The organism is Streptomyces sp. NPDC058525 (genome assembly GCF_042719495.1).
Classification (GTDB): domain Bacteria; phylum Actinomycetota; class Actinomycetes; order Streptomycetales; family Streptomycetaceae; genus Streptomyces.
The window spans coordinates 1-53,466 of sequence record NZ_JBHXNP010000042.1 but is presented as its reverse complement, the minus strand read 5'-3'; the positions used below and the strand labels follow the sequence as shown (position 1 = coordinate 53,466).

The following is a 53,466-nucleotide window of genomic DNA, read 5'->3' as shown; positions in this document are numbered from 1 at the left end:
TCGTAGTTCCAGAACCACTCCTCGCCCGGTTCGAAGCTCTGCACCAGGGGATGGCCGGTGGCCTTCCAGTGGGCGGTGGCGTGCTGGGCGGGGGACGAGTCGCAGCAGCCGACGTGGCCGCACTGGGCGCAGCGGCGCAGGTGGAACCACCAGCCGCCCACCGCGTCGCAGTCGCCGCAGCCCGGGCCGGTGGGCGCGGCGCTCGGGTCGATTCCGTTGATGTCGGTCATACCGGCTCCTCGGCGATGTCGCTCTCGGTCTAGGTCTCGGATTCCGTCTCGGTCTCGGTTCCGGTTCCGGGCGCCGTCTCGGCCTCCGGGGCGGTCAGCGGCAGCAGCACCTGGAAGCGGGTGTCGCCCGGCGCGGACTCGACCTGGAGGCTGCCGTGGTGCTTGTTGACGACGATCCGCCAGGAGATGTCCAGGCCGAGCCCCGTGCCCTCGCCGACCGGCTTGGTGGTGAAGAAGGGGTCGAAGATGCGGCTGCGGATGTCCGCCGGGATGCCGGGCCCGGTGTCGCGGAACTCCACCAGCAGCCGGTCCCCTTCCCGTCCCGTGCGGACCGTCAGCGTTCCCTCGCCGCCGGTGCTCCCGATCGCGAAGACGGCGTTGTCGATGAGGTTGGTCCACACCTGGTTGAGCTCCGCCGGGTAGGCCGGCACATCCGGGACGGAGCGGTCGTACTCCTTGACCACCCGTATCCCGGGCCCGGTCTTGCCGGAGAGCATCAGCAGGGTGCTGTCGAGGAGTTCGTGGACGTCGACGACCCGGTGCGGGGCGCGGTCGAGCTGCGAGTACTGCTTGGCGGCGTCCACGAGGTGGGAGATGCGGGTGGTGGAGTCGTCGATCTCGTCCATCAGCAGCTCGGTCTCGACCGTGTAGTTGAGCCAGCCGATCGCCCCGGGCAGGATGTCCTCGGCCACGGTCGCCGCGACGTGCTCCAGCCAGTCCGTGTCCAGCCCGGCCTGTACGAAGGTCGGCGCGATCCGCCAGCCCTCCGCGATGCCGTGGTCGTCGAGCCAGTCCGCGAGCTCGTCCTCCCGGTCGGAGGCCTCCAGGGGGCTCAGCACCGGAGCCTTCGCGACGCGTTCGGCGGTGCGCTCCTGGATCTCGATGAGCTCGGCGAGCGCCTCGCGGGAGTAGGGGCCGTGCGCGATGACGGCCAGCTTGTGCCGCATCTTGCCCACGCGTTCGCGCAGCGCCGCGGTGGCCCGGACGGCCGCCGCGGCCGGGTTGTTGAGCTCGTGGGTGAGTCCCGCGGACAACGACCCGAGCGCCAGCAGGCGTTCGCGCTGCCCGATGGCCCGCTGGGTGTTCTTCGCCCCGAAGAAGAGCCCTTCCAGCAGGTGCGCGGCCATCGGGAACCAGTCCCGCATGACGTCCGCGAAGGACTGCGCGGGCAGTACGAAGAACCGCGTCGGCTCGGTCACCCGCATCGAGTTGGTGTACGCCTGCGGCACCCGGTCGCCCAGGTAGGCCTGCATGGCTCCCGCGTACACCCCGCGCTGCGAGGTCCGGCTCACCTCGACGTCGTCGCCGCCGACCCGGCGGGAGAGCACGACGGTGCCCTCGATCATCACGTAGAAGCAGGTCGCCGGGTCGCCTTCGGCGTACACCGGTCCGGTTTCGAACCGCTCGACCCGCCCCTCCGCGCACAGCCGCCCGAGCTGCTCGGGGGTGAGCTTCTCGAACAGGAACAGCGAGGCGATCTCCTGCGGGCTGCACGGCATGGCCTGCCCGCTCATGACTGCTCCAGGTACCGGTGGACGAGCATCACGGCCATGGCTCCCTCTCCGACGGCGGACGCGACGCGCTTCGCGGACTCGGCGCGCGCGTCGCCCGCCACGAACACGCCGGGGATGTTGGTCTCCAGGTGGTAGGGCGGCCGGTCCAGCTCCCACTCGGCCGGCGGCCGGCCGTCCGGTGTGAGGTCGGGCCCGGCCAGGATGAAGCCGCGCTCGTCGCGCAGCACCGTGCCCGCCAGCCAGTCGGTCCGCGGGGCGGCTCCGATGAAGACGAACACCCACTGGGCGTCGACGAGTTCGCTCGCGCCGCTGTCCACGTCGCGCAGGGTCAGCTGCTCGAGGTGGCCTTCGCCCTGCGCCGCCTCGACGACCGTACGGGTGCGCACCGTGATGTTCGGTGCCTCTTCGATCTGCTGGATCAGGTAGTACGACATCGACGCCGCCAGGGACTCCCCGCGGACCAGCAGCGTCACCGACTTCGCACCCCGTGCCAGGTACATCGCGGCCTGTCCGGCGGAGTTGGCGCCTCCCACGATGTACACGTCCTGCCCCTGGCAGGCGGACGCCTCGGTGAGCGAGGAGCCGTAGTACACCCCTCGGCCGGTCAGGTCCTCGCAGCCCGGCGCCTGGAGCTGCCGGTACGACACCCCGGTCGCCAGGATGACGCTGTGCGCGGTGACCGACGAGCCGTCGGAGAAGCGGACGACGCGCGCGGCTCCGTTGACCTCCAGGCCCGTGACCTCGCGCGCCGTGAGGATCTCGGCGCCGAACCGGCCGGCCTGGCGGCGGGCGCGGTCGGTGAGCTGCGCGCCCGAGACGCCGTCGGGGAAGCCGAGGTAGTTCTCGATGCGCGAGCTCTGTCCGGCCTGGCCGCCGGTCGCCGACCGCTCGACCAGCACCGTACGCAGCCCCTCGGAGGCCCCGTACACGGCCGCGCCGAGCCCGGCCGGGCCGCCGCCGATCACCACGAGGTCGTAGAAGTCGGCGGCCGGCGTCGTCGCGAGCCCCACGTGGGCGGCCAGGTCGGGGGCCTCGGGCTCGATCAGCACGGTGCAGTCCGGGGTGATCACCACGGGCAGCCGGTGCCCGTCGGTCCCGGCGGCCTCCAGCAGCCGCCGGCCCTCGGGCTCGTCGGAGGAGTACCAGCGGTACGGCACCTGGTTGCGGGCCAGGAACTCCCGCACGTCCGAGGAGCGCGCCGACCAGCGGTGTCCGACGACCTTGGTCGCGGGTACCGGCCGGTAGTCGCTGGAGCGCCAGGCCGTGAGCAGGTCGTCCACGACCGGGTAGAGCTTCTCCTCCGGCGGGTCCCAGGGCTTGAGCAGGTAGTGGTCGAGGTCGACGACGTTGATCGCGTCGATGGCCGCGCCGGTGTCGGCGTAGGCGGTCAGCAGCACCCGCCGCGCGCCCGGGTAGACGGTCAGGGCCTGTTCGAGGAACTCGATGCCGTTCATCTGGGGCATCCGGTAGTCGGCCAGGATCACGGCGACCAAGTCGCCCCGCAGCTTCAGCTCGCGCAGCGCGTCCAGCGCGGACTCGCCGGACTCGGCGCGCACGATCCGGTAGCCGGCCCCGTAGCGGCGCCGCAGGTCACGGGCTACGGCACGGGATACTCCCGGATCGTCGTCCACGGTCAGGATGACGGTCCGCGCGGTGTCGGCGACCTCTGCCATGCGTCTCCCACGAAGGACCCGGACCGGCAGGCCGGGCGAGCCGCCCGCGCCGGTTCCCGCCCATCGTACGTTCGCTCGTGCGGACGTGCTCCGGTATGCCGCGGTCGCCAGCCGGGCGGCGAATTCCCGCACCTGGCGCGGATAGGCTGACCGCATGACTGTGCTCGTGTACGAAGACTTCGGCACCGGACGCCACCGCGAGGCCTCCCTGATCCGCCATGCGCTCGGCAGCGTCCACGACGAGGAGCTGGTGGCCGGCCTGGCCGGCGGGATCGGCTTCATGTACTTCGTCTTCGAGTACGCGGGCCGGGTGCCCATCGCCACGATCGTGGCCCAGGCCCACCCCGAGCCCTGGGTGCAGGTCGCGCTCGGCCGCCTGGGCGTCCCGTACGAGGCCACCCGCGCCATGAAGCCCCGCTGGGGCCGGGTCCGCGCGGCCCTCGACGAGGGTCAGCCCGCCTTCTGCGTGGTCGACCGCTCCTCGCTTCCCTGGCACGAGGCCGATCCGGACGCCGAGATGACCGGCGCCGACCCGTACACCGTGGTCATCGCCGGGTACGACGGCGACGAGCTGCTGATCGAGGACGGCGCCGCGACCCCGTACCGGATCGACCGCGAGGAGTTCGGCGCCGCCTGGACCGCGCACCGCAAGGGCCGCCACCAGCTGATCGTGCCCACCGGGCCGTCGGAGGCGGAGCCGGACGTGGCCGGGGCCGTCGCCTCGACCGTCACGCACCTCACCGGGCCGGTCCTGGGGAACAAGTTCGACGTGAACTTCGGGTTCACCGGGATGGAGAAGCTCGCGGCGCAGCTGCGCGACAGCACCACCAAGACGGGCTGGGAGCGCCGGTTCGGCGCCTCCCCCGAGGCCTTCCGGGCCGGGACCGGGCGGCTGTACTCCTGCCTGGAGGAGGAGTGGACCGCGCCGGGCGCGACCCGGCCGCTGTACGCCGACTTCCTCGCCCTGGTCGGGCGCCAGGAGGCCGCCGGCCTCTTCGCGGAGTCCGCCGGGCACTGGTCGGAGCTGGCCTCGCTCGCCCGCGACGCGGACCCGCAGGCCGGCGTCGAGGAGCGGCGTGCGCTGTTCGACGCGTGTGCCGAGCGGGTGGACCGCTGCCTGGACCTGGAACAGCAGGCGGTCCGGGCGCTGGCGGGGTAGCGCGGCGGACCGGCGCGCTGCCCAGCGGGTGCAGGGCCCCCGCGCATGGGGGAAGCTGGGTAGTGCCGCAGCGGCGGCGGCCAGACCGTGGCGAGGAAGGTCCTTCCGTGAACGTTTCAGCAACCGGCCGACCCGCACGCGCATCCCGGTACAGGGTGCGGATGACCACCCTGTTGTGCACGCTGGCGGCGCTGTCGGCCGCGCTGGTCCCGGCCTCCGTGGTCCCGGCGTCCGCGCAGCCCGGCGGCGGTACGGCACCGGCGCTGAGCGCTGCGCCCCTGGACCCGGTCGTGGTCGACTGCTTCTCCGAGGCCCAGACGCGGCCCGAGGAGTACCTGCTGGCCTGCGGGGACGGGAACAACCGCCTCGTCGATCTCCGCTGGGACACCTGGGGGCCGAAGACGGCGACGGCCACCGGCACCGACATGGTGAACGACTGCCGCCCCTACTGCGCGGCGGGCCGCTTCCGCCCCTACCCGGTGACCGTGACCCTGAGCCACCCGGAGGCCTGGCCGGAGGAGCCCGGGGTGCAGCGGTTCACCCTGATCCGCCTCGTCTACACCGACACGGCGCCGGCTCCGGTCCCGAAGGACGTGACCTACAAGCTCGTGTACTGACGGGACGTCTACGGGCCGTCGGCGGGGGTGTCGGCGAAGAGCGCGAGCAGGCCTTCGATGTCGCGGCCGGCCTCTGCCGGGTGTCGGAACTTCGCGCCGGGGATGATCCGGTAGTGGTTGCGGCGCCCCTCGCGCACCCGGTTGAGGTATCCGCCCTCCTCCAGGTCGGCCACGATCGACTGGACCGTCCGCTCGGTCAGCACACAGATCTCGGCGACGTCCCGCAGGCGTGCGCCGGGGTCGCGGGAGAGGGCCAGCAGGACGCGGGCATGGCTGGTCAGGAAGGTCCATGGCGCTTTGGGTGCTTCATCTCCCATAAGCCAAGAATGCCAAAACTTTGTATATACGTCCTGTTTTTCACGTGATTATTGACGTATATCGGGTTACTGCCGACCATGCTGGTAGAGGAGAGCGCCCGGAGCACGAGCGGGAGGCAGGCATGGCACGGACCATGGACCGCCTCGGCACGACCGCCGCCCACGCCGGCCTGGAGGTCAGCGTGGCCCCCGGACTGCCCGGGAGGGCGCACGTCACGGTCAGCGGGGAGATCGACCTCGACAACGCCCCGATCCTGCGCGAGGCCGTCCTGACCGCGGTCGCCTGCTACCGGACCGGCGTGACCGTCGACCTGCGCCAGGTCACCTTCTGCGACTGCGCCGGCCTCAACGTCCTCCTCGCCGCCCGCGACACCGCCGAACGGCGCCACCGCTCGCTGTGCGTCACCCACACCGGCCATTTCATGGAACGGCTCCTCCGGATCACCGGAACACGCGCCGCCCTCAGCTGAGTTCGCGCGGGCAACGGCAGCCCCAACGCGGTGTCGCGCATCGCCGCGTGGCCGGACCGGCACGCGCCGCAGGAGTCCGGGTTCGCACCGTCCCGGAGCGGATGCGGCGCGGGCGGGCAACCCGGCGGCCGGAAAGGGCGTCTTCGCGGGAGACGGTGCGTACGGAGCGCGCCGGTACGGGGAGGCGCGGGAATGTCGGAGCAGGGCACGGCGGGGCCGAAGCGGGCGGAGCCCGAGACGGTGAAGCCCGAGACGGTGAAGCCCGGGACGGCGGAGCCTGAAGCGGCTGGACGGCCGGACGAGTTCGGCCTCGCGGACAATCTGGCGGCCCTGGTGCTGCTGGCGCCCGCCCTCGCGTTGCTGCGCTTCCTCGGGGAGCACGGCTGGGCGTACTGGACGGCCGTGGTGCTCGGGGGCCTCGGGGTGTTGGCCGCCGCGCTGGGCATCGCCGCCGCGGTTCGGAGCCTGCGGCGGGGCCGCCGCAGGCTCCTCGCGGTGTACACCATCGTCCTGCTCCTGGTCTCCTGCTTCCTGCTGGTGGTCCGGCTCGTCGAGAGCTGACGGCAAGGCAGGGCGGGTGCACCGGCGCCGGCTCAGGGCCGGGACGCGTCCGTGTGGTGCGGGGTGCGCAAGGTGTGCAGGAAGTCCGCGGCCGAACCGGTGCCGGCCAGGGCCGCGCGGAGCAGCGCCCAGGCCTCGGCGGACGCGGGCCAGTCGGGGCCGAAGCGGGTGGTGAGGGCGGCCAGGGCGGAGTCGCGCCAGGCGTATCCGGCCAGGTAGGCGCGCCACTGGAGCATGCGTACCTGGCGCAGCAGGAGGAGCTCGGGGGCCCAGCTCAGACCCGTGCGGGCGGCCAGTTCGGCGGCCCGGGCGAGGGCGGCGGCGGGGGTGGTGACCCCGTCCAGGGCGGTGTCCAGAGCGGCGTCCACGGCCATCAGGCCGCGGCTGAACCGCTCCTCCTGGGCGAGGAACCGGGCCACGGCCTCGGCTGCGGAAGGCCCGGTCCCGAGCTCCCGCAGCACGGCGGGCGACCGGACGAGGTGCTCCAGCAACAGCGCCCACCCCTCCGAGCGGACCGGGTCGAAGCTCCACCGTTGCGCCAGCGGTGCGCCGGGCGGGCGGAGGGCGTGTTCCGCGAGGTGGCCGAGCTCGTGCTGGAGGTACTGGACCGTCACCGGGGTGACGGCGGTGGGGATGGACAGCAGCGAGAGGCCGGGCAGGCGCACGGCCTGCACCATCGAGGGGCTGTTGGGCCGGCGCAGCACCTTGACCCGGTGCTCGGCCGGCAGCAGGCGGCGGTCCCGCAGCCGCTCGACCAGGCCGGTGATCAGCTGGTTCAGCCCCGGCAGCGGGGTGCCCGGCGGCAGCAGGCCCTTGCCCAGCATCAGCCAGCGCCAGTTGTGCTCCGCGGTGCCGTCCGCGATCCCTGCCGTACGAGCCCAGTCGCGGGCGAGCGGGGCCAGCGGTGCGGGCGCGGCGGTGGCCGCGGTGAGGGCGTGCAGGGAGCCTTCGGGGAGCGGGAAGGCGCTGCGGGTGCTCCACCAGGGCCGGCCCGGGGCGGCTTCGGCGCGGCGGTCGGCCAGCCAGTCCCACACCTGGACGGTCAGGTCGCGGGCCTCGGCGCGCCACCGGGTGTGGCTGCGGCGGCGGCCCTCCTCGTCGGCCTCCAGGTCGAGCAGGGTGCGGGTGCCGGGCACCGGCGGCCCGGCACCGAGGAGTTCGTCGAGGTACGGACCGAGGCCGAGCCGAGCCGCCTCCGCGGCCAGCCCTCCGGCGCGCCCGGCGGCGGGCGCCGGTCCGGAGCCGGGCAGTCCGGCCCGTTCGAGCTGGAGGTCCGCGAGCAGCTCCTCCAGCAGCGGCTCGGCACGGTCGTCGACAGCGGTGCTCACGCCACCTCTTCCACGTCCACGGCCGACCGCGACTGCGGGGCGGGGGCAACGGGGGCGGGAGCAGGAGCAGGGCGGCCGGCCAGGAAGGCCATGCCCAGCCCGGTCGCGGCGAACACCAGGGCGGCCAGCGGCCAGGCCACGGAGACGGCCGCGAGATCCCCGACGACCACGCCCATGAGGACCAGCGCCCCGCCGGTGAAGAGGTTGGTGAACAGGGCGGCGACGGAGAGCACGGTGGCCCGGTGCTCCCCGCCGATGCGCTCGTTGAGCGCCGCCCGGATGCCCGGCATGCACATCCCGAAGGCGGTGGTGAAGGCCACGAAGGCGACCGCCGGGCCGAGCGCGCCGGGCAGCAGCGCGGCCCCGGTCAGCGCCAGGCCCGCCACGAGCGCCCCGCCGGCGATCACCGTGCGCCGCGCGCCGGTGTTCCGCTTCTGGAACCGCAGCACCCAGCCGAGCAGCGGGATCTCCAGCAGCGAGCCGGCGCAGCGCATCAGCGCGAGCAGCAGCAGGCTGCCGCCCGCGGCGCTCTCGAACACGACGGTCCACTGCACGCCGGGCACGCCCCGGCACAGCCCGAGGACGGCCGCCCCGACGATGAGGGCGAGCAGGATGCGGTCCCCGGAGAGGGTGATCCGGGCGCCGGCCAGGACGTCGGTGGTGGATTCCCGCAGCCGGGCGGCGAACCGCCCGTCCGCGGGAGACGGCCGGGCCTCGGTCATCCGGGCCAGGGCCAGCGCGGTTCCGGCCAGGCAGGCCAGGCCCGCCGCGAGCTGGGGCAGGGCCAGGTCGAAGGTGCCGAGCCAGGCGCCGGTGAGGGTGCCCAGGACCAGGCCGGTGTTGTCCGCGATCCGGCCCTGGGTGAACATGCGGTCCAGCCCGCCGGGGTCGGTGCGCTCGGTCTCGTCGACGGCCCAGGCCTCCAGGGCGCCGGAGCTGAACGTGCCGCCGAGCGCGGCCAGCAGGGTGCCCGCCACGGCGACCGGGATGCTGTCGCTGAAGAAGAGCGCCGAGTAGCCGACGGCCCGCAGCAGGAAGCTGACCGCGACCGCGGAGCGCCGACCGAGGAGGTCGGCGGCGATGCCCGTCGGGATCTCCGACAGTCCCTCGACGATCCACACGGCCGCGATGACGGCGAAGACGCCCGGCCCGCTCATGCCGAGGGACTGCAAGAGCAGCACGGAGGTGACGGTCAGCGCCATGTCGGCGAACCAGTCCAGGCCGGAGACCAGCAGGTAGGTGCGGCGGATCCGGCGGACCCCGCCGCCGCCCGCCGTCACAGCCGCCCCCCGTCCACGATCCCGGCAGCCACGATCCCGGCGGCCACGGCCCGCCGGACGGATACGGAGCCGGCCGCGTCCTCGGGCACCGGCAGCCGGTCGTCCCACAGCCAGCGCAGCCCCGCCACCTCGTCGCCGCGCAGGCGCAGGCGCCGGACCCGGCCGTCGGCGGGCACGCTGACCACGGCGATCGGGGCGGGCCGCCGCTTGGTCAGCAGCAGCGCCTCGGGCCAGGGGTCGGTGGCGCCCCGCTCGCGCAGCACGGTGGCGTACTCGGGTACGTCGAAGGAGGCTTCGACCGCCCATGCGCCGGGGACCAGCCGGGTGCGGGCGGCGCCGGGCATGGTGGCGCCGAAGAGCAGGCCGTCCTCGAACCGGAAGGCCTCGCGCACCCATTCCTCCTGCCGGTCCGGCCAGCCTCCGGTGCGCAGGTGGGCGCTGAACGCGGCGGAGGTGGACGCGGCGGGCGGGAAGGCGGAGCCCGGCTGGGCGGACCTGCCGCGCCAGTGCTCGCCCTCCAGCAGGCTGTGCAGGCCTTCGCCGCCGGTGCGGGCGTAGTACGCGAAGAAGGTCACGGGGTAGCTGACGGTCAGCACGTTGGCGAGGGTCTTGCGGCGGCGGGCCTGCTCGATGTCGAAGCCCGGGCCGGTGGTGCCGGCGGCGACGATCTCGCGTTCGGCTTCGGGCAGGGCCGCCAGCAGCCTTTGGCGGCCTGCGGCGGTCGCGTTCAGGATGTGCCAGGTGGTGTCCTGGATGCGGATGACGTCCAGGGTGGCGTCAGTGGTCACGGAGTGCTCCACCATCGGTCGGCGCTCCGCGCGAAACGCAGGACGCTGTCGGTCAGATCGTCGGCGTTCATGCCCTCGGCCTCCGCCATCACCGAGCGCAGGTTGACGGCCCGGGGAAGCAGGTCGTCGGCGAGCGCCCACACCTCGTCGGCGACGGGCCAGTCGTGCTTGTCGTCGACGACGAGCACCCCCTCGTCGAAGCGGCGGGTGAAGGTGCCGCTCATATGGGCCTCGACCACGCGCTCCCAGGCGACGTCCCCGTCGTCGGAGGGCAGCCGGGCGGGGACGCCGCGCTGCATCCGCAGTCCGTAGAGGTGGCCGACGTCGACGGTCATCAGGCAGTCGGCGCGCTCCGCGATCCTGGTCATCAGCGGCAGGACGTCCTGGTTGCCGACGACGAACGGGTAGGGCGCGTTCTCGATGGTCAGGGGCCGTCCGATGACGTCCTGGGCGTGCTTGATGCGGTCGGCGGCCCACTCCACGGCCTCGTCGACCAGCGGCATCGGGACCAGCGACTCCAGCAGCGTCTCGCCCTGGCGCACCCACATGGCGAGGTCGACGTTGAGCCACGGGGAGCCGAGCTCGTCGGCGCGGGCGCCGATGGCCTTCAGCACCCGGTCGTCGAGCGGGTCGGTGCCGCAGACGTCGAGGTCCAGCGGGTGGAACAGCGGGTGCAGGCCGTGGCTACGGGCGAACTCCGCGCAGCGCAGCGCCAGTTCCTCGTCGTGGGCGAGGATGCCGACCCCGTACCAGGCGGCCGCTTCCCCCACCCGCCGGGCGGTCTCCTCGGCGATGTCGAGGCCGGTCATCGAGTCGCAGCTGAAGCAGATGCCGCGCAGGCCGGGCGGACCGAGTTCGCGGATCTGCGAGCCGTGGGTGACGGCGGTGGTCATCGGTCAGTCCCTCCCAAGGGGTCCGGTGGATCCGGGGAGCTCGGCGTAGCCGGCGTCCCGCGCCACCGTCTCGGTGCGCGTGAGCAGTTCGTCCAGGGTGAGCCGGTCATGCCCGAGCACCGGCAGGAGCGATTCGAGGCCGCCGGCGCCCAGTGCGGGGTAGCCCCGCTCGGCGTCCGCCAGCAGGGCCTCCATCAGCAGGTTGGGGGCGTGCCGCAGCGATACGACGTCCAGCTGGAGCTGAGCGTGCAGGGCGCGGGGGGTGTCCTCGGGCAGGGCGGACAGGGCGAGTTCGGCGCGGGCGAGGGTGTCGTCGATGCGGCCCTGCCAGCGCCGCCGGAAGGCGCGCAGTTCGTCGCTGAACCGCTGGACTTCGGGCACCTCGAACATCGTGTACGGGTTGGGCAGTTCGTCGGGGTCGAACTCGACTCCGAGCCGCTCGGCGTAGAAGCCGCGGATGGGCGTGCCCTCGTAGAGCACCAGCGCGGTGTACAGGTGGTCGTGCGGCAGGTAGTCGTAGAAGCCGGAGTCGCGCAGGAACTCCATGTTGGCCCGGATGTCGGTCAGGGTGGTGGCCGGGTCGAGCATGATGAAGTCGAGGGAGATCTCGATGCCCAGGCGCTTGAGCAGGCGTACGGCCGCCACGTTCACGTCGGGGGCCACGTGTTTGGCGAGGCGTTCGAGTACGGGCTCGGAGGCGCTCTCGATGCCCAGTTCGATGAAGCGCAGGCCACGCTCCTTGAGCTTGGGCAGGACGGCGGCGGCCTTGAGGATCTGGTTGACGCGGGTGCCGAAGCTGAAGGAGATCAGCGGGTCGGCCTCGTACAGGGCTTCGGCGACCTCCAGGGCGCGGGAGGGGGAGACGAAGAAGTTCGCGTCGCTGAAGTACACGTGCTCGTAGTGGATGCCGTGCCGCTCGCGGAAGTGGAGCAGTTCGGCGGCGACCCGGTCGGCCTCGCGCGAGCGGTACTTGCGGCCGATGGTCAGGACCCCGCAGAAGGAGCAGTTGTACGGGCAGCTGCGGCTGCTGCAGATGGTCAGCGCGGCCTTCAGCCGGCCCTGGACCTCGTCGTAGTACGTCAGGTCCGGGTAGCCGGAGTGGGAGACGAACTCGGCGTCGGGGAAGGGGATCTGGTCCAGGTCGGGGACGAAGGCGCGGTCGGGGTTGACGGTCGGCGCGGTGTCGGCGGGCGAGCGCCAGGTGGTGCCCTTGACGCGGGTGAGGGCCGCGCGGTCGTCGAGGGCCCGGACGAGTTCGAGCATGGCCTCCTCGCCCTCGCGGCGGACCACGACGTCCACGCTGGGGTGGCGGGTCAGGATGTGCTCGTGCACGGCGGTGGCGTGCGGGCCGCCGAGGACGATCAGGCAGCCCGGATGGCGGCTCTTGATCCAATCGGCCATCGCGACGGCGTTGCGGAAGGACTCGTTGTAGACGGAGAAGCCGACGACGTCGAAGCGGTCGAGTCCGTAGATCTCGGCGAGTTCCACCGCGTCGTCCTCGGAGTCGCCGAAGTCGAACCCGGAGCTCGCGTAGCCGTGTTTTTCCAGGTAGGCCATGATGTAGGCGAGGCCGATGGGCTTCGCCTTGCGGCGGTCCGAGAAGCCGACGGAGGGGTTGACGAAGGCGATGGCCGGTGTGCGTGCCAGGAGGCCGGTCATCGTGCGGCCTCCGTCCGCAGCGCGCCGCGTTCGACGAGCCGGGTGAGGAAGGCCCGGTCCGCTTCGGGGAGTTCGTCGCGGTCGACGGGGGCGGAGACCGCGGCCCGCCAGACCTGGGAGGCGTGGCGGTTCAGTTTCAGACAGGACCGGTTGTCGCCGGCCAGAGGCACGTACACGTGGCCCGCCTGGTCCAGGTAAGGGAGTTCTGGAATGAATCGCACCATCAGCCGCCCTCCGGGGCTCGCCGGCCGGGGCCCCGGGACGGCCGAGCCGCCCCGGGATCCCGGTCCCGGACACTGGGTCAGGAGTAGATCTTGCCGAGCATCTTGGTGTAGCTGGCGCTGCCGAGGCTGACGATGTCCGCCTCGGGGGTGTCGACTTCGTCGAAGCCCTTGATCTCCAGCTCGGACTCGGTGAGCTCGGTCAGCGACTTGCGGACGGTGTTCTGGTTCTCGCTGTGGTCACGGGTCATCGGTCTTTCCCTCCGTATCTTCCGGATCGCTCCGGCGCCTGATCGAAAGTCGCCCTGTCACCAGGGAAACCGCTTGCCCAGATGCTAGTTACACGGGTTCCGCTTGATCACGGATCAACAGGGGCGCGCGAGGCGTGTCGGGACACAACCGGGACATTCGGGGGCGCACGGAAGAAGGGCGTGCGCGGGGTGCGGCCGCAGGACTGTCGGAACGCACGGGAGGAATGCCGCGACTAGCCTGGATATCGGGTGATCGCACCGGAACGCGGTCAACCAGGACTGGCGGCTCGTGAAGACGCAGGACTGGGGCCGGGGGCCCGACATCTCGTGGGGCCGCTGCGGCCGCTCGGGGCGAACACGGCGGACGGCCCGGCGGCCTAGCCGGCGGTGGACGGGGCCGCGGCCTGTTCCAGGGCTTCCAGGACCGTGTCCCTGAAGAGGGCGGCCTTGTAGCCGGTCTGGGGTAGCGGGCGGCAGCGGGTGAGCACCTTCGCGGCCGCCGCGGCGAGTTGGCCGGGGGTGGCCTCGCGGCCGATCAGGGCGGCCTCCACCTCCGGCAGCCGCAGCGGGACCCGCGCCACCCCGCCCGCCGCGACGGCGGCGTGCGTGACCGTGGTGCCGTCGAGCACGAGCCGGGCGGTCGCCTCGACCAGGGGCCATTCGGCGTGGGCCCGGCTGATCGACCGGTGGTAGGCGGCCCGTTCGCCGGGCAGGGAAGTCGGCAGCCGCACCCCGGTGAGGATGCGGTCCGGTGCCAGCAGGTGGTCGGCGCGGTGGAGTCCGTCGCCGTCCCCGTACAAGTCGGCCACGCCGCGCGGGGATTCGCCGTGGATCTCGACCTCGGCATCGTAGGCCAGCAGGGCCATCGCGAGGGTGGACGGGTGCGGGGCCACACAGGGCCCGTCTCCGCTGACCACGCCGAAGTAGTGGTCGCCCTCGCGCGCGGGACAGCCGGTGCCGCCCTTCTGGAAGCAGCCGACGTGCGGATTGCGGAAGTACCAACAGCGGTTGCGCTGGAGCAGGTTGCCGCCCAGGGTGCCGGCGGCGCGGATCTGCGGAGTGGCCGCCGTCCCCGCGGCCAGCGCCAGGGCCGGCCAGCCTTCGCGCACCTGCGGATCGGCGGCGAGCGCCGCGAGCGTGGTCAGCGCGCCGATCCGCAGCCCGCCGCCGGGCAGCGGCGTGGTGCCGCGCAGGCGGCCGATGCCGTCGAGGTCGGTGAACGGCCCGGGCGAGACGCCGCTGCGCTGCCGGGCGGTGGTGTCGGTGCCGCCGGCGCGCAGCTCCCCGCCGCGGGCCAGGACGGCGGCCGAGAGGTCGGTGAGGGCGGGCTCGGTGCTCATGTGCCCAGTCCTTCCAGGAGCCGGTCGGGGCGGATGGGCAAGTCGTACGGGCGCCAGCCGGTCGCATCGTGCACCGCGTTCGCCAGGCAGGCCGCGGTGGGCAGGGTGGCGATCTCACCGAGGCCGACCCCGCCGCCCGGGACGTGGTCGAAGCCCTCCTGATGGAAGTGGACGGTGATCTCGGGGGTGTCGCCGATCCCGGGGATGCGGTAGTCCTCCAGGTTCTCGGTCAGCACCCGCCCGGTGACCGGGTCGGTGCGCCGCTCCTCGTACAGGGCGTAGCCGACGCCCTGTACGACGGCGCCCTCGCACTGGCTCCGGGCCAGCCGCTCCTCGTGGATGCGGCCCGCGGCGATGCCGCTCCACACGCGCAGCGGGCGGATCCGGCCGAGCCTCGTGTCCACCTCGACCTCCGCGACCTGCACCGATCCGGTGAAGCCGCGGCCGATGGCGATACCGCCCAGGGGGAAGGGGGACACGTAGCCCCGGCGGTCGCGGGGGCGCTTGCCGGTCACCCGTACGCCGTGCGCGGCGGCCAGCCGGGCGGCGACGTCACCGCCGCCGAGGGCTTCGCGCAGCCGGGCCGCGGCGTCCAGGGCGGCGGGCACGATGGAGGGCGTGGTGCGGCTGCCGCCGGAGGTGGGGCCGTGGACGGAGTCGCTGTGGCCGACCTCGGCGCGCACCCGGTCCTCCGGCAGGCCGAGTCCCTCGGCGACGGCCCGGCGCAGTACGGTCCGCGAGCCCGTGCCCATGTCCTGCACGGCGCAGCGGGCGACGACGATCCCGTCCTCGACGGTGAGCTCGACCTCGGTGACGGGATCGAGGAAGTACAGCCAGTTGGCCGCCGCGACGCCGACGCCGCGGCGGAACCGCCCGGTGCCGCCGCGGGCGCCCGCCCAGACGGGCAGCGAGGCGGCCCGGTCGTACAGGGCGTGCCGCTTGAGGTTGCCGTCCCAGCGCCGGCGCAGGGCGATCGGGTCCTGGCCGAGGCGGTGGGCCATCTCGTCGACGGCCTGCTCCAGGGCCCAGCACATCGTGGGACCGCCCGGGCCGCGGAAGGGGGCGCCCGGAGGCCGGTGGGTGAGCGTGTCGAAGTCGCGCAGGCGGCGCGGGGCCTTGCCGTACATGAACCGGGCCAGTGCCGCCACGGCGCCGCCCACCGAGACCCCGCCGTCGGTGTCCGCGTCCATGGCCAGCGCACTCAGGTCGCCCGCCGCGTCCGCGGCCATCGCCAGCCGGATCGTGGTGCCGGGCCGGTAGCCGCCGTCGGTGAGCTCCTCGTCCCGGTCCAGCACCACCCGTACCGGGGCGCCGTGCAGCCGGGCCAGCTCCACCGCGGCGACGACATCGGAGGTCAGCCCCATCTTGCAGCCGAACCCTCCGCCCACGTGCACGGCCCGCGCCACCACCCGGTCGACGGGCAGGCCGAAGCGTTCGGCGGCCAGCTCGGCCGTGTGCTTCACCGACTGCGTGGACACGTCCAGGTGGAGGGTGCCGTCGACCCACTGGGCCAGGCAGGCGTGCGGTTCGAGCGGGGTGTGGGTCTGCGCGGCGGTGGTGAAGACCGCCTCCACCACCCGTTCGGGGTTCCGGCTCCGGGCCTCGGTGATGCGGCGCACGGCGGTGGCGGGGCGCTTGTTCATCGCGGAGGGTCCCCGCAGGTTCCCGCGCCAGCGGGCGGGCACCAGCTGGGGGGTCTCGCCGGATCCCGGTGCGCGCTTGCGCGCCGCCTTGTCCTCGTAGACCAGCGGGCCCTCGCCGGTGCGGGCCCGGCCTGCGTCCAGGGCCGCCGGCAGCACCTCGTAGTCGATCATGACGCGTGCCGCGGCCGCCCGCGCCGCGGCCCGGTCCGGCGCCGCGACCGCGGCCACCGGCTGTCCGACGTACCGCACGACCCCGTCGGGCGGCAGCAGTGGCACCAGCGGGAGGTCCCCGGCCTCCAGGGAGCGTACGTGCGCGTGGGCGTGCGGCGAGCGGATGATCACCCCTTCCAGCAGGCCCTCGGGGCGCAGGTCCGTGGTGTACCGGGCCGATCCGTCGGCCTTCTCCGGGGCCTCGGCGCGCGGGACGGCCTGGGCCTGCGCACCGGTCGGCGCCCGGTCGTAGTCGCCCGCGCAGGCCGCGGCCACCGCGCTGAAGATGCCCTCGTAGGCGCCGCAGCGGCACAGGTGGCCCGCCAGCGCGTCCGCGATCTGCTCCCGCCCCGGCCGGGTGCGGCCGTGCTCGGCCCGCCACCGCTCGAAGAAGGCCGCCGCCTCGACCACGAACCCGGGCGTGCAGTAGCCGCACTGGAGGGCGTCCTCGCCGGCGAAGGCGCGTCCCACCGGGTGGCCGGCCAGGCCCTCGACCGTCGTCACCCGCCGGCCGGCCAGCACGGCCGCCGGCGTCAGGCAGGACACGCGGGGCTCACCGTCGACCTGGATCGTGCAGGCCCCGCACACTCCGCCCGCGCAGACCAGCTTGGTGCCGGTCAGCCCCAGCCGGTCGCGCACCACGTCCACGGCGGTGGGATCGTCGTCCACGTCCACTGTGCGCTGGACGCCGTTGACCTCGAATTCCACGAGACGTGCTCCTTAGCCGTGGTGGGCGACCGCCGGGCCTCGCGCTCGCCTTCACGCTCCTTGATATCCCGGTCCGGGGATCGGCGCAGTTCGGCGCGCGCCCGGACCGGGCCGTGTCCGTCCGTCGGCGGCAGTGGTCTGTGACTCCGCCCACCCTCCCTTGACCGGGCAAGGAAGGGTTACCTAAGTTCGATGTCATGGCCCCCCACGACCCCACCCCCGCCCCGGACGAGCCCGGCGCAGCCGACGTCTCCGGCACGTCCGGCGCGTCCAGCGTCCCCGGCGCGTCCGCGCTGGTCGACTTCGAGGTGGACCTCACCTCACAGGAGGTGCTCCGGCGCGCCCAGGTGATGGAAGCCCTGGGCCCGGACTGGGATCCGGTCGAGGTGCTGCTCGGCGAGGAGGCCGCGTACGACCTGCTGTACTCCGGACTCGACGCGCAGCAGCAGCGCCTCTACGACGACCTGGTCGCGGCCGGTGTGCTGCCCGCGAGGGGAGACGGCCGTGCTGCCGCTTGACCCGCAGGCCGACCCCGGCCGCCGCGCCTGGGTGGCCTGCCCGAAGTGCTCGGACGCCCAGGGCTGTGAGCCCTGCGAACAACGGCGGACCTGCTCCACCCACTGGCGCTACCTGCTCACCAACACCGGCAGCCTGCTCCACCTCCAGTGCCCCGCGTGCACCCATGTCTGGGTGCACGAGAGCGGATTCGGCGCCACCCGCTCCGTGTGGAACCGCATCGTCGGGGCGCTGCCCCGCTTCTGAGCGGTTCAGCGCCGCCGTCGGCGCCGCTGCCGCACCGCGGTGTGGACGAGCCATCCCGCTCCCGCGCCGACCCCGTCCCAGAACAGGTCGGGCGCGTTGAATGTGGACCCGAGGACGAGGCGGGCGACGAGGCTGCGCTCGGACAGCTCCGCCGGTACCCCGCTGAGCTGGAGGAACTCGACCGCCCAGCTGAGGGCCAGCGCGCTCGCGGCGGCCCTCGCGGGCGTCAGCCGCGGGGCGGCCAGCACGACGAGGGCCAGGATCAGGACCGTGTACAGCGCGTCGCCGCCGTACTTGGCCACGCTCCCCTCCGTCACGGCCCGCAGCCCGAGCCCGGCGCCGACCGTCAGCACCGCGGCCCCGGCCGCCGCGGCGCGGGTGCGCATCGGGCCGGCGGCGGTACGGTCTCGGGTTCCGGGCAGGGCGGTCACGGGGTCATCCTGCCGGAGGCGTCGGGAACCACCGGAGCCAGGGCCCGCCGAGACCGACCGTCAGCTCCCGGGCCCGCGGCCCGGTTCCGGATGCCGTCGGGCGCCGGCCCGGGTCACCCCTCCGCCCAGGCCCGCAGCAAGGCCTCCCGCTCGCGCGGCTTCGGGGTGCCCTCCGGGCCGTGTTCACGGCCCCAGGCCTCGATGACCCGCGGGTCCGCGGTTCCCGCCACGAAGCGGGCCAGCAGCTCCTGCGAGAGCGCCGCCTCCTCGGCCCCGTACCCTCCGGCCGCCGCCGAGTGGACCTTCAGCTCCTGCGGCCCGTACTCGGTCTCGAGCCGCAGCGTCATCTCCGGCGGCCCCTCGCCGAGGAAGGCGCCGACCGCGGCCGAGACGATCGACCCGAGGAACTTCGGCGCGCGCCCCGCCGGGCCCTCGGTGGGCACGTCCTCGACGACCGCGGCCCGCAGTCCGTCCCACGCCCACGACCGCGAGCCGTCGGGGTCGCGGGCCTCCAGCCCGTCGGCGCCCAGCCGGACGCAGCCCCCGTCGGCGGCCGGCGGCGAACCCACGTACACCGCGTCCGGAGTGACCCAGAACAGTCCGACCATCGCCACAACGACTCCCGTTCGCTTCGCTTCGCCGTCAGCACCGTCACCGCGCCCCGCCCCGCCCCGCCCCGCCACTCGTACCGTCCGGCCGGACCCCCGCACCGCAGACACGCCGACGGCCGCACCCGGGACGGGGCCGCCGGCCCGCCGGGCGCATGCGCACGCGTCCGGATGGGTCCGGATGCGCTCGCATGCGTGCGGATGCATCCGGACCGGTCCGGACGGACGCTGGGATGGAGGAAGTGATCCGCATGACCCGGCTCTCCCGCAGGCAGCACCTCGTGACGTTCTCCGCCTCGGCGTTCCTGACGGCCGGGGGCGTGCTGGCGGCCGGCCCCGCGTCCTCCGCCCCGGCGGTGACGCACACCGGTACCGCGGCCACGGTGACGGCCACAGTGCCGGCCGCGTACGGCGGTCACGCTCGGCACGGCGCGGCCGTACCCGCCGTGGAGTGGGTGGAGGTAAAGGATCCGCGCTCCGGCATCACGGCCGAGCTCCCCGGCAAGGCAACGGTCCAGGAGTCCTCCGCACCCGTCGAGGGCAAGACCGTCACCGGCCGCTCCTACTACGTGGACGTCGTCAAGGACGAGCGCGTCGAGGCGATGCACGAGCGGCTCGTCGCCGGCATACGCGTTCCCCGGTCCTGAGCCTGTGGCTTCGGCCACTGCGTGACACGTGGTCCCGCCCGGGGCCCGGGTGGTCCGGCAGCGCCTCTGGTTGCGCTGCGAAACGGTGACATGCATCACAGCGGGCCCAAGGGTCACGGAAGCATTACGTCCATTAAGGGCTTATGGAAATGTCGAGATTTGTCCGACCGGAGTCGACATTCCCCGTGCCCGCCGAAATGGGTATTTCCGGGAATGGCGAGACCTTCGGCAACGCGCCACGTCACAAGCGTTTCTGATGGTTCTCGTCCCCTGCCGGCGGTCTCGCGCACACCCTGCCAGCACGTCTCCGCACCCTTTTCAAGCCCGGCGTACGGCGCTGCCGCACGGGTCGGCGCCGAGACTTGCCAGCCCCTCACCGGCCTTCTAAGAATGGCGGCCCGCCCGGCGCTCCGGCACCTCAGGCGCAGGACGCTTCGCAGAGAGACCAGGTGAGGCCAGCATGCAGAAGCACCGCAAGAAGAAGCACTACCGGAAGATATCGATCGCCGCCGTCACCCTCGGCATCGTGGCCGTACCCACGGCCGCGATCGCCTGTTTCGACACGCAGGAGACGGCCGGGGCGAGGGCCTCCGAGAGGCAGGGCTCCCGCCACTACTCCCCCGGCGCGCCGTCGCCCACCGTGCCGCTCCAGACCCAGGCCGACCCCGTGGCGGCCCCCGTCGAGGCTCCCGTGCCGACGGCACCGGCGGAGCAGCCCCCCGTGGAGCCGCAGCCGGTCGAGCCGCCCGCCGCGACGACGGAGCCCCCCGCGGCTCCGCGGCCCGCCGAGCCGGCCCCGGCCAAGCCCAAGCCCCCGGCCAAGCCCAAGCAGCCGAGCACCCCGCCGACCGCCGCGCCGTCCGGCCCGGCCGCCGAGGTGGTGGCGCTGGTGAACCAGGAGCGCGCCAAGGCCGGCTGCTCGGCCCTGACCGTCAATGCGAAGCTGACGACCGCCGCGCTGAACCACAGCAAGGACATGGCCGCGCACTCCAACATGTCGCACACCGGATCCGACGGCTCGGACCCGGGCCAGCGCATCACGCGCGCCGGCTACGCCTGGATGACCTACGGCGAGAACGTCGCCTACGGCTACAGCACGCCCGAGCAGGTCATGACCGGCTGGATGAACAGCCCCGGGCACCGGGAGAACATCCTCAACTGCTCGTTCAAGGAGATCGGCGTCGGCCTCGCACAGCCGAACTCCTACTGGACCCAGAGCTTCGGCGCGGCCCGCTGACATCACCGGCCCGCAGGGCCTTATGTACGGCTTGCTCCGTATGTCACTCTGTCGGAGCGGGCCGGGGTCAGCGCGCCGCCGTACGACCCACAGCCCGCGATCCTGCCGACCGAGCGACACGGAACACCCTGATGCCCCTGCCCTACCCGCACCGAGCCGCCGTCGCCGTACTGGCCGCCGCCGCGACCGCCCTGCTGGCGGCCTGCGCACCCGAGGCCGCCGCAGGTCCGGCAAGTCCGGCCGGCCCGGTGCGGGCGGCAGCGGCGCCGGTGTCGGCTCCGGCCGCCCCTGCCCCGGCGGCCCCGCCGGCCACGGCCGCGCCGGAGCCGTCCCCCGCCGCCACCGCGCAGCCCCGGGAGTCCACGCTGTCGATACCCTCGGCGGGTGTCTCCGGGCTGCGGGTGGTCCCGTACGAGGGCACCACCGACGACGTCCCCGGCACCCGCATCCAGGACCGGGGCGTCGCCGCCAGCCCGTACGGGAAGCGGGGCGGCGTCGGACCCGGGCAGGTCGGGAACTTCCTGGTCACCGCGCACCGCCTGTCGGCGGGCGGACCGCTGCGCGACCTGCCCGCCGTGAAGGAGGGCGACGAGGTCCTGGTCACGGTGGGTGGCGTGGTGCACACGTACGAGATAGTCGCGACCCGCGAGACGTCCTTCCGGTCCGAGCTCTCGCTGAGCGAGCAGCGCGCCGCCGTGCCCGGGAAGCCCGGGGCCGCGCCCACCCAGGCCATGATCACGCTCTCGACCTGCGCCACCCCTGAGGACCACGCCAAGGGGAACTTCTGGAGCGACGCCCAGGGCAACCCCGAGCACCGCATCGACAAGATAGGCGTGCTCCGCGAGACCACCGCGGCCACGACCGCGCCGGCCCCCGCACCCGCCGGCTGAGTCCGGGCCCGCCGGACCCCGGAAACACCGCGACGGCGGGGGGCGCGGCCCGTCGGGACCGTGCCCCCCGCCGGTCGGCGGCGATGGGGGTGTACGCGGAGGTGCGCGCGCCCGTCAGCGCACGGGGGTCACGTCCCGCGCGGCGATGAATCCGGGGCGGCGGACGGGAGCGGCGAAGGGCTCGACGGGGGCGTTCTCGACGCTGTTGAACACGAAGAAGACGTTGCTGCGCGGGTAGGGCGTGATGTTGTCGCCGGAGCCGTGCATCGCGTTGCAGTCGAACCAGGTGGCCGAGCCGGCCTGCCCCGTGAACAGGCGGATCCCGCAGGCCTCCGCGAACTTCGCGAGGGCCTCGTTCGAGGGCGTGCCCGCGTCCTGCATCTGCAGGGACTTCTTGTAGTTGTCCTTCGGCGTCTCGCCCGCGCAGCCCAGGAAGGTCCGGTGCGAGCCGGGCATGATCATGAGCCCGCCGTTGGTGGGGTGGTTCGGGGTCAGCGCGATCGACACCGAGACGGTCCTCATGTTCGGCAGTCCGTCCTCCGCGTGCCAGGTCTCGAAGTCGGAGTGCCAGTAGAACCCGCGGGCTCCGAAGCCGGGCTTCACGTTGATCCGGGACTGGTGCAGGTAGACGTCCGAACCGAGGATCTGGCGGGCCGTCCCCACGACGCGGGGGTCCGCCGCGAGCCGGGCGAAGACCTCGCTGATCCGGTGGACTTCGAAGACCGAGCGGACCTCCTGCGAGGTGGGCTCGATGATCGAGCGCTCGTCGGCGCGCACCGAGGGATCGGCGACCAGGCGGTCCAGCTCGCTCCGGTAGACCTCGACCTCCTCGGGCGTGACGAGCTGCTCCACCGGGTGGAACCCGTGCTGCTCGAACTCCTCCAGTTCACGCCGCCACAGGGGTCCCGGAGTTCCGGGGGCCGACCATATGACGGGGTCCTTGCGGCCGATCAGGGCCTCCTCGGCGCCCCTGGTCGGGTAGAGGTCCGCGATGCGCTCGGTAGTGGTGCTCATGGTGTTGCCTGCCTCTCCTCTCGTCATCCGTTTCAGTGCCCGTTCCCGTGCCCGCGCCGGTGCCGCTGCACTCGGGCCGGCCGGTCGGGCGTCAGGCGTGGTCCGGCTCGGTGAGCAGCGGGTAGACGCCGTTCTCGTCGTGGTCCTCGCGTCCGGTGACGGGCGGGTTGAAGACGCACAGGCAGCGGAAGTCCCGTTCGACGCGCAGGGTGTGGCGCTCGTGGCCGTCGAGCAGGTACATGGTTCCGGGCGTGATGCGGTACGTCTCGCCCGTCTCCTCGTCGGTGAGTTCCGCTTCGCCCTCCACGCACACGACGGCCTCGACGTGGTTCGCGTACCACATCGACGTCACCGTCCCGGCGTAGAGCACCGTCTCGTGCAGGGAGAAGCCGACGCGCTCGCGGGCGAGGACGATGCGCTTGCTCTCCCAGGTCCCGGAGGCGGCCTTCACGTGCCGCTCGGTGCCCTCGATGTCCTTGAAGGAACGGACGATCATGCTGGTCTTGCCTTTCTTCCGACGCCTGTGACCCGTGGCCTGTGGCCCGTGGCCTGTGGCCTGTGCTCAGGCCGTCTCGCGGACCGAGCGGGTGAGGATCTCCAGCCCCTCGTCCAGCTCGGCGGGCGACAGGGTGAGCGGCGGCAGCAGCTTGACCACCTCGCTCTCGGGGCCGGAGGTCTCGACGAGGAGGCCGTGCTCGAAGGCCCGCCCGCACACCTCGGCCGCCCGCTTCCCCTCCTCGAACTCGATGCCCCAGACCATGCCCTTGCCGCGGTGGCTCGCGCCCAGGCCCGGGTCGGAGCAGAGCTCGCGCAGGGCCGCGTCGATGCGGCTGCCGTGGGCGAGGGTGCGCTGCTGGAGGAGGCCGTCGCGCCAGTAGGTCTCCAGGGCGGCGGTGGCCGTGACGAAGGCCGGGTTGTTGCCGCGGAAGGTGCCGTTGTGCTCGCCGGGCTCCCAGATGTCCAGGTCCGGCTTGAACAGGCAGAGCGCCATGGGGAGTCCGTAGCCGCTGATGGACTTGGACACCGTCACGATGTCCGGGGTGATGCCGGCGTCCTCGAAGGAGAAGAAGCTTCCGGTACGGCCGCAGCCCATCTGGACGTCGTCGACGATGAGGAGCATGTCGCGGCGCCGGCACAGGTCCGCGAGCTGTTGCAGCCACTCGGCGCGGGCGACGTTGACACCGCCCTCTCCCTGGACGGTTTCCACGATCACGGCGGCGGGCTGGTTCAGGCCGGATCCCTGGTCCTCCAGGAGCCGTTCGAACCAGATGAAGTCCGGTACCCGGCCGCCGAGGTAGTTGTCGAAGGGCATGGGGGTGGTGTGGACGAGGGGGATGCCCGCACCGGCCCGTTTGAAGGCGTTGCCCGTGACCGCGAGCGAGCCGAGGGACATTCCGTGGAAGGCGTTGGTGAAGGAGACGACCGCTTCGCGGCCCTTGACCTTCCGTGCGAGCTTCAGCGCCGACTCGACGGCGTTGGTGCCGGTCGGGCCGGGGAACATGACCTTGTACGGGAGGCCGCGCGGGGCGAGGATCGCGGACTGGAAGGCCTCCAGGAAGTCGCGTTTGGCGGTCGTCGACATGTCCAGGGCGTGGGTGATGCCGTCCCGTTCGATGTAGTCGAGGAGGGCGCGCTTCAGTACGGGGTTGTTGTGGCCGTAGTTGAGCGATCCGGCTCCGGCGAAGAAGTCGAGGTACTCGCGGCCCCGTTCGTCGTGCAGCCGGCTGCCGCTCGCCGTCTCGAAGACGGTCGGCCAGGCGCGGCAGTAGCTGCGGACCTCCGACTCCACCGTCTCGAAGACACTCAGAAGCGGCTCTGTGATGGTCATGCGCTCTCCAAACGTTGTGGGGCGTGGCTCCGCTGTGCGGGACCGCCACGCGGGTGGTGCGGTGGACCGGCGAAGAAGGCCTGCGGGCCCGGACCTCAGAAGCCGGGCAGCGTGATGCGGTGGAGCACTTCGGTGGCGTGCGCCTCGCCCTCGGGGAAGTGCCCGGGCTCGAAGAGCACTTCGCGGGTGAGCGAGGCTCCGTGGCGGGCGGCGTACGAGGTGAACAGGCGCTCCGAAGCGGTGTTTCCGCGCTCGATGGTCGTCTCCAGGCAGCGCAGGCCGGCCGGGCGGCGCGCCTCGCGGGCGGACAGTCCGTCGAGCATCGCCGCGGCCACTCCCCGACCGCGCACGGCCTCGTCGACGGCGACCTGCCAGACGAACAGGGTGCCGGGGGCCTCGGGCCGCCGGTATCCGCTGACGAATCCGGCGGGCCGTCCGCTCGGGTCGCGGGCCACCGCGGAGGTCGCGGCGAAATCGCGGCACCAGAGGAGGTAGCTGTACGGGGAGTTCAGGTCCAGGACTTCGGAGTCGCGGGCGATGCGCCAGAGGGAGGCTCCGTCTGCCTCGTTCGGGCGGTCGAAGGCCAGCTCCGCCGGAAGTTCCGGGAAGCCGCTTCGGCTGCGGGCCAGGTCTGCGGGTGCAGTGGTCATGCGGAGGGAAGTTACCCAGCACAAGCCCAAATTGCATGGGCCTGAGGGGTTCCATACTGCGACCAGACGTGATAGTTAGCGCGGCCCGGAGGATCCCTTCATTCGCCTTCGCCAGTGACCCGAATGGGTGGATTTGTCGGGGCATATCCACCCATCGAGAGCGATTATAACGAGACCGTAACTTCTCACATCGGGCGTGAACTGCCCTTGTAATCGTCGCCACTTCCCCTCTCGACACCGTTTCGCGAGCGCCGGACGGGGCAGGCGGGGCGGGCATCATCGGGCCTGCGGGGCCGCGAGCCCGCCGCATGCCGTGGTGCATGGGGTGCCCGGCGGTGGGCAACCGCGCTTCGAGACGTCCTGACGGACGACTGCCCCGCACGCCGCGGGGCTGCCGACGACACGGAAGGGGTGCACGCATGTCGCACGTCGAGGAGTATGTCGAGGTCAACGTCCCGGTTCGCACGGCCTACAACCAGTGGACGCAGTTCGAGGAGTTCCCCGCCTTCATGGAGGGGGTCGAGCGCATCGAGCAGCGCACGGACACGCTCACCCACTGGGTGACGAACGTGAACGGTGTGCAGCGCGAGTTCGACGCCCAGATCACCGAGCAGCTTCCGGACCGGCGCGTCGCGTGGATGACGGTGGACGGAGAGGCCCGCCAGGCCGGGCTCGTCACCTTCCAGCCGATCGACGCGACCACCACCAAGATCGTCCTGCACATGAACTGGGTGCCGGACGGGCTGGCCGAATCGGCCGCCGACAAGCTCGGCTTCGTCAAGCGCCAGGTCGTGGGCGACCTGAAGCGGTTCAAGCTGTTCATCGAGTCGCGCGGGGCCGAGACCGGCGCCTGGCGCGGCATGGTCTGACCGCGGCGAACGGCGCGGCCGCGGGCCGGATCGGCTGGATCGGGCGGATCGGACGGACCGCGTCCGGGCCTCCCGGGCGCGGACGGGGCCGGACGGAGCGGGGCGTAGTGGTGCCGGGCCGGTCTTCAAGTGGGTAACCCGCCGAACGGAAGCGGGAATCCTTGGGTATCTCGGCCAAGTTGCGCGTACGCCCCTCCGCGCCCCCCGCAGTGGCGTTCCATCACCCCTGTACGGGGGCACCCGCGTGGTGCAGCTGGTTCGTCTACCGAGGAGAGCGCACGATGACGAAGGTCCTCGTCCTGCACAGCGTCAGCCTGGTCAGGTCGGCCCTGGCCGCCCTGCTGAGATCCGAAGGGCCCTTCGAGGTCACCTCGGCGGGCTGGCGGACCGCGGTGCGCCAGGCCGAATCCTTACGACCAGACGTGACGGTCGTCGACCTCGACTGTCCGGGGACGACGGCCGTCCTGGCCGACGAACGGCGCGCGGACCGCCAGGTCCTCGCGTCCCCGTCCTCGGTCCTGGTACTGGCCTCGACCGTCGCGCCCGGTTCGCTGCACCGCGCCTTCCGGGCCGAGGCCCGCGGCTACGTCGACAAGGACGGCTCGCCGGGCCGCCTCGTACGGGCCGTCCGGAAGGTCGCCGCCGGGGAACGGTTCATCGACGCCTCCCTGGCCTCCGCCTTCATGCAGGCAGATCCCGTACCGCTGAGCCCGCGCGAGGTCAGTGTGCTTGCCCGCGCCGCCGAGGGCGACTCCATCGTCGAGATCGCCCGCGCCCTGCACCTGGCCAGCGGAACGGTGCGCAACTACATGGCGGCGGCGACCCGCAAGACCGGTGCGCGCAATCTCATCGACGCGATCCGGATCTCCCGGCGGGAGGGCTGGGTCTGATCCTCCGCGCACCGGGGCGAGGACCGCGTCATGCCTCCGCGGTCCCGTTCCACTCCCCCACCAGATCGCGGTACAGGGGTGACCTGGCCGGAAGTTCCGCATGCGTACCGCACACGGCACGGGTCCCGTCGAGGACGAGGACCCGGTCGGCGCGGGCAGCGGACGAGACGCGGTGGGCCACGACGACGAGGGTGCCGGGACGGTCCGCGAGGGCCCGTTCGACCCACTCCTCCGTACGCGGGTCCAGGTGGCAGGTGGCCTCGTCGAGGAGCAGCAGCGGCGCCGGCGAGAGGTAGGCGGCGGCCAGTGCGAGATGCTGGCTCTCACCCCGGGACAGCTCCCGGGGGGACACCTCTCCGTCCAGGCCACCCAGGCGCTCGACCAGCTGTTCCAGGCCCAGGGCGGCGACCGCCCGTCGCACCTCGGCGTCCCCGAGTGCCGCGGCCGGCCCCGGGGACGGGTGGCACGGGTGGTTCAGGTGGGTGAGGTTCTCGCGCACGGTGCCGGTGAACACGTAGGCCTGCTGCGGCAGCAGGGTCCGCCGCGGGTCCGGTCCGCCGGCGCCCGGCTCCCGGCGGGCGGGCGCTCCGGCGAGGAGGACCGTCCCCGCGTCGGGCGGCAGCATCCCGGCGAGCAGCGCGGTGAGCGTGGACTTGCCGATGCCGCTGGGCCCGACCACGGCGAGGTGCTCGCCCGGCCGCACCACCAGGTCGAGGCCGTCGAGCACGGGGGCCGCACCGGGGCCGTAGGCGAAGGTGACGCCCCGGAGCTCGGCCGCCGCAGGTGTCCGCCGGCCGGTGCCGGTGTGGACGGGCGCCCGCGGCTCCGGCGCACGGTGGGCGTGCGGGGCCTGCGGCGGCGGGTCACAGAAGCGTTCGAGGACCACCAGCAGTCGGGTACCGGCCGAACCGAGCGCCGTCATCAGGGAGTTGAGGGCGGGAAGCAGCGCCGTGACCACGTACGTGAGACCGCCGGCCAGCGTCCCGGCGGTGATCCCCTGCCCGAGCAGCCAGGGGGTCGCGGCGAGCAGGGCGATCACCGGCAGCCGGCCCGCCGTCCCCAGGGCCAGGGTGCGCAGGGCCGCCCAGCGCGCGAGCGTGCGCGCCAGCCGCTCCTGGGTCGCGATCAGCGGTTCCACCCGGGCTTCCGCCGCCGCCTGTCCACCGCAGGCGACGATGTCGCGCAGCCCGTCCGCCACCTCCCCCACCCGGTCCGACAGCGCCTCGTCGGCGTCCAGGTACAGGCGTTGTACGCAGGCCATGGGGCGGAGGGTGGCCAGGAAGGCGGCGATGCCCAGCAGCAGCGGGGGCAGTACGACCAGCAGCAGCGCGGGCGCCAGGGCCGCCATGCCCGCGAGGGCGCCCACGGCGGTGAAGACGAACGAACGTGTGGTCAGGACCAGCCCCGCGAAGGAGTCCCGGGCCATCTCCGCCTGCTGCGTGAGCCGGGACACGGCTCCGGTGTCGGGCGTGCGGGCCGGGTCGGCGAGCGCGCGGTCCAGGGCCTGCCGGACCGCCCGCCGGACCAGGCCGTCCCGCAGCGGCTCCACGAGGTCGGCGAGTCCGGCGAACACACCGCGCAGCGCGAACCCGCCGAGCAGGGCGCCGACTCCGGCGGCGGCCAGCCAGACGAGACCGGTGCCGGTGCGGCCGGCGAGGAAGCCGTCGTCGAGGGCGCGGGCCACGCCGTAGCCCCCGAGGAAGGTGTGCGCGGATTCGAGCAGCGACCATGCCGCCAGCCGTCCCACCGCGCGCTTGCGTCCGCGCAGGAAGCGGCGGCCCTCGGGGGCCACCCGGCGCCATGCCTCGCCCTCGGTCACCGCGCCGCTTCCGCCGCCGCTCGGCGTCACGGAGCCGCCCGCGCTGCCGCCCCGGGTCACCGCGCCGCCTCCGCTGCCGCTTCCGTTGCCGCTTCCGTTGCCGCTTCCGTTGCCGCTTCTTCCGTTGCCGATTCCGTTGCCGCCTTCCCTTCGGTGTCCGCGTGCTCCTCGGCGGCGAACACCGCCCGGTAGTCCGGGTCCTGCCGCCACAGCTCGCCGTGGGTGCCCGCCGCCCGCATCCGCCCGTCCTCCAGCCATACGACGAGGTCGGCGCGGACGGCGGACGAGAGGCGGTGCGCGACCACGATCCGGGTGCCGGGCCGGATCTCGTGGGCGAGCGCCCGCTCCACCTGCCGGGCCGTGACGGTGTCCAGGCTGGAGGTGGCGTCGTCCAGCACGAGCAGCCGGCCCGCACGGCAGAACACCCGTGCCAGGCCGAGGCGTTGGAACTCGCCGCCGGACAGTGGGGCTTCGGCGAGGCGCGTGCCGTACCCGTGGGGCAGGCGCCGTACGAACAGGTCGGCGCCCGCGGCACGGGCCGCGGCGCGGACGGCCCTCCGGCCGGGGTCCCCACCCGCGCCGAAGGCGATCGCTTCCCCGACCGTGTCCCCGAGCAGCACGGGCCGGTCGAAGGCGTACCCGACCTCGCGGCGCAGCGCCTCGGCGGTGACCTCCCGCAGGGGTACGCCGTCCAGCAGGACCTGGCCGGCGTCGGGGTCGGTGAGCCGGCCGGCCACGGCGGCGAACAGCGTCTTACCCGCGCCGGACCGGCCCACCACCGCCACCGTGCTGCCTCCCGGGATCACCAGGCTGATGTCGTGCAGGACCGTCGATCCGCCGCGCACGACCCGCACGCCCCGCAGTTCCAGCGTGCCGGGGCCGCCCTCCGGCAGCTCCCGCCCGCCGTGACCCAGTACGGGCAGGGCCAGCAGGGCGGCGGTCCGCCGGGCGGCGGCGCGGCCGCGGACCACGGCGGCCAGCCCTCCGGTCACGGCCCCGACCCCGGCCGCGAGGCCCGCGTACCGTACGGCGGCGAGGAGTTCGCCGACCCCGATGGCTCCGGCCGCGAGGCGGATGCCGCCGACCGCGAGGACCACGTACAGGAGCATCGGCATCAGGGCCGCGGACCGGGCCGTCGTACCGCCGTAGACCTGCCACATCCGCCTGCCCTCGGTGCCGAGCTCCGGCAACCGGGCAAGGATCCGCGCGCGTTCGCGGTCGGCGCTGCCGGCGGCGGCGATGGTGCGCGCTCCGGCCAGTGCCTCTTGGAGCCGGCCGGCGGTCGCGAGCTGCACCTGCTGGTAGCGGCCGACGCTGGTGAGGGTGTCGCGGGCGAAGGCCCGCAGCAGGAGCACCAGCAGCGGGACGCCCGCGAGGAAGGCGAGCGCGGTCCACACGTCGATGAGGAAGAGTGCGGCCACCGCGCCGATGGGCGGCAGCAGTGCGGCGACGGCGTGCGCGGCGGCGGCCGGGACCCGGCCGGCCTCGGTGGCGTGTGCGGTCAGGCGCGCGGCGGTCTCGCCGGACGCGTGGCGGGCCGCGTGGTGCGGGGCCGTCCGCAGCAGTCGGGCGAGCCCGAGCCTGCGCAGCCGGGCGGTGGTGCGCCCGTCGACCTCGCCGGTCAGCCGGGCGGCGACGGCGTCCAGGACCACTTCGGCCGCGATGACCGCGGCGCACAGCAGCGTCCAGGTGAGGCCCGACGGGGCGCCGCTCAGGAGCAGGTCGAGGGTGTGGCCGAGGACGGCGGGTTCGCCGAGTGCCGCCGCCGCGGCGGCCACGGTGCATCCGAGGATGGCGGCGGTGCGCCCACCACTGTGCCGGGCCGCCGCCACGAGTGCCCGGTCGGCGCCCCGTTCCAGGGTTTGGGTCTCGGCCCGGTCGACCGCCGGGTCGGGGGGACTCATCGGCGGGTGCCTCCAGTGATGTGGTGCGGGCCCGGGCGGCGAACCCCCCGGGCCCGAGGCGACCTGGTCAGTTACAGGTCGTGAGGCTCAGGCTGCTGTCGCCGCAGAGCAGCAGGCTGGCCCGGCTGCCGCCACCGCCGCCGCCCGTCGCGACCTCGGTGGCCTCTTCCTTCGGGGTCTCCATCGACTGCAGGTCAAGAAGCGTCATGTCGGATCCTCTTCTTCTCTCGAGTGGTGCGATGGGTCACGGTCCCGGACGGGACCGGCTCGTGGGGCCGCGTGCGCTCGCGCAGCGGCGGGAGGAACGGCAGGTGCGCGCGCCCGCCGGGCGCCGCGCTGCCGAGGGCGAGGAGAGCGCCGGCCGTGCCCGTGGACAGGTCCATGGACAGCCGCATCATCTGCTCGCCGGGGAAGGCCAGATGCCCCTGGTACGGCACGGCGTGCCGGGCCAGTGCGTCGATCTGGCGGGCGACGGCCTCGGGTCCGGTGCCCGGGCCGGGTGTGGTGGTCCGGGCCAGGTGGAGGATCATCCCGGCGGCCCCGCGCATCAGCCCGGGCTGGGCGTAGAAGGTCGCCTGCGCCGCCCGTACGATCTCGCGCCGGGCCTGTTCGAAGCGCTCGTCGGGCCCGTGCTCCAGCCAGTCGTCGAGGACCATGCCGATGCCGACGCTGCCCTCGCCGAGGTACGGCATCGTGCGCCAGCCCTCGTTCACCTGGAGGGTGCCGTACGCGCTGGTGACGCAGCGGTCGAGGTCGCGGTGCAGGGCGTGGGCGGCCTGGATCAGCAGTTCCTTGTCGCCGGTGCGCTCGTACAGCCGTACCAGGAGCAGGGCGGGGCCGGAATGGCCGTACAGCAGTCCCGCGCGGGTGGGCCGATGCTCGGGCCGGGTGATCAGTTCGGCGCAGCGCAGGGCCGCGGCGTGCAGTTCGCCCTCGCCGCTGGCGGTGCCGAGCGCGTCCAGGGCCAGGCCGATGCCGGCGAGTCCGCCGTGCAGGTCGGGGCCGGCGCTCTGCCAGGGCTGGTGCAGGAGCAGGTCGGCGAGGGCGAGGGCGCGTTCGCGGTGCCCGAGGCGGTGCAGGGTCCAGGCGGTGCCGGCCAGGCCGTCGTAGAAGCCGAGCGGGGTGCCGGAGGCGGGGTCCGCCGTCCGGTCGAGCAGCCATTCCTCGGCCTCGGGCCAGGGGGCGGCGCCGGTTTCGGCGAGGGCGTGGAGCACTCCGGCGATGCCGTAGCCGAAGCCGGTGCCTCCCCCGGCGGCCGCGAACTGGGCGATGTCGCCCGGGACGAAGCGGTCCTCGCGGTCCGGGGTGGCGCTCGCGCGCAGCGCCGCGGTCATCGACGTACGGGCGGCCGGCCATTGCCCCGGTTCGACGGGCAGGTAGGGCCCGGCCGGTGCGGGCGGGCGCTCGCCCGGTGCGTCCTGCGGCACGCCGGACAGGATCTCCTCGACGGCCTCGTCGAGGAACTTCCGCGGTACGGGGAACTGCTCGGCGACGACGGCGGCCAGGTGCACGGCCTTGGCCCGGTCCAGGACGAGCAGGCTGGTCAGCGGGAGGAACAGGGCGAGCCGCAGGCAGGCGAGGGCGTAGCGGTCCACGGAGAACCCGCGCCGCTCTGCGGGGGCGACGAAGGCCGGGTTGGCCACGGTCTGCCGCAGGCCCTCGTCGACGTGCGCGGCGGCTTCGAAGTCGAGGAGCGCGACGGAGGGTTCGCCCGTCTCGTCCTCCGCCACCATGATGTTGAAGAGGTGGAGGTCGTTGAAGACCACGCCCCGGGCGTGCACGGCGTCGACGGCCGCCGTCACCCGCTCGTGGATCTTCAGTGCCCACTCGGTGTACGAGGCGAGCTCGGCCGGGTCGGGGTCCGCCTCGATGAGCGGGTGACGGCGGGCGAAGTAGGTGTTGAGCGGTTTGCCGGCGAGGTGTTCCAGCACCAGGAAGTGGTGGTCGCCGACCGTGAACGTGCCGCGGACCGCGGGGACGCAGTCCAGCCCCGCCAGCCGTTCCAGCGCGGCCTGTTCGCGGTGCAGCCGGGTCACCGCGTCGGCGCCGTCGGCGGCGAGTCCGGCGTGCGGGCGGGCCTCCTTGAGGACCACGGGTTCGCCGGTGCGGGTGTCCGTGCCGGCGTAGACGCCGCCTCCGTTGGAGAAGTGCAGGGCCCGCTCCACCGTGAAGGGGACGTCGGCGAGGGTGACCGCGGAGCGCGCCGCGAGGTGCGGCGCGAGGAAGTCGGGCAGTTCGAGCCATTCGGGCGTCTGGAACGCCGGCCCGCGGTGGTCGGGTACGAGCCGCCCGTCGGGGGCTTCGAGGGCGGGGACCAGTTCGCCGTGGTCGTCGTAGCAGTGCCGCAGGGTGAAGCTTCCGTAGCGCAGGTGGACCGGTCCGGCGCCCCAGCGCAGATCGCTGAGGATGTACGGGCCGGCCGCCCCGCCCAGCGCGGCGTCGAGGTCTTCCGCGATCCGGCGGCAGTGCTGTTCGTCGGCCGGGTAGACGGTGATGAACTTGCCGCTGGCCGCGCGGTCGGCGTACTTGGCGTTGCGCAGGTGCAGCAGGTAGCGGCTCGGTATGAACTTGAAGGCGATGCGCCGGGCGGTGCAGTACGCGTACACCGTCGTCAGGATCGACTCGGCGTTGTCGAGCGTGGCCGAGACGTGGATCTTCCAGCCCTGCGCGGGCAGTTCGACGGCGTCGGGACGCAGTGCGAGCCAGTCGCCGCTGCGGTGCGAGCGCCACCCCGCCGGGACGGGGGCGAGCGCGGCCGGGTAGCTCTCGCCGGCCCGCCGGTACGGCGCGTCGTAGAACCAGCGGTCGGCGTCGCAGAAGGCGGCGTACCCCTTGTTCACACCTGCTCCCTCGGTCGGTGGCAGACCTGACCGTGTCACGCCGCGCACAGGCGGCGACAGTCACGGCTGTCACCGGTGCGGTGTGCAGTACTCACGAGTCACCAAGACGGCGCAGGTCCGGCGGTGGCCGCGGTGGCGGCCACCGTCCTCGCCGGCCCCGCCCAGGCCGCGCCGGACATCGTCCCCGCGAGGGGCGGGCACGCAGCGACCCGCCGTGCGATGGACGCGGAGGTGAAGGCGGGCATCCCCGGCATCACGGCGCAGGTGCACGACGGCAGGGGCGTCTGGAGGGCGACGTCGGGGGTCGGCGACCTGACGACGGGGGCGCCGCGCGGCGCGAACGACCGGTTCCGGGCCGGCAGCATCACCAAGACGTTCGTGGCGACCGTCCTGCTCCAGATGGAGGCGGAGGGGAAGCTCCGTCTGGACGACCGTGTGGAGCGCCATCTCCCCGGCCTGGTGAGGGGCAACGGGAACGACGGGAACAAGATCACCGTACGCCAGCTGCTCAGCCACACCTCCGGGCTCTTCGACTAGGCCACCTCCAACCCCGGCAACGGCATCCACATCCCCCGCCCGAGCAGCCGCAGTTACTCCAAGCTGTTCGCGTCGGCACCCGACCGGATCGACGACGTCACCGAGATGAACGGCTCGCAGGGCTGGGCCGACGGCGACATCATCTCCACCACCGGCGACCTGAACCGGTTCTACGGCGCCCTGCTGCGCGGGGAGCTGCTGCCGCCGAAGCAGCTCAGGGCGATGAAGACGACGGTGTCCTCACCCGATCACCCGGACACGGCCTACGGGCTCGGCCTCACACGGCTCCGGACGAGCTGCGGCACCACGCTCTGGGGCCACGGCGGGGGCATGGTCGGCTCGACCTCCCTGGCCGTGTCCACGGAGGACGGCCGCCACCAGCTCGCCTACAACCGCAACGGGGACTGGAGCAGCGGATCCCCGACGAGCATCATGGAGACCGAGTACTGCCCCGCGGCGGCCCCGGCGGGCTGAGCCGTACCCCCGCCCCCGTCCGCAGGAGGGTCTGCGGGGGCTATGGGCTCTACGGGGTGTGCGTCGGGGCGAGTTTCGTGAGGACCAGCAGGGCGTCGACGAGGTCCTCCGCGGGGGCTCCGGTGGCCAGGCGGCGCAGCTGTTGCCCGAAGACCAGGGCGACGGCCGCGCCGGCCAGGCGTTCGGGGTCCGGTACGCCCAGCTGGGTCAGGATCCGGGTGGCGAGCAGGTCGTAGGCGGCGAAGCACTCGGCGGCGGCGGCGCGCAGCCGTTCGTCGCGGCCGGCCTGGACATACAGCTCGAAGGGCGCGATGTGCCGGCTGTCGAAGGCGTTGCCGCCCGCGACCTGCGCCACCGCGTCGTACGAGCCGTCCGCCGCGACCGGTGCGAGGTCAACGTGGCGGCGCTGGAGCTGCGGCTGCTGAGCGCCGTCGCCGGGCAGTTTCCCGGGTTCGCCGAGCGGGTCCAGGCCCGGGCGGACGTCGACGGCTCCGTACGGCAGATCGTCGAGGCCCAGCGCTCGCGCCGGTAGCCCGGAGCCGTCCGGCGCCGGTCCCGGCGCGGCTCCCGGCAGGTCGTAGCGTGGGGCCATGCAGACGATCCCGGTGTCCTGGACCGCCGCGAGCGCCCGCCGGATGGACCGGCAGGGGCTCCTGACTCCGCTCCCGGCGGGCCCCGCCTCGCCCGCCGACATCGCAGGGCGGATGCTCGGCGCGCACGCCCAGGTGGCGTCCGCGGCGGAACTCTCCATCGCGCTGCGCCTGGACGGCGCGACCCGTACGGACGTGCGCGACGCCCTGACCGGCGGGCGGCAGCCGGCCGCAGGGCCGGGGCCAGAACCGGGGCCGGGGCCGGCAGCGGGGGCTCTGGTCAAGACCTTCGGGCCGCGCGGCACCGTCCATCTGCTGCCGGCCCGGGACCTGTCCTGGTGGAGCGGGGCGCTCTGCGCCCTGCCCGCGCGCCCCAGCCCCCTCGGCCCCGAGGCCGGGATGACCGCCGCCCAGACGGACGAGGTGATCGCCGCGATCGGCGATGCGCTGACCGGCGCCGAACTGACGGTGGACGAGCTGACCGAGGCGATCGTGGCGCGGACCGGCGCCTGGGCCGCGGACCCGGTCATGCCCGCCTTCCAGACCATGTGGCCGCGCTGGCGCCAGATCACGCACACCGCGGCCCACCGCGGAGTGCTGGCCTTCGGCCGCGACCGCGGGCGCAAGGTCACTTACACCAACCCCGGCTGTACCCCCGCCGCCGCCACCCGGTCGCTGGACGAGCTGGTGGACCGCTACCTGCACGCCTACGGACCCGCCACCGCCCAGGACTTCGCCTCCTGGCTCGCGGCCCCCAAGGGCTGGGCCGGCGAGCTCTTCGCCTCCCTCGCCCGGCAGGGGCGCATCGAGGAGGTGTCCTTCGCGTCCGGCCGGGCATGGGTCGCCGCCGGCGACACCGCCTTCCCCGACGAGCCCGCGCGCGGCCTGCGCCTGCTGCCCTACTTCGACGCGTACGTCGTCGCCGGCCGCCCCCGCGAGCTGCTCTACCCCGAGGCCGCGGCCGGCCGCGCGCTGGCCGGCGGCCAGGCCGGCAACTATCCCGTCGTGCTGGTCGACGGCACCGTCGCCGGGGTCTGGCACCAGCGCCGCTCGGGCCGCCGCATCGCACTCACCGTGGAGCCGGTGGGCCGGCTGAGCGCGGCCCACCGACGCGCGCTGGACGAGCAGGCGCAGCGTACGGCCGCGGTCCTCGAGGCGTCCGTGGAGCTGACCCTCGGCAAGATCACCGTGGGACCCCACGCCTGACCCGCGCGGACCGCGGCTCCCGCGCTACCGGTTGAGGTAGTCCTGCCGCAGGGCGTCGAGGATGTGGGCAGCCTCGGGCAGGCCCGCCTCGCGGCAGCGGGCCGACGCCGCCGTCAGCCGCGCGATGGCCTCCTTGAACCGGGCGAGCCCGTTGCCCTCGATCAGGGCGGCGATCCGGACCGCTTCGGCGCGCGGTACCTCGCCGTGCTCTCCGCCCCGTTCGTGGGCGGCGACGGCCGCCTCCGCCTCGGCCAGTGCCTCCGGGAAGCGGTCGGCCTCCGCGAGGACGCGGGCTCGGCGGTAGTGCACCGAACCCGCCGCGTGCCAGGGGGCGAATTCCTCGGTCTCCTCCGGCACGGCGGCCCGGACCCCGTCGGCCCGCGCGAGGTGCTCCAATGCCGTGTCGAGGCCCTCGGCGCCCCGGGACCCCATGGTGAGGCGCGCGAACTCGCACATCATGTGCACGATCAGGCCCGGGTTCGGCGCCTCGGCGTGCGAGGCGACGGCGCGCTCGTACGCGGTGCCCGCCGCCTCCCAGCGGTCGGCCATCGCCAGTGCGGTGGCCGCCTCCGCCGCCACCAGGGTGTGGACGGCACGGTCGTCCTCCCACCCGGCGACGGTGTCCGCGAGCCGCAGGAACTCCTCGGCCGCGGGCAGGTACTCCCCCAGCTCGCGCAGCCCGCGCCCCAGGGTCAGCCGGGCCTGGGCGAGCACGCGTGCGTCGAGCGCGGGCGCCGCCTCGTCGGCCAGCACCGACTCCAGCACGGCGACGGCGTCGGCCTGCTGTCCGCTGCGCGCCAGCACATCGGCGAGCTGGAGCCGCGCGTCGGCGGCCTGGTCGTGCTCCCCGTCCTGGTCGAAGCGCGCCGCCGCCTCCGAGAGGTGGCGTACGGCGCCGCCGGCGTCCCCGAGGTGCGTGGCCGCGTGGCCGAGCAGGGCGTACGTCGGGGCCAGCGCGAAGTCCGTGTCGTCGTAGCGGGCCGCGTCGGACACCGCCCGGTGCAGGAGCTCCGCCGCCTCCGCCGGCTCGTCCTTGCAGAGCAGGATCTGGGCCAGCATGGCGCGCGGCCGCGAACCGCGCCAGGGCCGCCCGGAGGCGTCCACCTCCTCGAGCGCGGCGCGCAGCTCCTGCTCGGCGCGCACCGAGTCGCCACCGCGGCCGGCCAGGTCCGCGGCGAGCTGCCGCGCGTTGGCCGCCTGGTGGGGTACGGACAGCCGCTGCGCCTCGGAGCGCAGCGCCCCGGCACGCTCCTCGAACCTCTCCATGACGGGGCCCGCGGCCTCCGGCGGCTGCCGCAGCGCGTCGTGGTAGGCGGCGAAGGCGCAGGAGAACAGCACGTTCAGGTACTCCGTCACGCGCTCCGCCTGCTGCCCCTCGGCTCCGGAGTCCGCCTCGCCCTCGCCCCGGACCGTCAGCGGGAATGCGGCCTTGAGCCGCTCCGCCTCGCGCAGGGCCTCGTCCAGGCCCGCCCGGATCGCGTCCGCGTCCGGCCGTGCGCCTCCCCCGTCCGCCGCCGGGTCCTCCTTCGGGTCCTCGCCGTCCGTCTCCAGGTCGGAGGAGGCCCAGGCGAGGGCGCGGGTGCGGGCGGCGAGTGCGTGCCAGGGCATCGCGAGCCGCTCGTACAGCTCGGCGGCCCGCTCCAGTTCCACGCCGGTCTCCGGTACGCGGTCCTCCTTGGCAAGCCGGTACGCGCGGTGCGCGGCCAGCTCCGCCTGGAGGAGGTCCTCCGGGCCGAGCTGGTCCTCGTACGTGAAGGCCTCCGCGGCCAGGCGCTGCGCCACCCGGTTCCAGAGCCGGGTCTCCCCGGGGTGGCCGGCGGCCTCCATGCGGCGGGCCTCGCGCACCAGGGACACGAGGTCGTCGGCCACCTCAGGCTTCGCGGCGGGCGCGGAGCCGGCCGCCTCCGTACCGCCCGCCGCAGAGGACAGGGTGACGGACGCGCGCAGGCCGAGCGGCAGCGGCTGGTCCAGCAGCGGGCGCCGCGCGAGGCGCGTGCGGCGGTGGTCGCCGACGGCCGCGGTGGCGTTGCGCGCGTCGAACGCCGCGGTGAGCCGGTCGGCCTCGGTACGGACGTGGGCGAGGAGTTCACCGGCGCTCCAGTTCCGTCCGGGTGGGCCCGCGACGGCAGTGTCGCCGTGGCCGTCCTCGACGAGGCGGGCGAGGAGCACCTCGACGCCGGTGAGGAAGTGCAGGCGGCCCAGGGGGGCGCCGGTCGCCTCGAAGAGCGGGCGGTTCTCCGCGAGGATCTCCAGCCCCCGGCCCTCGTTGCGCGACAGGGCGCAGAATTCGAGGTGCAGGCCGACCTCGTCCTGCATGCCGGTGTTGCCCCGCACCCGCCGGTAGCCGGTGAGGTGGTGGGAGCGGGCGTCGTCGGTACGGCCGGCGCGCAGCAGCGGCAGCAGGGCGCGGGCCTGGCTCATCTGCGGCTCGTCGCTGCATCCCATGGTTCCGTCGAGGACCGGCCGCCAGACGTCCAGCGCTCCGGCGTCGTCGTCGGCCGTCACCTGGTGCCGGGCCAGGTGCCGGGTCTCGCAGGCTTCGCAGTCGCTCAGTTCGGTACGGGGGCGGGTGGCCCACAGGTCGTAGGCGTCGGCGACGCCGTCGCCGGTGTGGGCGGCGAGGTGGTAGCGCATCGCCGCCACCGGCTGCATGCCGTGCTCGGCGGCCTCGTAGCGGGTGCGCATCTGGTCGATCCATCCGCGGATGGTGGCCAGGGGCACCTCGGGCACCTGGAGGAGGGAGGTCGTCACCCACTTGAAGCGCCAGAAGACCTGGTGGGCCTCCCACTGGCTGAAGGCTTCGGGAGCGGTCTCCCACAGCTTGAGCACCCGGGCGAAGACGACGGGCGACTTGCGGTGCTCGCCGGTGAACTCGTACGCCGACATCAGCTCCAGCAGGGCCGTGATGAGGACGTCGGGCTTGTCGAAGGGGTCGGCCGCCTCGACGAGCTCCTCGGCGGTGATGGTGCGCTGCAGGCCGTGGGGGCGGTCGTGGTTCTCGCGGAGCGCCTCGACCACGGCCTCGGGGGTGTCCAGCATTCAGTGTTCCTTCCGGAGCTCGGAGCCGGGTGCCCCGGTGCCGGGGTGGTGCATGGCGTGGGTGAGCAGGCCGATGAAGGCCCGGTTGAGCAGGGCGCTCTCGCCGGCCCGCAGCGGGCGCCGGCTGAGCAGCAGGGCCTGGCCGTAGAGGGCTTCGGCGGTCGTGACGGCCAGTCCCCGCTCGGTGATCGTGATCGCCTGGCGGACCAGGGGGTTGAGGTGGTTCAGGACGAGCTGGGCGCGCGGGGTCTCGTGGTGCAGGGAGCCGAGGATGTCGGCCCACAGGCCGTCGCTGTCGGCGGCGAGGCTCGACCTGGTCCGCTCGTGGCGGGCTTCGCGGTTGTCGAGGAGCAGCGCGGGTGCGGTGACGGGCTGGAAGTCGCGCAGCACGACGTCGCAGTCGTGGACGCCGATGGTCTCGCGGGCCACGGCCAGGAAGTGCGCCGCGCGCAGTTCGGCGGCCGGGTCGACGGCGTCGAGGTGGGCGGTGACGGTGGCCGGGTCGAGGTCGGTGACGGCCGTGCCGGGACGGATCTCCGGCAGCCGGTGCACGAGGTCGCGGTCGTACGTGTACCCGCCGTTGACGACGCCGAGGCCGGCGGCCGAGGCGATGGGCGCGACCTGGCGGAACTCCTCGACGCTGCGCGCGACCAGGACGGTGGGGTGCGCCCGCGCGAACTCCTCGAGGGTGACGTTGCCGTCGGTGGTCTCGAACGGCAGCCACGGCAGCACGATGCGCAGCAGCTCGTCGTCGTAGCGGGCGAGCGCCTTGACCGCGAGGTGGTGCGTGTCGATGAAGCGGTGCAGCAGGGACGGGTCGCTGGCGGCGAGTCCGGTGAGCCAGTCGCGGATGCGGTCGCCGAGGGCGTCGCGCACGGCGGACAGCGTGCCGTCCTCGTACAGCGCTTCGCGGGAGGCGGTGGGCCGCAGGCTGGTGGTGTCCACCACGCAGCGCACGAAGAAGGCCCATTCGGGGAGGAGTTCGGGGGCCTGGTCGGTGAGCAGCATGCCCTTGAGGTGCACGCGGTGCCCCGCGCGCTGTGCCGGGCTCACGGCCGTGGGCAGGACGTAGGCCACGCCGCGCAGTCCGGCGGCGGGGAGGTCGAACTCGATGGTGTCGAGCGGGGTGAAGTCGAAGAGCCGGCGGCAGTAGGCGGTCAGCGCCTCGCGGCGGGCCAGCGGGGAGCGGTGGGTCTGCTCCCACGGGGGTGTGTTGTTGATCCGGTGGGTCTCGCCCCGCGGGCCGACGACGGTGACCTCGTGTCGCAGGAGACCGCCGTAGTGCCGGGCCAGGGAGACGACCTGCTCCGGCTTCGTCCACTCGGCGTTGTCGGCGCGGGGGGTGAGGCGCACGGTGGTGCCGGGCTCGGGGACGGCCGAGGCGGGCAGGGTGCGGATGGTGTAGCGGCCGTCGGAGTGGCCGCGCCATTCGACGGCGGGGGCCGCCGGGTCGGCCGCGGACCGGCTGAGCACGGTGATCTCGTCGGCCACGACGAAGCAGGCGAGCAGTCCGATGCCGAACTGGCCGATGAACTCCCCGCGGGCGGCGTCGAGCCCGGCGCCGTCGAGGACACCGTCCGCGGTCCGCTTGGAGCTGCGCCCGATGGTGGCGAGGAAGCGGTGGACGTCGGCTTCGGTCAGGCCGATGCCGGTGTCCGTGACGGTGAGGGTGTCGCCGGTGCGCACCGTGATGGCGGCGGGCGCACCGGGGTCGGCCGCCTGCCGTGCGGTGATGGCGTCAACGGCGTTCTGCAGCAGTTCGCGCAGGTAGACGCGGGGGCTGGAGTACAGGTGGTGGGAGAGCAGGTCGACCAGGCCGCGCAGGTCGACCTGGAAGGTGTGGGCGGATTCGGATGGGGACACCTGGCACGGTCTTTCGGTGGGCGCGCCGGCGCGGCCGCGAGGGGCGCCGGCGGGAAGGCTGACGGGGAGGGGGTTCGGGGTACGGCGTCGAGCGGTGGGCCGGTGGCGCGGTGGCGGAGCCGGCCGTTTTGCCCGGCGCCCGTGACCCGGCTCAGCGTCCGGTCGAGGAACGCTGTTTGCGGTAGGCCGCGGCGGGGTCGGAACCGTTCAGGTAGTACCAGGGGAACTTGGTGACGCGGCCCTCGGTGGCGTCGAAGCACTCCCGTGCGGCGTCCCGATCCCCGGCCAGGGAGAAGGCCATGGCGAAGGTGTTGAGGACCTGGATCCAGGCGCCCCGGCGCTCGAAGTCCGGGTGCCGGAACGAGTGGTCGGCCGCCTCCCGCAGGGACGCCGTCACCTCGGGCCGGTGCATGTAGGCGGCGTCGGGTCCGGCGTCGAGGGAGAGCCACTCCTCCAGGTGCGCGACCGCGACGAGCTGGCCCAGGAGCGTGCCGCCGGGTGCGCCGAACGCGGACGTGCGCGCGAAGGCGTGCATCTCCTCGTGCGATCCGCCCCATTTCTGGCAGACCTGCTGCAACTGCTGCTGGTGCGCTCCGAGATGGTGCGGGTCGCGGCGGACCGTCGCCTCGAACCTGCGGCGCGCGGCGGCTTGGCCGACTTCGAGGCCTCGGCCGGTGATCTGGAGGCCGTACCAGGGCGAGCTCCACCGCGGTTCGCGTTCCGCCACCTCGTACAGCCACTGTTCGGCCGTGTGCAGGCGTGCGTGGAACACCTCGAACTGTTCGCGCGAGACGTCCTTCGCCCGTGCGCCGGTCCGGGCTTCCCATGCCCAGCCGATCTGGCGGATTCCGGCCACGAGCCGGGGCAGTGTTGCCTCGGGTTCCGCTTCGAGGACCGCGGCGATCCACCGCTCCGCTCCCGCGGTCTCACCGACGGCCCACAGCAGCTCGGTCCGGTCCTCGCTCTCGGGACGCGCTTCGAGCACCGCCCGTACCGTGGCCCAGTCCCCCGCCGAGGCGGCGTCCCGTACGCGCCGCACCTCGGGATCGCCCGAGTCCTCCTGCACCTGCGCGACGGGCCGGCCTGCCCATTTCCCCAGCGTGAGCCCCCATTGACGGAGCAACGCCATGTCCCCACCCCTTGCCGTGTTCGAACGGGGAGGCCATGGATCACCCCCTCGTGAAGGTAGTGACTATCACGCGTGACCGAAAATCGCACACTGGATTGTGAGGCGTGCGCGTGGGCGAACACCTGGTGGGAGCTCCCGTTACGGAACGCCGAACCCGTTCGACGCAGGGCGCGCGAGCCGACGCGGACGCGCGGGCCGGGTGGCCGAAACCCACATGCCCCGTACGGCGTGCCACGGCGACGACCCCGCCGCGGCACGCCGCCGTGCTGCCGGGTACAGCCCGTCAGCGCCGGGCGTCGCCGGTCAGGGGGACGGGGACCAGAGGGCCGCCAGGGTGCCGTGGCCCGGGGTCAGCGCGTCCCAGCCGTCGGCCAGGTCCACCACGACGACTCCCGAGGTGGGGAACCCGTCCCGGAGCCGTTCCAGCAGTTCCGCCGGGCCGCTCCCGCACAGGGCCGAGGCCAGTTCGTGGATGCCGGAGTTGTGACCGACGAGCAGCACGTTGCCGAGGTTCCCGGACCGCGCGGAGAGCACCTCGACCAGCACGCTCGGAGCCGCGTCGTAGAGCCGGTCGTCGTACACCGTCGGGGGCGGGCTCGTCAGGGCGGGCAGCATCAGCTCCCACGTCTGCCGGGTCCTGCGCGCCGGGGAGCACAGGGCCAGGTCGGCCTGGTACCCCGACCCGGCCAGCCAGCGCCCGGCCTCGGGGGCGTTCGTGCGGCCCCGGTCGCTCAGGGGGCGGTCGAAGTCGTCCGTCTGCCCCTTGGGCACGGCCTTGGCGTGCCGGACCAGCAGCAGCCGGCGGCCGTTGCCGCCCGTGCGGGCCGAGGGTTCCACGGGCATGGTCGTCTCCTTCGGCGCGGGGCTGGTACAAGGCCATGGTGCGGCCGCCACCTGACGTACGCATGTGCGAGCCCTCCGACGGAGGTCCGCACTACGCCGCCCGGGCCCCTCCCCCGCCGTGGACGGCCGGGCCCGGGCGCGTCGGCCCGTGCCGGCCCCTACCGGCGGCCCAGGAGCTCGGCGATGCGGATGAACCCGTCCGCGCCGTGCCCCCGTCCGACGGCTCGGCGGGCCATGCCCTCGGCCGCCCGCATCACGCCCGCGTCGATGCCGTGGGCCTCGGAGGTGTGGACGATGTGCGCCATGGACGAGACCGCCGAGGTGATCGGGTTGTCCTCCCCGGAGAACGTGCCGCTGTCCATGTCCTGCGCGGCCCCTTCGAAGATCGGCGGGAGGATCTCGCCGATGCCCTTGGCGAAGGGGGCCAGCTCCCGCGCCGAGATGCCTTCCGCCCGCGCCACGGCCAGCGCGTGCGCGTAGCCCGACATCGCCGTCCAGAAGATGTCGAGCAGGGCGATGTCGTACGCCGCCGCCCGGCCGATGTCCTCGCCCACATGGGTGTGGGTGCCGCCCAGCGCTTCCAGCGACGGCCGGTGCTCGCGGTAGAGCTCCTCGGGGCCGCTGTGGATGAACACCGCGTCGGGCGTACCGATGGTCGTGGTCGGCGTCATGATCGCGCCGTCCAGGTAGCGGATGCCGTGCGCGGCCGCCCAGGCCGCCGTGTCCCGGGCCCGCTCCGGGGTGTCGGCGGTGAGGTTGACGAGCGTGCGCCCCTTGAGCGCACCGGTGACCGCGTCGGACCGCAGCACGGCGTCGGACGCATCGTAGTTCACCACGCAGACCACGGTCAGCGCGCTCGCGGAGACCGCCTCCGCCACCGAGCGCGCGCCGAGCGCACCGCGTTCGACCAGCTCGCGGTCCCTGCCCGGGGTCCGGTTCCAGACCGTGGTCCGCAGGCCCGCGTCCAGGAACGCGCGGGCCAGGGACCGGCCCATGGGGCCCAGACCGAGCACGGTGACGGCAGACTGTTCTGAGGGGGTGGACATGCTGAACTCCCGTGAGATGACGACAATCGCTGATGAATGAGGTGGCCATGACGCGCGGTCGTGCCCAGGACCCGGATGTCTGCGGAGTGACGGCCGCTATCGCCGTGATCGACGGCAAGTGGAAGACCGCTCTGCTCTGGCTGCTGGAATCCGGCCCGCACCGCCCCGGTGAGCTGCGGCGGCGACTGCCGGGCCTCAGCGAGAAGGTGCTGACCCAGGCGCTGCGCGAGATGGAGACGGACGGGCTGGTGCACCGGGAGGTGCACGACGTGCTGCCGTTGAAGACCGTCTACTCCCTGACCCCGTTCGGCCGTGAGCTCTCCGAGGCGCTGAACTCCCTCTCCGAGTGGGGCCACCGCCGCCTGGAGAAGCTCAACGAGGCCTCGACGGCTTCCTGACGCAGCGGCGCGCCCTCCGTTCCTCCTCCCCGTCCGGATCCGCCCGACCGCGCCCGACCGCGCACGACCAGCTTCGCCCCGGTGCCATCCGCTGCCAAGTACCCACAAAAAGGTGGCTGCTACGGGCGCACGGCGGGGCAGGGGCCGACGATGGGGCGGAGGCCGGGGCGGGCGCGGACCCCGCGGGAGCGGCCGCTACCGCCTCGGCGCGCGGCTCAACCGCCGCTCCCGGGCGGTGCGGTGGTCCGGCGTACGGCCTCCACCACCGCCGCGCGGTGGCGGGCGATCCGCTCCGCCTCCCAGCCGGTGCCCGTCCCGCCGTCCGCCGGAGCTCCCGCCGCGCCGAACCAGGCCTGTGACAGGGCCATCACCAGCGTCAGCACATCGGCGGCGTCGGTCCCGGCGTCGATGCGGCCCGCCTCCTGCGCCTGCCGGACCGCCGCGATCTTGCCCGCGTAGGACTCCGCCTCCGTACCGGCCGACTCGGGGCGCTCCAACTGCTTCCAGAGCACGAGGCGCATCAGCGACGGGCGCTCGATGAGGTGGTCGAAGACGGCGCCGGCGTAGCCGGGCAGGTCGTCGGCATCGAACGGCACGGACTCCGAGCCGGTCTCCAGCGCCCGCTGGAGCACGGCGTCGAAGAGCTGCTCCTTGTTGCCGTAGTAGACGTAGATGAGCCGTTTGTTCGCCTGCGCCGCCTCGGCGATGCGGTCGACCCGCGCGCCTGCGATGCCGTACGCCGCGAACTCGGAGAAGGCCGCATCGAGCAGGCGTGCCTTGGTCGCGCTGGAATCCCGTGCCATGCCCCGAGCCTAGCAAGTAACTATCTGGTTATTGACATGAAGCCCCGGCGCGTCGCATGCTGCATCTATCCAGTTAGTTACTTACCGGGAGATCATGATGGACATCCGCGCACTGGGCACCCAGGGACTCGAGGTCGGCGCCGAAGGGCTCGGGCTGATGGGCATGAGCGCCCACTACGGGGCCACGGACGAGACGGAGTCGCTGGCCACGATCGACCGGGCCCTGGAGCTCGGCGTCACCCTGCTCGACACCGCCGAAGGCTACGGCCCCTTCCGCAACGAACAGCTGCTCGGCAAGGCCCTGGCCGGCCGCCGGGAGGCCGCCGTGATCGCCACGAAGACCGGGGTCGAGTTCACCGACGAGGGCGCCTTCCGCGGCCACAACGCGACCCCCGAGTACATCCGCCACTCGCTCGACCGGTCCCTGCGCCACCTGGGCACCGACCACGTCGACCTGTATTACCTGCACCGGATCGACCCGGACGTGCCCGTCGAGGAGAGCGTCGGCGCCCTGGCCGAGCTCGTCGCCGCCGGCAAGGTCCGCCACATCGGCCTGTGCGAGGCCGCTCCGGCCACCATCGCCCGCGCTCACGCGGTGCACCCGCTGGCCGCCGTACAAACCGAGTACAGCCTCTTCGAGCGCGGCATCGAGCACGACGGCGTCCTCGACACCCTGCGCGAGCTCGGCATCGGGCTCGTCGCCTACTCCCCGCTCGGCCGGGGGTTCCTCTCCGGGGCCGTCACCAGCCCGGACGACTTCGCCGAAGACGACTTCCGCCGCACCGACCCCCGTTTCCAGGGCGAGAACTTCCACCGCAACCTGGCCGTCGTCGACCGGGTCCGCCGCCTCGCCGCGGAGAAGGGGGTCACGCCCTCGCAGCTCGCGCTGGCCTGGACCCTCCGGCAGGGCGCGGTGCCCATCCCGGGCACCAAGCGCCGCCGCTACCTGGAGGAGAACATCGCCGCCACCGCCGTGACGATCAGCGACGCGGACCTGGCCGCCATCGACGCCGTGGCCCCGCACGGCGTGGCCTCGGGCGACCGCTACGCCCCCGAGCTGATGAAGTCGCTGAACGGCTGACCGGCTGACCGTCAGGTCACGGGCTCCGGGGTGGGGCTGGGCGGAACGGGATCGTTGGGCGGGGTACCCATGGATGTCCTCTCCGGTCGGGAACGCAAGCCGCTCTACCGGGACCGGGGTGCGGGTGTCGGCGGGGGTCCGGGCACCGGCTCCGGTCCGGGAACGGGTCTCGGGACCGGCCTCGGCGTGTGCGGATCGCCGGGGAAGACCGGCGGTCCGGTCTGCGCGTGCTCGCCCGTGGGCGCGTGTGCGTACGTCGTCATGGTGGATCGGCCTTTCGCGGTCGGCCTTCTCACTGCCGCCCCTGCCCGCTCTCGTCCGGCCGAATCCCCATCGTGCCGACGCCGTGTCCGCCCCGTCCCCGTACCGCTCGGACCCCGCCGGGGCCTCGGCTCATCTGCCGCCCGGGAGGTGGACGTGCACGACGCAGATGTCGTCGCGGCGCCCCGGCCGCCGGGCGGCGAGGGTGCGCGCGAGGAGATCGCCCCGGCCTTCGCCGATCAGCCGCCGGGCCGTGACGGCGAGCCCGGCGAGGCCCGCTTCGATGTCCTCCCCCGGCTCCTCGACGAGGCCGTCGGTGTAGAGGAGGAGGTGGTCCCCGGGCTGGAGGCGCAGGTCGGCCTGGGCGTAGGCCGAGTCGGGGTCGGCGCCGAGCAGGTTGCCCTCGGGCTGTGGGAGGTACCTCGCCTCCCCGTCGCGGATCAGCAGCGGGGGCAGGTGCCCGGCCCGCACCCACGTCAGTCGGTGGTCCCGGGGACCGTACCGGCCCATCACCATGGTCGCGGTGGTCACGCCGGAGTCCCGGGCGGTGTGCAGCAGGAGCCGGTTGAGCCGGGCCAGGATGTCCGGCAGGGCCGAGCCGGTGATGGCCATGCCCTTGGCCGTGAACCGCAGCTGGGCCATGGTCCCGACGGCGGCCAGCCCGTGACCGGCCACGTCGCCGACGACGAACAGGGCGCTGTCGTCCGGGAGCCCGATGGCGCTGTACCAGTCGCCGCCCACGTTCAGGCCCCGGTCGGCGGGCAGGTAGGCGACGTCGACGCGCAGGCCGGCGAGTTCCAGCGACTGCTGGGGAATGGGCAGGAGGGTGTGCTGGAGGTGGGCGGCGAGGGTGCGCTCGGCCTGGAGCATGCCGGTCTGTACGAGGACGGCGCGTTCGCTCGCGAGCAGGGCGAGTTCGGCGTCCCGCAGGGCGGTCACGTCCTGGAAGAACCCGTGGACCTCCACCGGAGTGCCGTCCGCGTCGGCCTGCGCTTCGGCGACGATGCGCACGTGCCGGATCCCGGCCGCCGTCGTGATGCGGAACCCCTGGTCCAGCGCCTTGCCGTCCTCCAGCAGCCGCCGTACCGCGCGACCGAGCCTCGGCAGGTCCTCGGGGAGGACGTGCTGCGGCAGCTCCTCCAGCCTCATCGGCCCGAGGGCCGGATCCCGGTCGAAGACGGCGTACACCTGGTCGGACCACACCACCGTGTCCGTCACCAGGTTCCACCCGGCGGAGCCCAGATTGCCGAGCCGCTGCATGTCGGCCAGCCGTCGGCTCTCCCGCTCGTCGCTGTCGTGGCGGACCCAGGAGACGACCAGGCGGCCGTCCAGCCTGGACGCCCGTACGGAATACGTGGAGCGCTGCGGGGCCCCGCCGGCCACCTCCTCGTACACGAAGGGCTCGCCCTCGTAGACCACCCCGGTCGTCAGCGCGTCCAGGTAGCCGTCCCACAGGGCGGTGCCCGCCACCGTCGGATAGGTCTCCAGGACCGACCGGCCGACCAGCTCCTTCCCGCGCCGTCCGGCCACGTCGAGGGACTCGGGGGCGGCCGCGTCGATCCGGAAGTCCTCCACCTCTCCCGTCTCCGACCGGACGGGAGTGAGCAGGGTCGCCGGTCCGGACAGGGCGTCGAAGATCCGCTGCACCTCGCCCACGTGCTCCTGCGCCGGTTCCGCGGCGCCGGCCCCGCCCCGCACCCGCAGGGCGTCCGCGCACAGCCTGACGGCCCGGCGCAGCAGCTTCCTCGTCGCCGCGTCGAACGGGCCCCTGCGGGTACGGAGGAATCCGACGACCGTGACGACCGGTCCGTCACCGGGCACCGGGAGCCAGGCCCGCGACGGCCACCGCCCGGGCGGGTCCCCGATCAGCAGGTACCGGACGGCGTCCTGCCGCGGATCCTCCAGCCACACCGCCTCCCGACCGGCGACGGCGTCCAGCGCGGCGACTCCGCTGAGCGGAGGGATGTGGCACCACTGCTCGGCGAGGCTCTGGGCGACCCCGGCGTGTCCCGCCAGCTCCAGACTCCCCGCGACCGCCTCCGTGTAGATCAGGACGGCGTCGACGCCGGCCGGGCCCGCCAGTGACTCCGCGAGCAGCGCCGCCACGTCGTCCGCGGTACCGGTCCTGGTCAGGCCCTCGGCGAGCCGGGCGAGGGGCCCGCCCGGGCCCTCGTCCGCGCGCCTCGTGCCCAAGACGTACCGGGCCGTGCCGAAGGGTGAGACGGGCAGCTCGGCCACCAGGTCGGTACGGGCCCCCGCGGGGCCCGGTTCCGCGGCCGCGCCCACTGCGCCGAGGGTGTACCAGCACTCCTCCATCAAGGTCCGCTCGCCGCGGGCCGCGCGTTCGCTCAGCAGCCGGCCGGCCGTCTCCGCGGACACGTTGTCCCTGGCCATCAGCACGCCCTTGGCCCGTTCCAGGACGGCGGCCATGGACGCCACGCCCTCCAGGTCCTCCAGCTCGGCGCGCAGCCTGGCGACGACCTTGGCGAGGGCCAGCACCTCCGGGCCGACCAGACCGTCGGCGAGTGCGGGATCGCCCGTCATCTTCCGAGCATGACACGTCCGGCCGGACGTGGGCGGCGACGGCGACGGCGACGGCTCACGGGGAGCGGCGCAGCGCGGAGCGCCCCTGGTCCCAGGCCTCGCGCAGGTGCGCGCCCAGGCGGTCCTCCAGCAGGACCGTCGCCGTGCAGCCGAACGCGATGTCGGGCTCCAGACGCGGCTCGTCCGCGAGGAGTCCGCCGATCACCTCGCGGCGCACGACCTGTTCGTGCACGGCGTCGGCCTCGACGTGCTCCGCGTAGAAGTGCTCGGCCGCGGGCCCGGCCCCGCACCGCCGCATGGCCTTCGCGAGGCGGCGGGAGCCCGGCGAGGAGGTGACCTCGACGCAGGCGAAATGGCCCACGAGTGCGCCGCGCAGCGCCCGGTGCAGGCCGAAGAGGGACATCAGGTTGACGGTGGCCAGCAGCGGGGCGGGGGCGTGGTCGAGGTAGTGGCCGTACGTGGTGTCCAGGTCCAGGTCGGACATCAGATCGGCGAAGAGCCGCGCGTGGATGCGGGCGGCCCGGCCGGCGCCGAACTCGTCGTACTCCACGGCGGCCATGCCGGCCTTGGCCCGGCCGGTCAGCCGGGGGATGACCCAGACGTGCGGGTCGGCCTCCTTGAGGTGGTACAGGGAGCGGAGCGCCGCGTACTCCCGCAACTGCCAGAGTTCGCCATCGGTTTCGAGGTGGCGACTGAGGCTGCCCGTCAGGTCCACGGGCTCGACCAGCAGGGGCGCGAAGGCCTCGTCCACGGACCTCGGGGCTTCGCGGAGGTCGCCGCGCAGTGCGTGCAGCATGCGGGTCTCCAGGGCCCGGCGCAGCCGCAGGAGGTCCGGATCCCACTCGCGGTCGTCGTCGACGCCTTCGAAGCCCCGGTAATGGAGTTCGTAGAGGAGGTAGAGCGCGAGCTGGAGGTCCTCGCCCCACGGATCGGCCGCCTCGACGGACGCGGCAAGATCGGCGGGGTCGGCGGGGCCGGCCGGCGGCAGGCCGGTGCGCAGGGAGTGCACCACGATGCCGGAGAGCTGGCCGCGTCCCGCGACCAGGGCGGGGCCCGGGGAGACGGCCGGGCCGGCGGCGGCCGTCATCGGGGGCTCCTGTCCTCGGGGGCGGGCTGTTCGCGCGGGCGGTGGCTGGTGTCGCACCAGGGGTAGAGGCGGCTGCGGCGGCAGGTGCACAGGGCGACCACGAAGCGGTCGGAGCGGGCCACCGTCCCGTCGTCCAGGACGACCTCCACCGGGCCCTCGACGAGGACGGGCCCCTCCGGGTCCATGCTCACGCGGCGGGCGGTGGCGCGGGCGGACGGCTCGGCCGCGGACCCCTGGGCGCGGCCACCGGTGCTAGCGGGATTCGGCACGGACGATCACCAGTTCCTCCCGCGTCTCGCCCTGGTCCGCGAGGCCGTGCCGTTCGAGCCAGGCCCGCCGGGAACGCAGGACCGGCCCCCAGGGGACCGAGGTCCGCAGCGTCACCTCCGCCGACAGGCCTGCCCGCTCCAGGCCGGCCACGGTGGCGCGGGCCCCGCAGAGGGCCGAGTGCACCATGAGCAGGACGCCGCCGGGGTGCAGCAGGGCCGGGGCCCGCGCGCAGATCCGGTCGATGACCTCCCGCCCGGCGAGCCCGCCCTCCCAGGCGCGCCCGGCCCCGTGCGAGGGGAGCCGGGCCCGCGGCGAGGGGACGTAGGGCGGATTGGCCAGGATCACGTCGAAGCGGCCGCCCCGGGCACGGGCCGCGAAGTCGCCGTGCACGACCCTGAGGGGCAGGCGCCGCCGCAGGGCGTTCACGCGGGCCGAGACGACCGCGGGCCAGGACACGTCGACCGCGGTGACGCGGGCTCCCCGCGCGGCGGCCAGGAGCGCGAGCGCGCCCGTGCCGGTGCCGATGTCCAGTACGTCGGTTCCCGGCGCCAGCTCCTCGTGCCCGAACGCCTCGGCCAGCAGCCGGGTGTCCGCTTGTGGCCGGTAGACACCGGGTGGGACGAACAGTCCGGGCGGGATCGTTCTCATGGTCGCGGCAGCGGTGGCCGACATGCGTACCTCCCGGTCTGCCGCGCCCGCCGGCTCTCCGGAGCCGGGCGCGGCGGGTTTTCGCGCGGCGGGTCGTCGTAAGGGCGGCTACCCGGCCCCCGACGCTCTACCCGTCGCACCGCCGGTGAGGGATGCCGATTGCCGGGTAGGCGCCCCGCATGAACGCCGTACACGCTGTGAACACTCACCCGAAGGCCGGCCCGGCCCTGGACACCGCGTCGGCGTGGTGGCTTGCGGCCCTGGACCGGATCGAACGGAGCACCGCGGCCGATCCGGCCGTCCGGGTTCTCCAGCGGACCGTCCGGTCGCTCCCGCTGGGCGAGGCACGGGCGCTGCTCCGGGGCCGGCCGCTGGGCCATCCGCTCCATCCCGTGCTGGTGCAGGTACCGATCGGGTGCTGGCTCTCGGCCGCCGTGGTGGACGCCGTACCGGGGTCGCAGCGCGCGGCCACGGCCCTGACCGCCGTCGGACTGGCGGGGGTGGCTCCGGCCGCGATCGCGGGCTGGGTCGACTGGGCGGACCTGCCACCCGAGCAGGCTCGGGTCGGTCTGGCCCACGCCCTGTCGAACGGCGTCGCCGTCGGCTGCCACACGATGTCGCTGACCGCCCGGCTGCGCGGGCGCGGTCTGAAGGGCAGGCTGTGGTCGTGGGCCGGGCTGCTGGCGGTCGGCGTCACCGGGGCGCTGGGCGGCCACATCGCCCATCGGCAGTCAGGACGGGGCGGCACGGGCTGAATGGGCCGGCGCGGCCCGGGAAGGGGCCGTACGGATCCGGCGGATCCGGCGGATCCGGCAGATCCGGCAGATCCGGCACGGCCACCGCACACGAGTCAAGGAGTCACCATGCCTCGCGGTTCCAGCGCCAAGCGCGAACGCCAGTACGAGCACATCAAGGACAGTGCCGAGAAGCGCGGCGAAAGCACGAAGCGTGCCAAGGAGATCGCCGCGCGCACCGTGAACAAGGAACGGGCCCGCTCCGGGGAGTCGAAGAGCGCGAGCCGGTCCTCCACCCAGGACATGTCCTCCGCCCAGCGGGGCGGACAGCGCTCCCACAGCGGCTCGCAGGGCCCGACGAAGGAGCAGCTGTACAACGAGGCCAAGCACCGGGGCATCGAGGGCCGTTCGAAGATGGACAAGTCGGAACTGAAGCGCGCCCTCGGCCGCTGACCGTGCGTGGTCCCCCGGCTGCGCCTTACAGGGGAGTCGCCGGAGCGCCGCCCGCGCGGCTCCACCGGGTGCGGGTGATGGTGGACAGCCTGAACGGCCTGGACGGCAGCAGTAGCAGCGAGCGAGGAAAGCAGCAGCGATGACGAACGAAGACATCTGGGGTTACCGCGACGATTGCGGCTACGAGACCGGAACCGACCTGACCGGGTTCAAGGTCGAGGCGACCGACGGGAGCGTCGGGAAGGTCGACGAGCACTCGGACGAGGCCGGAGCCGGCTACCTCGTCGTCGACACCGGCATGTGGATCTTCGGCAAGCACGTGCTGCTCCCCGCCAGCACCATCCATCGCATCGACCCCGCCAACGAAACGGTCCACGTCAACCGGACGAAGGACCAGATCAAGCACGCCCCCGAGTTCGAGCGGGAGAAGCAGCCCCGCGACCAGACCTACCTCGAGCAGTTCGCCAAGTACTACGGCATGCCGCACATGTGACACCTCGCGAGCGACAAGGAGCACCGATGTCTTCGGACGTGGTTGAACGCTTTCTGGCGGCTCTCGATCCGGCCCACCGGGAGGCCGTCGGCGGCAAGGCGCGCGAGGAGCAGGAGCGGCTCGCCGCCGCGTGGGAGAAGGAGCTGGAACAGGACACCGACCTCGACACCCTGGACGAACTGTCGCCGCCGGCCGCCGAACAGGAGGCCGCCCGCCGGGTCGTGGAACGGCTCGCCGACTAGGCACGGCCGGCCCGCGGCAAGCCCGTAGGTCCGCGCCGCCCGGCTCGCATGCCGGGCCACCGGAGCGGCATGCCGCTGTGCCGCACGGCGACGTGGTCACGTGCGGCACAGCCTGCTCCGCGAGGGTCTCGGCTACAGCACCTTGGACAGGAATGCCTTGGTGCGGTCGTGCTGGGGGTTGCCGAGTACGTCGCGGGGGTGGCCGGACTCGACGACGACGCCGCCGTCCATGAAGACGAGGTTGTCCCCGACCTCGCGGGCGAAGCCCATCTCGTGCGTGACCACGATCATGGTCATGCCCGACTCGGCCAGGTCCCGCATCACGTCCAGCACGTCACCGACCAGCTCCGGGTCGAGCGCGGAGGTCGACTCGTCGAAGAGCATCAGCTTGGGCTCCATCGCCAGCGCACGCGCGATCGCCACCCGCTGCTGCTGCCCGCCCGACAGCTGGGTGGGATAGTTCCCGCCCTTGTC

At 73.7% G+C, this 53,466-nt stretch carries 53 protein-coding genes and 1 pseudogene (1 of these 54 only partly in view); 19 read left to right on the top strand and 35 right to left on the bottom strand.

Annotation, left to right across the window (positions count from 1 at the left end):
* The 3 genes in view from ACFWP3_RS20645 to ACFWP3_RS20635 are tightly spaced (at most 29 nt apart) and all read right to left on the bottom strand, a layout consistent with a single transcriptional unit that may run on beyond the window.
* Window positions 1-230, bottom strand: partial view of a UBP-type zinc finger domain-containing protein gene (locus ACFWP3_RS20645; protein WP_384222987.1) — the 5' portion only. It extends 124 nt beyond the left edge of the window; the window shows 230 of its 354 coding nt (coding positions 1-230); it begins with the start codon at window positions 228-230; its stop codon lies beyond the left edge, outside the window.
* A gap of 29 nt (window positions 231-259) precedes the next feature.
* Window positions 260-1,744: an ATP-binding protein gene (locus ACFWP3_RS20640; RefSeq protein WP_384222985.1), complete on the bottom strand. Its 1,485-nt coding sequence runs from the start codon at window positions 1,742-1,744 to the stop codon at window positions 260-262.
* Window positions 1,741-3,417 (bottom strand): FAD-dependent oxidoreductase, encoded by a 1,677-nt coding sequence (locus ACFWP3_RS20635; protein ID WP_384222983.1) that lies wholly within the window; start codon window positions 3,415-3,417, stop codon window positions 1,741-1,743. Before ACFWP3_RS20635 ends, ACFWP3_RS20640 begins: the two co-directional genes overlap by 4 nt.
* 154 nt (window positions 3,418-3,571) lie before the next feature.
* On the opposite strand from ACFWP3_RS20635, the gene ACFWP3_RS20630 reads away from it, so the two are divergent.
* Together ACFWP3_RS20630 and ACFWP3_RS20625 are read left to right on the top strand one after the other, a co-directional pair.
* Window positions 3,572-4,576, top strand: a complete 1,005-nt coding sequence (locus ACFWP3_RS20630) for a BtrH N-terminal domain-containing protein (RefSeq protein ID WP_384222981.1) — start codon at window positions 3,572-3,574, stop codon at window positions 4,574-4,576.
* 161 nt (window positions 4,577-4,737) lie between these two features.
* A complete protein-coding gene (locus tag ACFWP3_RS20625) occupies window positions 4,738-5,193 on the top strand; it encodes a hypothetical protein (RefSeq protein ID WP_384222979.1) in 456 nt (151 codons plus the stop codon).
* 8 nt (window positions 5,194-5,201) lie between these two features.
* Here the strand turns inward: ACFWP3_RS20625 and ACFWP3_RS20620 are convergent, their stop codons facing one another.
* Complete coding sequence (locus ACFWP3_RS20620; protein ID WP_384222976.1) at window positions 5,202-5,510, bottom strand: helix-turn-helix transcriptional regulator; 309 nt, start codon at window positions 5,508-5,510, stop codon at window positions 5,202-5,204.
* A 122-nt stretch (window positions 5,511-5,632) separates the two neighbouring features.
* Between ACFWP3_RS20620 and ACFWP3_RS20615 the strand changes: the two genes are divergently transcribed.
* Complete coding sequence (locus ACFWP3_RS20615; RefSeq protein ID WP_384222974.1) at window positions 5,633-5,980, top strand: STAS domain-containing protein; 348 nt, start codon at window positions 5,633-5,635, stop codon at window positions 5,978-5,980.
* 192 nt (window positions 5,981-6,172) lie between these two features.
* Complete coding sequence (locus ACFWP3_RS20610; RefSeq protein ID WP_384222971.1) at window positions 6,173-6,541, top strand: hypothetical protein; 369 nt, start codon at window positions 6,173-6,175, stop codon at window positions 6,539-6,541.
* 32 nt (window positions 6,542-6,573) lie between these two features.
* Here ACFWP3_RS20610 and ACFWP3_RS20605 read toward each other — a convergent pair whose 3' ends face one another.
* The 9 genes from ACFWP3_RS20605 to ACFWP3_RS20565 form a co-directional block, all read right to left on the bottom strand.
* Window positions 6,574-7,869, bottom strand: coding sequence for a hypothetical protein (locus ACFWP3_RS20605; protein ID WP_384222969.1), 1,296 nt, complete (start codon window positions 7,867-7,869; stop codon window positions 6,574-6,576).
* Window positions 7,866-9,149: an MFS transporter gene (locus ACFWP3_RS20600; protein WP_384222967.1), complete on the bottom strand. Its 1,284-nt coding sequence runs from the start codon at window positions 9,147-9,149 to the stop codon at window positions 7,866-7,868. Before ACFWP3_RS20600 ends, ACFWP3_RS20605 begins: the two co-directional genes overlap by 4 nt.
* Window positions 9,146-9,937: a hypothetical protein gene (locus ACFWP3_RS20595; RefSeq protein WP_384222964.1), complete on the bottom strand. Its 792-nt coding sequence runs from the start codon at window positions 9,935-9,937 to the stop codon at window positions 9,146-9,148. Before ACFWP3_RS20595 ends, ACFWP3_RS20600 begins: the two co-directional genes overlap by 4 nt.
* Window positions 9,934-10,830, bottom strand: a complete 897-nt coding sequence (locus tag ACFWP3_RS20590) for a DUF692 family multinuclear iron-containing protein (RefSeq protein ID WP_384222961.1) — start codon at window positions 10,828-10,830, stop codon at window positions 9,934-9,936. The genes ACFWP3_RS20595 and ACFWP3_RS20590 overlap by 4 nt, the downstream gene beginning before the upstream one ends.
* Before the next feature lie 3 nt (window positions 10,831-10,833).
* Complete coding sequence (locus ACFWP3_RS20585; protein ID WP_384222959.1) at window positions 10,834-12,489, bottom strand: B12-binding domain-containing radical SAM protein; 1,656 nt, start codon at window positions 12,487-12,489, stop codon at window positions 10,834-10,836.
* Window positions 12,486-12,713, bottom strand: a complete 228-nt coding sequence (locus ACFWP3_RS20580; protein WP_384222956.1) for a hypothetical protein — start codon at window positions 12,711-12,713, stop codon at window positions 12,486-12,488. Before ACFWP3_RS20580 ends, ACFWP3_RS20585 begins: the two co-directional genes overlap by 4 nt.
* A 77-nt stretch (window positions 12,714-12,790) precedes the next feature.
* Complete coding sequence (locus ACFWP3_RS20575) at window positions 12,791-12,961, bottom strand: hypothetical protein (RefSeq protein WP_384222953.1); 171 nt, start codon at window positions 12,959-12,961, stop codon at window positions 12,791-12,793.
* Between the two features lie 377 nt (window positions 12,962-13,338).
* Entirely contained in the window at window positions 13,339-14,301 is a 963-nt protein-coding gene (locus tag ACFWP3_RS20570) for an FAD binding domain-containing protein (protein WP_384222950.1), read from the bottom strand.
* The gene (locus ACFWP3_RS20565) at window positions 14,298-16,862 is read right to left on the bottom strand and encodes a molybdopterin-dependent oxidoreductase (protein ID WP_384222948.1); all 2,565 of its coding nucleotides are present in this window, start codon (window positions 16,860-16,862) and stop codon (window positions 14,298-14,300) included. Before ACFWP3_RS20565 ends, ACFWP3_RS20570 begins: the two co-directional genes overlap by 4 nt.
* A gap of 197 nt (window positions 16,863-17,059) precedes the next feature.
* On the opposite strand from ACFWP3_RS20565, the gene ACFWP3_RS20560 reads away from it, so the two are divergent.
* Together ACFWP3_RS20560 and ACFWP3_RS20555 are read left to right on the top strand one after the other, a co-directional pair.
* Window positions 17,060-17,380 (top strand): DUF6400 family protein, encoded by a 321-nt coding sequence (locus ACFWP3_RS20560; protein ID WP_384222946.1) that lies wholly within the window; start codon window positions 17,060-17,062, stop codon window positions 17,378-17,380.
* Window positions 17,367-17,624: a hypothetical protein gene (locus tag ACFWP3_RS20555; RefSeq protein WP_384222944.1), complete on the top strand. Its 258-nt coding sequence runs from the start codon at window positions 17,367-17,369 to the stop codon at window positions 17,622-17,624. The genes ACFWP3_RS20560 and ACFWP3_RS20555 overlap by 14 nt, the downstream gene beginning before the upstream one ends.
* A 5-nt stretch (window positions 17,625-17,629) precedes the next feature.
* Here the strand turns inward: ACFWP3_RS20555 and ACFWP3_RS20550 are convergent, their stop codons facing one another.
* Both ACFWP3_RS20550 and ACFWP3_RS20545 read right to left on the bottom strand, forming a co-directional pair.
* Entirely contained in the window at window positions 17,630-18,010 is a 381-nt protein-coding gene (locus ACFWP3_RS20550) for a DUF2809 domain-containing protein (protein WP_384223029.1), read from the bottom strand.
* A 158-nt stretch (window positions 18,011-18,168) separates the two neighbouring features.
* Complete coding sequence (locus ACFWP3_RS20545; RefSeq protein WP_384222942.1) at window positions 18,169-18,669, bottom strand: hypothetical protein; 501 nt, start codon at window positions 18,667-18,669, stop codon at window positions 18,169-18,171.
* Between the two features lie 227 nt (window positions 18,670-18,896).
* Here ACFWP3_RS20545 and ACFWP3_RS20540 point away from each other — a divergent pair, with 227 nt between their 5' ends.
* The 3 genes from ACFWP3_RS20540 to ACFWP3_RS20530 all read left to right on the top strand — a co-directional run bounded on the left by ACFWP3_RS20540 (window position 18,897) and on the right by ACFWP3_RS20530 (window position 21,437).
* The gene (locus tag ACFWP3_RS20540; protein ID WP_384222939.1) at window positions 18,897-19,310 is read left to right on the top strand and encodes a hypothetical protein; all 414 of its coding nucleotides are present in this window, start codon (window positions 18,897-18,899) and stop codon (window positions 19,308-19,310) included.
* Window positions 19,311-19,770: 460 nt separating this feature from the next.
* Window positions 19,771-20,547: a CAP domain-containing protein gene (locus ACFWP3_RS20535; RefSeq protein ID WP_384222937.1), complete on the top strand. Its 777-nt coding sequence runs from the start codon at window positions 19,771-19,773 to the stop codon at window positions 20,545-20,547.
* A 131-nt stretch (window positions 20,548-20,678) separates the two neighbouring features.
* Window positions 20,679-21,437 (top strand): class E sortase, encoded by a 759-nt coding sequence (locus tag ACFWP3_RS20530; RefSeq protein WP_384222934.1) that lies wholly within the window; start codon window positions 20,679-20,681, stop codon window positions 21,435-21,437.
* 114 nt (window positions 21,438-21,551) lie between these two features.
* On the opposite strand, the gene thpD is transcribed toward ACFWP3_RS20530, so the two are convergent.
* From thpD to ectA, 4 genes are all read right to left on the bottom strand, one after another.
* A complete protein-coding gene (thpD, locus tag ACFWP3_RS20525) occupies window positions 21,552-22,451 on the bottom strand; it encodes an ectoine hydroxylase (RefSeq protein WP_384222931.1) in 900 nt (299 codons plus the stop codon).
* A gap of 91 nt (window positions 22,452-22,542) precedes the next feature.
* Window positions 22,543-22,947 carry an ectoine synthase gene (locus ACFWP3_RS20520; RefSeq protein WP_384222929.1) on the bottom strand — a complete coding sequence of 135 codons (405 nt, stop codon included), beginning with the start codon at window positions 22,945-22,947 and terminating at the stop codon, window positions 22,543-22,545.
* A gap of 66 nt (window positions 22,948-23,013) precedes the next feature.
* The gene (ectB, locus tag ACFWP3_RS20515) at window positions 23,014-24,279 is read right to left on the bottom strand and encodes a diaminobutyrate--2-oxoglutarate transaminase (RefSeq protein ID WP_384222927.1); all 1,266 of its coding nucleotides are present in this window, start codon (window positions 24,277-24,279) and stop codon (window positions 23,014-23,016) included.
* Window positions 24,280-24,374: 95 nt separating this feature from the next.
* Window positions 24,375-24,929: a diaminobutyrate acetyltransferase gene (ectA, locus tag ACFWP3_RS20510; protein ID WP_384222925.1), complete on the bottom strand. Its 555-nt coding sequence runs from the start codon at window positions 24,927-24,929 to the stop codon at window positions 24,375-24,377.
* Between the two features lie 419 nt (window positions 24,930-25,348).
* Between ectA and ACFWP3_RS20505 the strand changes: the two genes are divergently transcribed.
* Complete coding sequence (locus ACFWP3_RS20505) at window positions 25,349-25,798, top strand: SRPBCC family protein (RefSeq protein WP_384222922.1); 450 nt, start codon at window positions 25,349-25,351, stop codon at window positions 25,796-25,798.
* A gap of 281 nt (window positions 25,799-26,079) precedes the next feature.
* Window positions 26,080-26,688, top strand: a complete 609-nt coding sequence (locus ACFWP3_RS20500) for a response regulator transcription factor (protein WP_384222920.1) — start codon at window positions 26,080-26,082, stop codon at window positions 26,686-26,688.
* Window positions 26,689-26,716: 28 nt separating this feature from the next.
* Here ACFWP3_RS20500 and ACFWP3_RS20495 read toward each other — a convergent pair whose 3' ends face one another.
* From ACFWP3_RS20495 to lanKC, 4 genes are all read right to left on the bottom strand, one after another.
* Window positions 26,717-28,567: an ATP-binding cassette domain-containing protein gene (locus ACFWP3_RS20495; RefSeq protein ID WP_384222918.1), complete on the bottom strand. Its 1,851-nt coding sequence runs from the start codon at window positions 28,565-28,567 to the stop codon at window positions 26,717-26,719.
* Window positions 28,564-30,411 carry an ABC transporter ATP-binding protein gene (locus ACFWP3_RS20490; RefSeq protein ID WP_384222916.1) on the bottom strand — a complete coding sequence of 616 codons (1,848 nt, stop codon included), beginning with the start codon at window positions 30,409-30,411 and terminating at the stop codon, window positions 28,564-28,566. Before ACFWP3_RS20490 ends, ACFWP3_RS20495 begins: the two co-directional genes overlap by 4 nt.
* A gap of 67 nt (window positions 30,412-30,478) precedes the next feature.
* On the bottom strand, window positions 30,479-30,619 hold the full coding sequence (locus tag ACFWP3_RS20485) for a SapB/AmfS family lanthipeptide (protein ID WP_384222914.1): 141 nt from the start codon (window positions 30,617-30,619) through the stop codon (window positions 30,479-30,481).
* Window positions 30,606-33,251: a class III lanthionine synthetase LanKC gene (gene lanKC, locus ACFWP3_RS20480; RefSeq protein WP_384222911.1), complete on the bottom strand. Its 2,646-nt coding sequence runs from the start codon at window positions 33,249-33,251 to the stop codon at window positions 30,606-30,608. Before lanKC ends, ACFWP3_RS20485 begins: the two co-directional genes overlap by 14 nt.
* On the opposite strand from lanKC, the pseudogene ACFWP3_RS20475 reads away from it, so the two are divergent.
* A pseudogene (locus ACFWP3_RS20475) lies at window positions 33,244-34,262 on the top strand (serine hydrolase domain-containing protein). The gene lanKC and the pseudogene ACFWP3_RS20475 sit on opposite strands and share 8 nt — an antisense overlap.
* Window positions 34,263-34,311: 49 nt before the next feature.
* Here the strand turns inward: ACFWP3_RS20475 and ACFWP3_RS20470 are convergent.
* Window positions 34,312-34,854, bottom strand: coding sequence for a hypothetical protein (locus ACFWP3_RS20470; RefSeq protein WP_384222909.1), 543 nt, complete (start codon window positions 34,852-34,854; stop codon window positions 34,312-34,314).
* Between ACFWP3_RS20470 and ACFWP3_RS20465 the strand changes: the two genes are divergently transcribed.
* Window positions 34,853-36,058: a winged helix DNA-binding domain-containing protein gene (locus ACFWP3_RS20465; protein WP_384222907.1), complete on the top strand. Its 1,206-nt coding sequence runs from the start codon at window positions 34,853-34,855 to the stop codon at window positions 36,056-36,058. The two genes, ACFWP3_RS20470 and ACFWP3_RS20465, sit on opposite strands and share 2 nt — an antisense overlap.
* A 24-nt stretch (window positions 36,059-36,082) precedes the next feature.
* On the opposite strand, the gene ACFWP3_RS20460 is transcribed toward ACFWP3_RS20465, so the two are convergent.
* The 5 genes from ACFWP3_RS20460 to ACFWP3_RS20440 all read right to left on the bottom strand — a co-directional run bounded on the left by ACFWP3_RS20460 (window position 36,083) and on the right by ACFWP3_RS20440 (window position 43,978).
* Window positions 36,083-39,097 (bottom strand): hypothetical protein, encoded by a 3,015-nt coding sequence (locus ACFWP3_RS20460; RefSeq protein WP_384222904.1) that lies wholly within the window; start codon window positions 39,095-39,097, stop codon window positions 36,083-36,085.
* The gene (locus ACFWP3_RS20455; protein ID WP_384222902.1) at window positions 39,098-40,960 is read right to left on the bottom strand and encodes an HSP90 family protein; all 1,863 of its coding nucleotides are present in this window, start codon (window positions 40,958-40,960) and stop codon (window positions 39,098-39,100) included.
* 151 nt (window positions 40,961-41,111) lie between these two features.
* On the bottom strand, window positions 41,112-42,089 hold the full coding sequence (locus ACFWP3_RS20450) for a hypothetical protein (protein WP_384222900.1): 978 nt from the start codon (window positions 42,087-42,089) through the stop codon (window positions 41,112-41,114).
* A 303-nt stretch (window positions 42,090-42,392) separates the two neighbouring features.
* A complete protein-coding gene (locus ACFWP3_RS20445; protein WP_384222897.1) occupies window positions 42,393-42,932 on the bottom strand; it encodes a SixA phosphatase family protein in 540 nt (179 codons plus the stop codon).
* Between the two features lie 158 nt (window positions 42,933-43,090).
* Window positions 43,091-43,978 (bottom strand): NAD(P)-dependent oxidoreductase, encoded by an 888-nt coding sequence (locus ACFWP3_RS20440; protein WP_384222895.1) that lies wholly within the window; start codon window positions 43,976-43,978, stop codon window positions 43,091-43,093.
* Between the two features lie 47 nt (window positions 43,979-44,025).
* On the opposite strand from ACFWP3_RS20440, the gene ACFWP3_RS20435 reads away from it, so the two are divergent.
* Window positions 44,026-44,376 (top strand): winged helix-turn-helix transcriptional regulator, encoded by a 351-nt coding sequence (locus ACFWP3_RS20435; protein ID WP_384222893.1) that lies wholly within the window; start codon window positions 44,026-44,028, stop codon window positions 44,374-44,376.
* A gap of 215 nt (window positions 44,377-44,591) precedes the next feature.
* On the opposite strand, the gene ACFWP3_RS20430 is transcribed toward ACFWP3_RS20435, so the two are convergent.
* Entirely contained in the window at window positions 44,592-45,179 is a 588-nt protein-coding gene (locus ACFWP3_RS20430; RefSeq protein ID WP_384222890.1) for a TetR family transcriptional regulator, read from the bottom strand.
* 97 nt (window positions 45,180-45,276) lie between these two features.
* Between ACFWP3_RS20430 and ACFWP3_RS20425 the strand changes: the two genes are divergently transcribed.
* Entirely contained in the window at window positions 45,277-46,260 is a 984-nt protein-coding gene (locus ACFWP3_RS20425; protein WP_384223027.1) for an aldo/keto reductase, read from the top strand.
* A gap of 393 nt (window positions 46,261-46,653) precedes the next feature.
* On the opposite strand, the gene ACFWP3_RS20420 is transcribed toward ACFWP3_RS20425, so the two are convergent.
* Genes ACFWP3_RS20420 through ACFWP3_RS20405 form a run of 4 tightly spaced genes read right to left on the bottom strand, consistent with a single transcriptional unit; the run spans window position 46,654 to window position 51,094 of the window.
* Entirely contained in the window at window positions 46,654-49,065 is a 2,412-nt protein-coding gene (locus tag ACFWP3_RS20420; protein WP_384222888.1) for a SpoIIE family protein phosphatase, read from the bottom strand.
* Window positions 49,066-49,120: 55 nt separating this feature from the next.
* Window positions 49,121-50,152 (bottom strand): iron-containing redox enzyme family protein, encoded by a 1,032-nt coding sequence (locus tag ACFWP3_RS20415; protein ID WP_384222886.1) that lies wholly within the window; start codon window positions 50,150-50,152, stop codon window positions 49,121-49,123.
* Window positions 50,149-50,421 (bottom strand): CDGSH iron-sulfur domain-containing protein, encoded by a 273-nt coding sequence (locus ACFWP3_RS20410; RefSeq protein ID WP_384222884.1) that lies wholly within the window; start codon window positions 50,419-50,421, stop codon window positions 50,149-50,151. Before ACFWP3_RS20410 ends, ACFWP3_RS20415 begins: the two co-directional genes overlap by 4 nt.
* Window positions 50,405-51,094 carry a HemK2/MTQ2 family protein methyltransferase gene (locus ACFWP3_RS20405; RefSeq protein WP_384222881.1) on the bottom strand — a complete coding sequence of 230 codons (690 nt, stop codon included), beginning with the start codon at window positions 51,092-51,094 and terminating at the stop codon, window positions 50,405-50,407. The genes ACFWP3_RS20410 and ACFWP3_RS20405 overlap by 17 nt, the downstream gene beginning before the upstream one ends.
* 155 nt (window positions 51,095-51,249) lie before the next feature.
* Between ACFWP3_RS20405 and ACFWP3_RS20400 the strand changes: the two genes are divergently transcribed.
* The 4 genes from ACFWP3_RS20400 to ACFWP3_RS20385 all read left to right on the top strand — a co-directional run bounded on the left by ACFWP3_RS20400 (window position 51,250) and on the right by ACFWP3_RS20385 (window position 52,992).
* Entirely contained in the window at window positions 51,250-51,825 is a 576-nt protein-coding gene (locus tag ACFWP3_RS20400) for a DUF2231 domain-containing protein (RefSeq protein WP_384222879.1), read from the top strand.
* A gap of 108 nt (window positions 51,826-51,933) precedes the next feature.
* Entirely contained in the window at window positions 51,934-52,257 is a 324-nt protein-coding gene (locus tag ACFWP3_RS20395; RefSeq protein ID WP_384222877.1) for a plasmid stabilization protein, read from the top strand.
* Window positions 52,258-52,396: 139 nt separating this feature from the next.
* Window positions 52,397-52,750: a PRC-barrel domain-containing protein gene (locus tag ACFWP3_RS20390; RefSeq protein WP_384222874.1), complete on the top strand. Its 354-nt coding sequence runs from the start codon at window positions 52,397-52,399 to the stop codon at window positions 52,748-52,750.
* 26 nt (window positions 52,751-52,776) lie between these two features.
* Complete coding sequence (locus ACFWP3_RS20385; protein WP_384222872.1) at window positions 52,777-52,992, top strand: hypothetical protein; 216 nt, start codon at window positions 52,777-52,779, stop codon at window positions 52,990-52,992.
* Window positions 52,993-53,124: 132 nt separating this feature from the next.
* Here ACFWP3_RS20385 and ACFWP3_RS20380 read toward each other — a convergent pair.
* A partial coding sequence (locus tag ACFWP3_RS20380) for an amino acid ABC transporter ATP-binding protein (protein ID WP_384222869.1) occupies window positions 53,125-53,466 on the bottom strand: 342 nt, incomplete at its 5' end.

Bases quoted from the DNA above. Each gene is read 5' to 3' on its own strand.
- ACFWP3_RS20425 (WP_384223027.1), top strand. From the start codon at position 45,277: ATGGACATCCGCGCACTGGGCACCCAGGGACTCGAGGTCGGCGCCGAA.
- ACFWP3_RS20460 (WP_384222904.1), bottom strand. From the start codon at position 39,097: ATGCTGGACACCCCCGAGGCCGTGGTCGAGGCGCTCCGCGAGAACCAC.
- ACFWP3_RS20505 (WP_384222922.1), top strand. From the start codon at position 25,349: ATGTCGCACGTCGAGGAGTATGTCGAGGTCAACGTCCCGGTTCGCACG.
- ACFWP3_RS20520 (WP_384222929.1), bottom strand. From the start codon at position 22,947: ATGATCGTCCGTTCCTTCAAGGACATCGAGGGCACCGAGCGGCACGTG.
- ACFWP3_RS20640 (WP_384222985.1), bottom strand. From the start codon at position 1,744: ATGAGCGGGCAGGCCATGCCGTGCAGCCCGCAGGAGATCGCCTCGCTG.
- ACFWP3_RS20630 (WP_384222981.1), top strand. From the start codon at position 3,572: ATGACTGTGCTCGTGTACGAAGACTTCGGCACCGGACGCCACCGCGAG.
- ACFWP3_RS20485 (WP_384222914.1), bottom strand. From the start codon at position 30,619: ATGACGCTTCTTGACCTGCAGTCGATGGAGACCCCGAAGGAAGAGGCC.
- ACFWP3_RS20465 (WP_384222907.1), top strand. From the start codon at position 34,853: ATGCAGACGATCCCGGTGTCCTGGACCGCCGCGAGCGCCCGCCGGATG.
- ACFWP3_RS20585 (WP_384222959.1), bottom strand. From the start codon at position 12,489: ATGACCGGCCTCCTGGCACGCACACCGGCCATCGCCTTCGTCAACCCC.
- ACFWP3_RS20550 (WP_384223029.1), bottom strand. From the start codon at position 18,010: ATGCGCACCCGCGCCGCGGCGGCCGGGGCCGCGGTGCTGACGGTCGGC.
- ectA (WP_384222925.1), bottom strand. From the start codon at position 24,929: ATGACCACTGCACCCGCAGACCTGGCCCGCAGCCGAAGCGGCTTCCCG.
- ACFWP3_RS20575 (WP_384222953.1), bottom strand. From the start codon at position 12,961: ATGACCCGTGACCACAGCGAGAACCAGAACACCGTCCGCAAGTCGCTG.
- ACFWP3_RS20405 (WP_384222881.1), bottom strand. From the start codon at position 51,094: ATGTCGGCCACCGCTGCCGCGACCATGAGAACGATCCCGCCCGGACTG.
- ACFWP3_RS20415 (WP_384222886.1), bottom strand. From the start codon at position 50,152: ATGACGGCCGCCGCCGGCCCGGCCGTCTCCCCGGGCCCCGCCCTGGTC.
- thpD (WP_384222931.1), bottom strand. From the start codon at position 22,451: ATGAGCACCACTACCGAGCGCATCGCGGACCTCTACCCGACCAGGGGC.
- ACFWP3_RS20440 (WP_384222895.1), bottom strand. From the start codon at position 43,978: ATGTCCACCCCCTCAGAACAGTCTGCCGTCACCGTGCTCGGTCTGGGC.
- ACFWP3_RS20580 (WP_384222956.1), bottom strand. From the start codon at position 12,713: ATGGTGCGATTCATTCCAGAACTCCCTTACCTGGACCAGGCGGGCCAC.
- ACFWP3_RS20610 (WP_384222971.1), top strand. From the start codon at position 6,173: ATGTCGGAGCAGGGCACGGCGGGGCCGAAGCGGGCGGAGCCCGAGACG.
- ACFWP3_RS20535 (WP_384222937.1), top strand. From the start codon at position 19,771: ATGCAGAAGCACCGCAAGAAGAAGCACTACCGGAAGATATCGATCGCC.
- ACFWP3_RS20530 (WP_384222934.1), top strand. From the start codon at position 20,679: ATGCCCCTGCCCTACCCGCACCGAGCCGCCGTCGCCGTACTGGCCGCC.
- ACFWP3_RS20390 (WP_384222874.1), top strand. From the start codon at position 52,397: ATGACGAACGAAGACATCTGGGGTTACCGCGACGATTGCGGCTACGAG.
- ACFWP3_RS20490 (WP_384222916.1), bottom strand. From the start codon at position 30,411: ATGAGTCCCCCCGACCCGGCGGTCGACCGGGCCGAGACCCAAACCCTG.
- ACFWP3_RS20570 (WP_384222950.1), bottom strand. From the start codon at position 14,301: ATGAGCACCGAGCCCGCCCTCACCGACCTCTCGGCCGCCGTCCTGGCC.
- ACFWP3_RS20470 (WP_384222909.1), bottom strand. From the start codon at position 34,854: ATGGCCCCACGCTACGACCTGCCGGGAGCCGCGCCGGGACCGGCGCCG.
- ACFWP3_RS20590 (WP_384222961.1), bottom strand. From the start codon at position 10,830: ATGACCACCGCCGTCACCCACGGCTCGCAGATCCGCGAACTCGGTCCG.
- ACFWP3_RS20635 (WP_384222983.1), bottom strand. From the start codon at position 3,417: ATGGCAGAGGTCGCCGACACCGCGCGGACCGTCATCCTGACCGTGGAC.
- ACFWP3_RS20430 (WP_384222890.1), bottom strand. From the start codon at position 45,179: ATGGCACGGGATTCCAGCGCGACCAAGGCACGCCTGCTCGATGCGGCC.
- ACFWP3_RS20560 (WP_384222946.1), top strand. From the start codon at position 17,060: ATGGCCCCCCACGACCCCACCCCCGCCCCGGACGAGCCCGGCGCAGCC.
- ACFWP3_RS20615 (WP_384222974.1), top strand. From the start codon at position 5,633: ATGGCACGGACCATGGACCGCCTCGGCACGACCGCCGCCCACGCCGGC.
- ectB (WP_384222927.1), bottom strand. From the start codon at position 24,279: ATGACCATCACAGAGCCGCTTCTGAGTGTCTTCGAGACGGTGGAGTCG.
- ACFWP3_RS20445 (WP_384222897.1), bottom strand. From the start codon at position 42,932: ATGCCCGTGGAACCCTCGGCCCGCACGGGCGGCAACGGCCGCCGGCTG.
- ACFWP3_RS20540 (WP_384222939.1), top strand. From the start codon at position 18,897: ATGGAGGAAGTGATCCGCATGACCCGGCTCTCCCGCAGGCAGCACCTC.
- ACFWP3_RS20500 (WP_384222920.1), top strand. From the start codon at position 26,080: ATGACGAAGGTCCTCGTCCTGCACAGCGTCAGCCTGGTCAGGTCGGCC.
- ACFWP3_RS20625 (WP_384222979.1), top strand. From the start codon at position 4,738: ATGACCACCCTGTTGTGCACGCTGGCGGCGCTGTCGGCCGCGCTGGTC.
- ACFWP3_RS20420 (WP_384222888.1), bottom strand. From the start codon at position 49,065: ATGACGGGCGATCCCGCACTCGCCGACGGTCTGGTCGGCCCGGAGGTG.
- ACFWP3_RS20400 (WP_384222879.1), top strand. From the start codon at position 51,250: ATGAACGCCGTACACGCTGTGAACACTCACCCGAAGGCCGGCCCGGCC.
- ACFWP3_RS20620 (WP_384222976.1), bottom strand. From the start codon at position 5,510: ATGGGAGATGAAGCACCCAAAGCGCCATGGACCTTCCTGACCAGCCAT.
- ACFWP3_RS20395 (WP_384222877.1), top strand. From the start codon at position 51,934: ATGCCTCGCGGTTCCAGCGCCAAGCGCGAACGCCAGTACGAGCACATC.
- ACFWP3_RS20450 (WP_384222900.1), bottom strand. From the start codon at position 42,089: ATGGCGTTGCTCCGTCAATGGGGGCTCACGCTGGGGAAATGGGCAGGC.
- ACFWP3_RS20435 (WP_384222893.1), top strand. From the start codon at position 44,026: ATGACGCGCGGTCGTGCCCAGGACCCGGATGTCTGCGGAGTGACGGCC.
- ACFWP3_RS20385 (WP_384222872.1), top strand. From the start codon at position 52,777: ATGTCTTCGGACGTGGTTGAACGCTTTCTGGCGGCTCTCGATCCGGCC.